General features: G+C 53.5%; 55 protein-coding genes (2 of these 55 only partly in view). 7 read left to right on the forward strand and 48 right to left on the reverse strand.

Annotated elements, in window-relative coordinates; all coding sequences use genetic code 11:
- From QIT27_RS12285 to catA (QIT27_RS12315), 7 genes are all read right to left on the reverse strand, one after another.
- Window positions 1-329: the 5' end (the start) of an ABC transporter ATP-binding protein gene (locus QIT27_RS12285; protein ID WP_285263992.1), read on the reverse strand. Its footprint begins 439 nt before the window's first position; only the first 329 of its 768 coding nucleotides appear in the window; its start codon is at window positions 327-329; its stop codon lies off the left edge, out of view.
- Between the two features lie 2 nt (window positions 330-331).
- On the reverse strand, window positions 332-1,387 hold the full coding sequence (locus QIT27_RS12290) for a branched-chain amino acid ABC transporter permease (RefSeq protein ID WP_285263993.1): 1,056 nt from the start codon (window positions 1,385-1,387) through the stop codon (window positions 332-334).
- Window positions 1,388-1,399: 12 nt separating this feature from the next.
- Window positions 1,400-2,260, reverse strand: coding sequence for a branched-chain amino acid ABC transporter permease (locus tag QIT27_RS12295; RefSeq protein ID WP_285263994.1), 861 nt, complete (start codon window positions 2,258-2,260; stop codon window positions 1,400-1,402).
- 64 nt (window positions 2,261-2,324) lie between these two features.
- Window positions 2,325-3,497, reverse strand: coding sequence for an ABC transporter substrate-binding protein (locus QIT27_RS12300; protein WP_285263995.1), 1,173 nt, complete (start codon window positions 3,495-3,497; stop codon window positions 2,325-2,327).
- A gap of 87 nt (window positions 3,498-3,584) precedes the next feature.
- Entirely contained in the window at window positions 3,585-4,073 is a 489-nt protein-coding gene (gene benB, locus QIT27_RS12305) for a benzoate 1,2-dioxygenase small subunit (protein WP_285263996.1), read from the reverse strand.
- A 33-nt stretch (window positions 4,074-4,106) separates the two neighbouring features.
- A complete protein-coding gene (locus QIT27_RS12310) occupies window positions 4,107-5,474 on the reverse strand; it encodes a Rieske 2Fe-2S domain-containing protein (RefSeq protein ID WP_285263997.1) in 1,368 nt (455 codons plus the stop codon).
- Between the two features lie 75 nt (window positions 5,475-5,549).
- Window positions 5,550-6,521, reverse strand: a complete 972-nt coding sequence (catA, locus tag QIT27_RS12315) for a catechol 1,2-dioxygenase (protein WP_285263998.1) — start codon at window positions 6,519-6,521, stop codon at window positions 5,550-5,552.
- 547 nt (window positions 6,522-7,068) lie between these two features.
- Between catA (QIT27_RS12315) and QIT27_RS12320 the strand changes: the two genes are divergently transcribed.
- The 4 genes from QIT27_RS12320 to QIT27_RS12335 all read left to right on the forward strand — a co-directional run bounded on the left by QIT27_RS12320 (window position 7,069) and on the right by QIT27_RS12335 (window position 12,937).
- The gene (locus tag QIT27_RS12320) at window positions 7,069-8,961 is read left to right on the forward strand and encodes a sigma-54-dependent Fis family transcriptional regulator (RefSeq protein WP_285263999.1); all 1,893 of its coding nucleotides are present in this window, start codon (window positions 7,069-7,071) and stop codon (window positions 8,959-8,961) included.
- Window positions 8,962-9,207: 246 nt separating this feature from the next.
- On the forward strand, window positions 9,208-10,158 hold the full coding sequence (locus QIT27_RS12325) for a transporter (RefSeq protein WP_285264000.1): 951 nt from the start codon (window positions 9,208-9,210) through the stop codon (window positions 10,156-10,158).
- A gap of 135 nt (window positions 10,159-10,293) precedes the next feature.
- Window positions 10,294-11,760 carry a benzaldehyde dehydrogenase gene (locus QIT27_RS12330; RefSeq protein WP_285264001.1) on the forward strand — a complete coding sequence of 489 codons (1,467 nt, stop codon included), beginning with the start codon at window positions 10,294-10,296 and terminating at the stop codon, window positions 11,758-11,760.
- A 52-nt stretch (window positions 11,761-11,812) separates the two neighbouring features.
- The gene (locus QIT27_RS12335) at window positions 11,813-12,937 is read left to right on the forward strand and encodes an NAD(P)-dependent alcohol dehydrogenase (protein ID WP_285264002.1); all 1,125 of its coding nucleotides are present in this window, start codon (window positions 11,813-11,815) and stop codon (window positions 12,935-12,937) included.
- A gap of 201 nt (window positions 12,938-13,138) precedes the next feature.
- Here the strand turns inward: QIT27_RS12335 and QIT27_RS12340 are convergent, their stop codons facing one another.
- The 9 genes from QIT27_RS12340 to salA form a co-directional block, all read right to left on the reverse strand.
- Window positions 13,139-14,383 carry a benzoate/H(+) symporter BenE family transporter gene (locus tag QIT27_RS12340; protein ID WP_285264003.1) on the reverse strand — a complete coding sequence of 415 codons (1,245 nt, stop codon included), beginning with the start codon at window positions 14,381-14,383 and terminating at the stop codon, window positions 13,139-13,141.
- Window positions 14,384-14,454: 71 nt separating this feature from the next.
- Window positions 14,455-15,240 (reverse strand): benzoate diol dehydrogenase BenD, encoded by a 786-nt coding sequence (gene benD / locus QIT27_RS12345; RefSeq protein WP_285264004.1) that lies wholly within the window; start codon window positions 15,238-15,240, stop codon window positions 14,455-14,457.
- The gene (benC, locus tag QIT27_RS12350) at window positions 15,237-16,262 is read right to left on the reverse strand and encodes a benzoate 1,2-dioxygenase electron transfer component BenC (RefSeq protein ID WP_285264005.1); all 1,026 of its coding nucleotides are present in this window, start codon (window positions 16,260-16,262) and stop codon (window positions 15,237-15,239) included. Before benC ends, benD begins: the two co-directional genes overlap by 4 nt.
- 29 nt (window positions 16,263-16,291) lie before the next feature.
- The gene (gene benB / locus QIT27_RS12355) at window positions 16,292-16,780 is read right to left on the reverse strand and encodes a benzoate 1,2-dioxygenase small subunit (RefSeq protein WP_285263996.1); all 489 of its coding nucleotides are present in this window, start codon (window positions 16,778-16,780) and stop codon (window positions 16,292-16,294) included.
- Between the two features lie 33 nt (window positions 16,781-16,813).
- A complete protein-coding gene (locus QIT27_RS12360) occupies window positions 16,814-18,181 on the reverse strand; it encodes a Rieske 2Fe-2S domain-containing protein (protein ID WP_285263997.1) in 1,368 nt (455 codons plus the stop codon).
- Between the two features lie 75 nt (window positions 18,182-18,256).
- Entirely contained in the window at window positions 18,257-19,228 is a 972-nt protein-coding gene (catA, locus tag QIT27_RS12365; protein ID WP_285264006.1) for a catechol 1,2-dioxygenase, read from the reverse strand.
- 60 nt (window positions 19,229-19,288) lie between these two features.
- Window positions 19,289-19,579, reverse strand: coding sequence for a muconolactone Delta-isomerase (gene catC, locus QIT27_RS12370; protein WP_285264007.1), 291 nt, complete (start codon window positions 19,577-19,579; stop codon window positions 19,289-19,291).
- A gap of 73 nt (window positions 19,580-19,652) precedes the next feature.
- Complete coding sequence (locus tag QIT27_RS12375) at window positions 19,653-20,771, reverse strand: muconate/chloromuconate family cycloisomerase (RefSeq protein ID WP_285264008.1); 1,119 nt, start codon at window positions 20,769-20,771, stop codon at window positions 19,653-19,655.
- A 337-nt stretch (window positions 20,772-21,108) separates the two neighbouring features.
- Window positions 21,109-22,413, reverse strand: a complete 1,305-nt coding sequence (salA, locus tag QIT27_RS12380) for a salicylate 1-monooxygenase (protein ID WP_285264009.1) — start codon at window positions 22,411-22,413, stop codon at window positions 21,109-21,111.
- 203 nt (window positions 22,414-22,616) lie between these two features.
- Between salA and QIT27_RS12385 the strand changes: the two genes are divergently transcribed.
- A complete protein-coding gene (locus QIT27_RS12385) occupies window positions 22,617-23,522 on the forward strand; it encodes a LysR family transcriptional regulator (protein ID WP_285264010.1) in 906 nt (301 codons plus the stop codon).
- Window positions 23,523-23,536: 14 nt separating this feature from the next.
- Here QIT27_RS12385 and QIT27_RS12390 read toward each other — a convergent pair whose 3' ends face one another.
- From QIT27_RS12390 to QIT27_RS12405, 4 genes are all read right to left on the reverse strand, one after another.
- A complete protein-coding gene (locus QIT27_RS12390) occupies window positions 23,537-23,944 on the reverse strand; it encodes a nuclear transport factor 2 family protein (RefSeq protein ID WP_285264011.1) in 408 nt (135 codons plus the stop codon).
- A 39-nt stretch (window positions 23,945-23,983) separates the two neighbouring features.
- Entirely contained in the window at window positions 23,984-24,805 is an 822-nt protein-coding gene (locus QIT27_RS12395) for a 3-oxoadipate:acetyl-CoA acetyltransferase (protein ID WP_285264012.1), read from the reverse strand.
- Window positions 24,806-24,918: 113 nt separating this feature from the next.
- A complete protein-coding gene (locus QIT27_RS12400; RefSeq protein WP_285264013.1) occupies window positions 24,919-26,421 on the reverse strand; it encodes an SLC13 family permease in 1,503 nt (500 codons plus the stop codon).
- Between the two features lie 431 nt (window positions 26,422-26,852).
- Window positions 26,853-27,329, reverse strand: a complete 477-nt coding sequence (locus QIT27_RS12405) for a MarR family winged helix-turn-helix transcriptional regulator (RefSeq protein ID WP_285264014.1) — start codon at window positions 27,327-27,329, stop codon at window positions 26,853-26,855.
- A gap of 169 nt (window positions 27,330-27,498) precedes the next feature.
- Here QIT27_RS12405 and QIT27_RS12410 point away from each other — a divergent pair, with 169 nt between their 5' ends.
- Window positions 27,499-28,515: an AraC family transcriptional regulator gene (locus QIT27_RS12410; protein ID WP_285264015.1), complete on the forward strand. Its 1,017-nt coding sequence runs from the start codon at window positions 27,499-27,501 to the stop codon at window positions 28,513-28,515.
- A gap of 22 nt (window positions 28,516-28,537) precedes the next feature.
- Here QIT27_RS12410 and QIT27_RS12415 read toward each other — a convergent pair whose 3' ends face one another.
- From QIT27_RS12415 to pobA, 20 genes are all read right to left on the reverse strand, one after another.
- Window positions 28,538-29,602, reverse strand: a complete 1,065-nt coding sequence (locus QIT27_RS12415; protein WP_285264016.1) for a TRAP transporter substrate-binding protein — start codon at window positions 29,600-29,602, stop codon at window positions 28,538-28,540.
- 74 nt (window positions 29,603-29,676) lie between these two features.
- On the reverse strand, window positions 29,677-30,654 hold the full coding sequence (locus QIT27_RS12420) for a 3-hydroxybutyryl-CoA dehydrogenase (RefSeq protein WP_285264017.1): 978 nt from the start codon (window positions 30,652-30,654) through the stop codon (window positions 29,677-29,679).
- A 24-nt stretch (window positions 30,655-30,678) separates the two neighbouring features.
- The gene (locus tag QIT27_RS12425; RefSeq protein WP_285264018.1) at window positions 30,679-31,785 is read right to left on the reverse strand and encodes an NAD/NADP-dependent octopine/nopaline dehydrogenase family protein; all 1,107 of its coding nucleotides are present in this window, start codon (window positions 31,783-31,785) and stop codon (window positions 30,679-30,681) included.
- 764 nt (window positions 31,786-32,549) lie between these two features.
- Complete coding sequence (locus QIT27_RS12430) at window positions 32,550-33,116, reverse strand: nuclear transport factor 2 family protein (protein ID WP_285264019.1); 567 nt, start codon at window positions 33,114-33,116, stop codon at window positions 32,550-32,552.
- A 50-nt stretch (window positions 33,117-33,166) separates the two neighbouring features.
- Window positions 33,167-34,099, reverse strand: coding sequence for a flavin reductase (locus QIT27_RS12435; RefSeq protein ID WP_285264020.1), 933 nt, complete (start codon window positions 34,097-34,099; stop codon window positions 33,167-33,169).
- A 36-nt stretch (window positions 34,100-34,135) separates the two neighbouring features.
- Complete coding sequence (thmT, locus tag QIT27_RS12440; RefSeq protein ID WP_285264021.1) at window positions 34,136-34,327, reverse strand: 2-hydroxymuconate tautomerase; 192 nt, start codon at window positions 34,325-34,327, stop codon at window positions 34,136-34,138.
- Between the two features lie 43 nt (window positions 34,328-34,370).
- A complete protein-coding gene (locus QIT27_RS12445) occupies window positions 34,371-35,399 on the reverse strand; it encodes a TRAP transporter substrate-binding protein (RefSeq protein ID WP_285264022.1) in 1,029 nt (342 codons plus the stop codon).
- Between the two features lie 103 nt (window positions 35,400-35,502).
- Window positions 35,503-36,828: a TRAP transporter large permease gene (locus tag QIT27_RS12450; protein WP_285264023.1), complete on the reverse strand. Its 1,326-nt coding sequence runs from the start codon at window positions 36,826-36,828 to the stop codon at window positions 35,503-35,505.
- The gene (locus QIT27_RS12455; protein ID WP_285264024.1) at window positions 36,821-37,369 is read right to left on the reverse strand and encodes a TRAP transporter small permease subunit; all 549 of its coding nucleotides are present in this window, start codon (window positions 37,367-37,369) and stop codon (window positions 36,821-36,823) included. Before QIT27_RS12455 ends, QIT27_RS12450 begins: the two co-directional genes overlap by 8 nt.
- A 24-nt stretch (window positions 37,370-37,393) precedes the next feature.
- A complete protein-coding gene (locus QIT27_RS12460) occupies window positions 37,394-38,350 on the reverse strand; it encodes a PDR/VanB family oxidoreductase (RefSeq protein WP_285264025.1) in 957 nt (318 codons plus the stop codon).
- Between the two features lie 16 nt (window positions 38,351-38,366).
- Window positions 38,367-39,125, reverse strand: coding sequence for an SDR family NAD(P)-dependent oxidoreductase (locus QIT27_RS12465; protein WP_285264026.1), 759 nt, complete (start codon window positions 39,123-39,125; stop codon window positions 38,367-38,369).
- A complete protein-coding gene (locus tag QIT27_RS12470) occupies window positions 39,125-39,610 on the reverse strand; it encodes an aromatic-ring-hydroxylating dioxygenase subunit beta (protein WP_285264027.1) in 486 nt (161 codons plus the stop codon). Before QIT27_RS12470 ends, QIT27_RS12465 begins: the two co-directional genes overlap by 1 nt.
- Before the next feature lie 5 nt (window positions 39,611-39,615).
- Window positions 39,616-40,890 (reverse strand): aromatic ring-hydroxylating oxygenase subunit alpha, encoded by a 1,275-nt coding sequence (locus QIT27_RS12475; protein WP_285264028.1) that lies wholly within the window; start codon window positions 40,888-40,890, stop codon window positions 39,616-39,618.
- 36 nt (window positions 40,891-40,926) lie between these two features.
- Complete coding sequence (locus tag QIT27_RS12480) at window positions 40,927-41,271, reverse strand: IacB protein (protein WP_285264029.1); 345 nt, start codon at window positions 41,269-41,271, stop codon at window positions 40,927-40,929.
- A 36-nt stretch (window positions 41,272-41,307) separates the two neighbouring features.
- Window positions 41,308-42,453 carry an acyl-CoA dehydrogenase family protein gene (locus QIT27_RS12485; protein WP_285264030.1) on the reverse strand — a complete coding sequence of 382 codons (1,146 nt, stop codon included), beginning with the start codon at window positions 42,451-42,453 and terminating at the stop codon, window positions 41,308-41,310.
- Window positions 42,437-43,663, reverse strand: a complete 1,227-nt coding sequence (locus QIT27_RS12490; protein ID WP_285264031.1) for an amidase — start codon at window positions 43,661-43,663, stop codon at window positions 42,437-42,439. The genes QIT27_RS12485 and QIT27_RS12490 overlap by 17 nt, the downstream gene beginning before the upstream one ends.
- A gap of 15 nt (window positions 43,664-43,678) precedes the next feature.
- Entirely contained in the window at window positions 43,679-44,968 is a 1,290-nt protein-coding gene (locus tag QIT27_RS12495) for a TRAP transporter large permease (protein WP_285264032.1), read from the reverse strand.
- Window positions 44,965-45,441: a TRAP transporter small permease gene (locus tag QIT27_RS12500; RefSeq protein ID WP_285264033.1), complete on the reverse strand. Its 477-nt coding sequence runs from the start codon at window positions 45,439-45,441 to the stop codon at window positions 44,965-44,967. Before QIT27_RS12500 ends, QIT27_RS12495 begins: the two co-directional genes overlap by 4 nt.
- Window positions 45,442-45,513: 72 nt before the next feature.
- A complete protein-coding gene (locus tag QIT27_RS12505) occupies window positions 45,514-46,554 on the reverse strand; it encodes a TRAP transporter substrate-binding protein (RefSeq protein WP_285264034.1) in 1,041 nt (346 codons plus the stop codon).
- A gap of 418 nt (window positions 46,555-46,972) precedes the next feature.
- Window positions 46,973-48,157: a 4-hydroxybenzoate 3-monooxygenase gene (pobA, locus tag QIT27_RS12510; RefSeq protein WP_285264035.1), complete on the reverse strand. Its 1,185-nt coding sequence runs from the start codon at window positions 48,155-48,157 to the stop codon at window positions 46,973-46,975.
- Window positions 48,158-48,302: 145 nt separating this feature from the next.
- On the opposite strand from pobA, the gene QIT27_RS12515 reads away from it, so the two are divergent.
- Window positions 48,303-49,217 (forward strand): helix-turn-helix domain-containing protein, encoded by a 915-nt coding sequence (locus QIT27_RS12515; protein ID WP_285264036.1) that lies wholly within the window; start codon window positions 48,303-48,305, stop codon window positions 49,215-49,217.
- Here the strand turns inward: QIT27_RS12515 and QIT27_RS12520 are convergent.
- The 8 genes from QIT27_RS12520 to pcaF all read right to left on the reverse strand — a co-directional run.
- Window positions 49,210-50,661, reverse strand: a complete 1,452-nt coding sequence (locus QIT27_RS12520) for an aldehyde dehydrogenase (protein ID WP_285264037.1) — start codon at window positions 50,659-50,661, stop codon at window positions 49,210-49,212. The two genes, QIT27_RS12515 and QIT27_RS12520, sit on opposite strands and share 8 nt — an antisense overlap.
- A gap of 27 nt (window positions 50,662-50,688) precedes the next feature.
- Complete coding sequence (locus QIT27_RS12525) at window positions 50,689-51,978, reverse strand: TRAP transporter large permease (protein WP_285264038.1); 1,290 nt, start codon at window positions 51,976-51,978, stop codon at window positions 50,689-50,691.
- Entirely contained in the window at window positions 51,968-52,495 is a 528-nt protein-coding gene (locus QIT27_RS12530) for a TRAP transporter small permease (protein WP_285264039.1), read from the reverse strand. The genes QIT27_RS12525 and QIT27_RS12530 overlap by 11 nt, the downstream gene beginning before the upstream one ends.
- A gap of 12 nt (window positions 52,496-52,507) precedes the next feature.
- Window positions 52,508-53,533, reverse strand: a complete 1,026-nt coding sequence (locus QIT27_RS12535) for a TRAP transporter substrate-binding protein (RefSeq protein WP_285264040.1) — start codon at window positions 53,531-53,533, stop codon at window positions 52,508-52,510.
- A gap of 320 nt (window positions 53,534-53,853) precedes the next feature.
- Window positions 53,854-54,486: a protocatechuate 3,4-dioxygenase subunit alpha gene (pcaG, locus tag QIT27_RS12540; protein WP_285264041.1), complete on the reverse strand. Its 633-nt coding sequence runs from the start codon at window positions 54,484-54,486 to the stop codon at window positions 53,854-53,856.
- Window positions 54,487-54,501: 15 nt separating this feature from the next.
- On the reverse strand, window positions 54,502-55,224 hold the full coding sequence (pcaH, locus tag QIT27_RS12545; RefSeq protein ID WP_044629330.1) for a protocatechuate 3,4-dioxygenase subunit beta: 723 nt from the start codon (window positions 55,222-55,224) through the stop codon (window positions 54,502-54,504).
- Window positions 55,225-55,256: 32 nt separating this feature from the next.
- Entirely contained in the window at window positions 55,257-56,426 is a 1,170-nt protein-coding gene (pcaDC, locus tag QIT27_RS12550; protein ID WP_285264042.1) for a bifunctional 3-oxoadipate enol-lactonase/4-carboxymuconolactone decarboxylase PcaDC, read from the reverse strand.
- Window positions 56,427-56,437: 11 nt separating this feature from the next.
- Window positions 56,438-57,548, reverse strand: the 3' portion of a protein-coding gene (gene pcaF / locus QIT27_RS12555; protein WP_285264129.1) for a 3-oxoadipyl-CoA thiolase. The gene runs 92 nt beyond the window's last position; the window shows 1,111 of its 1,203 coding nt (coding positions 93-1,203); its start codon lies off the right edge, out of view; the stop codon is at window positions 56,438-56,440.

Raw genomic sequence — 57,548 nt, forward strand, 5'->3', positions numbered from 1 at the left:
AGATGAATACGCGCTGCTAGCTCACAGTTTTGCAGGCACGTAAGGCGGGGGAAGATATTGGTCTTCTGATGGCTGCGACCAATGCCCAGGCGCGCAATTTGGCGAGCACTTTTGCCTTGTATTTGTTTCTGCCGATAGAGCACTTGGCCTTCCGACGGAGGTATCTCGCCGGAGAGCAAATTGATCAAAGTGCTTTTTCCGGCGCCGTTAGGACCCAAAATGGCATGTATTTCGTGGGCTTTCACATCAAAGTCAACGTCGTTGACAGCGACTAGACCGCCAAAACGACGCGTCAGCCCCTGGGTGGCTAATACGATGTCATTACTCATGGCTAGTCCACCTTACTCTGCGTCACGGGCTGAGCGGAGGCTACCGCTTTCTCCGTCGTGTCATGGGGCGTTTTGCTGCTCTTGCTTCCCCAGGGAGGCGCAATAATCAGGCCGGCTACACCACGCGGTAGCACCAGCACTGCCGCGATGATGGTCAACCCCATCAAGATGGGCCAATGTGTCGTGGCGTGCTCATAGACGAACAGCAGTATTTCATACGCGAAAGCGCCTAAAATGGGGCCAAATATGGTGCCCATGCCGCCTAAAATCAGCATCATTAACACTTCACCGGAAGTGTGCCAGCCAAGCTGAGCTGGGTTGGCAAACCCGTACTGCATCGCCGCCAACATTCCGGCAATCGAGGCCATGACCCCAGCAATCACAAAGGCGATCAGCTTATAACCACTGGTTGAATAACCCAGGGCCTGCATGCGGTGCTCGTTATCATGAATACCGTCTAGCACCTGACCGAAGTAGGAGCGGGTCAGCCAGCGTAAAAAGAGATACCCGACCAGAAGCATTCCCAGGCAGAAGTAAAAGAAGCTATAAGGGTTATCCAGGTCCACCAGCGTGGTATCGCCTATTGCGAGGCTGGGTCGGAACATAATAAAGACGCCGTCGGTTCCACCCGCAAACTGGGAAGTACTAATGAAGTAGTAAAGCATCTGGCCGAACGCCAAAGTAGTCATGATGAAGAAGATGCCTTTGGTGCGAATAACCAAAAGGCCGACGATGAGCCCAACGCATGCAGAAACGCCGATGACCAGGGGCAGCATCCACCACATGGAGGCTGGGCTAAAGTCAGGACTGGCGAGGGCAAGTGTGTAAGCGCCTAATCCGAAAAAGAGTGCGTGTCCCAAACTCACTAGGCCCACGATGCCTACGAGCAGATCGAGACTCATGGCAAACAGCGCAAGGATTAGCATCAAGGTCAGCTTCTCTAGCATGAAATTGGCCTGATTGCCGAAGACCGTCTCGCCCCAAAGAGGAAAAGTAGCCACTAACGCCGTCAGTATTAGCATGATGTAGGCAACGCGCTTGGGGTATCTATGTAACATTGCTTTTTCTCCTCACGCGAAAAGACCGCGCGGTTTCACCAATAGAACCGCTGCCATAATTAGATAAATCACCATGCTGGCGAGACTAGGGATAAGCACTGCGCCAAAGGTGGTGGCCATGCCAATAATGATGGCACCCCAGAAGGCGCCTTTGATGGAACCAATCCCACCGATGACCACGACCACGAAGCAGGTGATCAATATGCTGTCACCCATGCCGGGCGCAATTGAGGTGAGAGGGGCGGCAATCATGCCAGCAAAGGCGGTCAGCGCCACACCCACACTAAAGATAAGCGTGAACAGCGTGCGCACATTGATGCCGAGCCCTTCTACCATGTCGCGGTTAACAGCACCGGCCCGAATAATGATGCCTAAGCGGGTATGGCGAATAACACCGTAAATGATCCCTGCCAACGCCAGGCAAACCCCCATGACAAAAAGCCGATAAACCGAATACTGCAGGCTGTCGGTCAATTGAATACTCACGTCGAACGGCGCAGGTACCGGTACACGATGTACATCGCCTCCCCAGATGATTCTCTGGGCCTCGTTGAGCACTAAAATCAAGCCAAAGGTCAGCAGTACCTGGTACAAATGGTCACGTTTATAAAGCGTGTCGAGGAACAGCCTCTCAATGACTAAACCTAATGCAATGGCAATGGGGATAGCCACTAAGATGGCCAACCAGAAATTGCCGAAGCGCATGGTCAGGTCATACACCAAATAGGCACCGATCATATACATGGCACCATGGGCCAAATTGATAATGCCCATGATTCCAAAAATCAGCGTTAACCCACTGGCAATTAAAAACAGCAGCAACCCATACTGGAGTCCATTCAGCAGTTGGACACCAAAGAATGCGAGATCCATGAGACCCCTCCGAGCATAAAAGGGGAAGCGGGATTGCCCCGCTCCCATGCATTACGAAATGCCGTTACATCTGACAGGCGTCGTCAGGCACTTCTAGATTCTCGGCAGCGATGCTGACGACCTCATGTTTGCCGTCACGAATCTCACGGAGATAAACATTCTGGATAGGATGGTGAGAGTCCGAAAAGCTCAACGGACCTCGCGGACTGGCTAACTGTACATCCGCCAAGACCTCGATTAATCGCTCACGGTCTGAAATGTCACCGCCCAGCACATTAAGCGCCTGGGCTAACATCATGCCGGTATCGTAGCCTTGCACTGCATAAGTATCCGGCGCTTCACCGTAAGCTTCTTCGTAGGCGGCCAAAAACGAGCGGTTCGCATCATTTTCTAGAGTTTCTGCGTAGTGAAGCGTGGTCATAACCCCTTCACCCGCATCGCCAAGAGCTTCTAGATTGCCCTCGGTAAGAAAGCCGGACCCTAGTAGAGGAATGCTTTCATTCAGTCCCGCCGCCGCGTAATCCCTTACGAAGCTGACACCACCGCCTCCCGCAAAGAAGGTGTATACTGCATCCGGCTGAAGGCTGGCAATCTGCGTCAAGTAACTCTGGAATTCGGTGCTGGGGAATGGCACTAAAATTTGCTCAACGATTTCACCACCTTCAGCGGTAAATGCCTCTTCAAAGCCTGCCAGATCCTCCTTGCCTCCAGCGTAATCCCAGGTAATAGTTACAATCTTGCGATGCCCTTGATCGTAAGCCACTTTGCCCATAGGGTAGCTGTCTTGCCACATGCTGAACGAGGTACGGAACACGTTTGGCATGCATAGCTCATTAGTAGCAGCTCCCAACCCCGCATTAGGAATGATGGTGATGGCACCGGTCTGTTTGGCCACTCGAAGCATGCCCATGGCAACACCCGAGTGAACGGGCCCAATAACGAAATCCACATCGTCACCATTGACCAAACGACTCATGTTTTGAGGCGCTTTAGAGGGATCAGCTTCAGAATCTAGCTCAATGTATTCCACATCGCGGCCGCCCAACTGACCGCCTTCTTCCTCAATGGCCAATTTCAACCCATTAGTGATGGCCTCTCCGAGGGCGGTGTAGGTACCTGAATAAGGAAGCATCAAGCCAAGTTTCACCGGATCTTCATTGGCGAAGGCACCGCCTGCTGAAAGCATTGCAGTGGCACTAAGGAGCGTAGCTAGGGAGGTCTTTTTAAATGTTTTCATTATATTTTCACCAGGATTCAGTTGTTATGAAGTTGTTTTGGCTGCATTTACAGCAGTAAGCGACATCCCTGTCTCATCAGATCTAAATCACACGTGATACACGTCGATAACCTGATGGATGTAGTCGTTATTCAGCTGCACGACTTTTCTTGTGATCAGCGGGCTCTCGCCCGACACGTCCAGGGTGTAGAAGCATGTGCCGAAGAAGCTGTCGGTCTTCTTATAGCGGTGGTTGAGCGTGTGCCAGTTAAAGCGCAGTTCCACCGTGTCACCGTCTTGCGAGAGGATCTCCAGGTTGCTTATCTGGTGGGTGGTGCGCGGTTCCGGCGTGCTCGCCCCGCTGCGCTCGGTCTTGATCCGGTAGACGCGATCTTCCAGCCCTTCGCGGTTGGGGTAGTAGATCAACGAGATCTCGCTGTGCGGGTCTCGGGTAAGCTGGTCGTCGTCGTCCCAGGCCGGCATCCAGAACTCGGCGTCCTGACGATATAAAGTGAGCCACTCGTCCCACTCCCGGTCATCGAGTAGTCGTGCTTCGCGGTACAAAAAAGCTTGGATGTCGTGATAGCTAATGCTCATGGCACTTCTCTCCTCTCTTCTGGCGCTGGGCGTTTAGGCGGACGCGGTGGCGATAAATTGGCTGCGCTCTTTGTCGATGGCGCGCAGCATTTCGCTGACCCAGTGCTTGTGGTGCAGCACGTAGAGCCCTTCGTCTTCCGGGGAGGCGCCGCTGAGCAGGGGCTTCATGTCGATCGCCTGGGCCGTTTCGTCGGCGCCTTCGATCCATTGTTGGGCGCCACGGGAGAGGTCGTTCCATTCGGCCAACGCGCCGTTGTAACCTTCTTGGCAGGCGCGGAACTCTTCTAAGTCGTCGGGCGTGCCCATGCCGGAGACGTTGAAGAAGTCTTCGTATTGGCGGATACGCACGCGCCGGTCTTCGGCGGCTTCGCCTTTGGGCGCGAAGCAGTAAATCGTGACTTCGGTTTTGTCAACGGCGACCGGACGGATCACGCGGATTTGCGTGGAGAACTGGTCCATCAGGTAGACGTTGGGGTAGAGGCAGAGGTTGCGCGTCTGGTTGACGATGGAGTCGGCGCGGGCGTCGCCTAGCTGCTCCTGGATCCAGTCCTTATGTTGGTAGACCGGACGCACTTCTGGGTTAAGCAGCCGGGTCCACAGCATCATGTGGCCGTTTTCATAGGAGTAGAAGCCGCCTTTGCTTTTCGACCACCCGTCGGCGTCGACTGCTTTGGTGCCGCCCGCATCGTAGTTGCGACGCTCCATGGTGGAGGCGTAGTTCCAGTGCACGGAGCTGACGTGGTAACCGTCGGCGCCGTTTTCGGCCTGGAGCTTCCAGTTGCCGGTGTAGGTGTACGACGAGGTACCGCGCAGGATTTCCAGGCCTTCAGGGGCTTGGTCGACGATGTTGTCGATGACCTTGGTGGTTTCACCTAGGTGCTGTTCGAGGGGCTGCACGTCGTCGCTCAGGCTACCGAACAGGAAGCCTTTGTAGTTTTCAAAGCGCGGCAGGCGTTTGAGGTTGTGAGAGCCGTCCTGTTTGAACTGGTCAGGGTAGGCACCGTTCTTTTCGTTTTTGGCTTTGAGCAGTTGGCCGTCGTTTTTGAACGTCCAGCCGTGGAATGGGCAGGTGAAGGTGCCTTTGTTACCACGCTTGCGGCGGCAAAGGGTGGCGCCGCGGTGGGCGCAGGCGTTAATCAGGCCGTGCAGTTCACCCTGCTTGTCGCGGGTGATGATCACCGGCTGGCGGCCCATGGTGACGGTCATGTAGTCACCCGGCTCACTGATCTGGCTCTCGTGAGCCAGGAACAGCCAGTTGCCTTCGAAGATGTGCTTCATCTCCAGTTCGAAGAAGGCGGGGTCGGTGAACATGCTGCGGTGGCAGCGGAAGATACCCTGGGCGGGGTCGTCTTGGACGGCGTCGCGCACGCGGGCTTCGAGCTGATCAAGCTGTGTGGTCATGAGCTCTCTCCTCGTATTTATTATGTCTTGCTAAAGCGAGCCCAGGGGAAGGCTCGCCTTGATCAAGATCGGGCCTTAAACCTTGGCGGTTCCGGCAAGCTGGCTGGCAAGGTCCTGCTCATCTTCTTTGGCCCGTGGGCGGGCATGGCGGACTTGCAGCTCGGCGGCGTCGGTTTGTGCCAGCTCCACGTCGAACACCACGTGAGAGAACGGGCCGTCCAAGTCGCGTTTGGCGATCTCGGCGGGGTCTTCAATCCGCTCGGCGGGCACGACCAGCTCTTCGCGGGTGGCAAAGGCGAAGTCGTCATAGGTGTAGGGATCGCCTGCCAGATTGATCTGGGTGGTCAGGTGCTGATGGCCCGGGGCCGAGACAAAGTAGTGGATATGCGCCGGGCGTTCGCCATGGCGGCCGAGTGACTTGAGCACCACATCGGTAGGGGCCCCTTCGGGCACGCCGTAGCCGGAGGGGATAATACTGCGCGCGGTGTAGCGGCCATCGCTGTCGGTATAAATCGTGCGGCGCAGATTGTACTCGGATTGAGAGGGGTCGAAGAAGGAGTAGCCGCCCAGGGAGTTGGCGTGCCAGATCTCGACCTTGGCACCGGCAATCGGGGTGCCGTCGACGTCACGTACTTGGCCGGTCAACCACATGGTCTCGCCATCGGTATCGTCGTCGTCCAGGCGGGCAAAGCCGTCGGCTTCCGGAGCGCCGGCTACGTACAGCGGGCCTTCGATGGTCCGCGGCGTACCGCCGGTACGCTGGGCTTCGGCGTCGATGGCATCTTGGCGCATATCGAGGAAGTGGTCAAAACCGAGCCCAGGCGAGAGCAGGCCGAACTGGGTCTGGCTGCCCAGAGCATTGAGCAGGTTAACCGCCGCCCAGTACTCTTCTTCGGTGACGTCGAAATCGTCGATCAATTTGAACAGGTCGCCGACCAAACGATGAACGATTTGCTTGGCGCGGTCGTTGCCGCCGGCCTGGTCGAAGCCAGCGACGGTTTTAACAAAGGCTTGGACTTCGGGCGTGTCGAAAATCTTCACGGTCATGAGGAAACCCTATCGTTGGTTTTTTTGTTGTCTTGGGGCCCGGCGATAGCAGCAACATTCGAGGTGAGATTGGGGTACGTCTATCATAGGCTTAAAGACTACAGTTGTTGTCGGTTCGTCAGTAATATCGACTAGCCCCCACTTAACAGACCAATATCGTTTGAGTTCCTTGCCATACTTCATAGGTATCTCGATGCGGCACCATCACCTACAAGCATCAATGCTATCTAGTGCTTTGTTAAAAAATAACCAGTTGTTTTACATGTAAAAAAATAAATAAAAACATGCAAGAATTCTTAATGCTCTGCGAAAAGGATACTCGGCTTATTTATTTTTTTTGTTATGTAGGGTTTAGTTAACCTTGCACAGAGCATTTCACACCTAAGAGGGTATCCAACAGATTTTGGGGTTACGACAAAAGAATAACAAGCCAGTGCAAGGCAAGCTCTAATGACCAATTTAATATTTTCTTATGTAGTAGATCCTTGGCAACGCATCCGAATTTGAAGCCTACATAGAACAATATTGCAGTGAAAAGGGATAAGAAATGAATACACAACTGACGCCCTTACAAAGGCTGAGTGAGGCTAGAAAGGCTTTCTTCCAAGATGGGAATATTCCTAATGGAATCATAGACGAAGCGATCCTGAACTCATGGAAACGCTGTATCGCCGAGCACAAGAGTGTGACTGAGCGGGTCATATACGAAACGGTACCGTGCAGTAGATTTAACGAAATTAAACAAAAAAATCAAAATCTTACTAATGCAGCCACTATCCCAATTGAACAGCTTCATCGCACCATTAGTGGTGCGGGCTACGCACTGCTACTCACTGACCACCAAGGCCATGCTCTATGCACCTATCAAGCTAACGCTCACTCCGGCAGGGTGCTCAAGCAGGCCTTCCGTCCTGGAGTCAATCTCTCGGAGCAATGCATTGGGACATCGGCGATGAGCTGCGCGCTTACGGCTGGCAGACCTGTTGCAGTTTCAGGACCGGAGCACTACTACACCACTAATCAATCGCTGAATTGTGCGGCCGCTCCCATTATCTCCCCCTATGGTCAAGTGATTGGTTCGATTGATATCACTCGGGAGCATAGTTTGGCCCCAGGAAGTGCACTTTCACTCGTCACCCAGTGCGCGCGGGCGATCGAACATCGCTTGATCATGCAACTACGGCCCTACTTGACCCTGCAACTAAGCTGGCAGAAAGTACCCACGACTAATGATATGTTGATCGCCCTCGGCCCGGAGGGTGAAATCCTGGGTATGACGCCGAAGGTGCGCGAAGTGATCGGCCTCACCGCTGGCCATGCCCCGAAAAACTTCCAGGAACTATTTGATCTTCGCTTTGGCGAACTGGCCGATGCCGCCCGGGGTCAGCGCCCCCCATTGTTAGGCCGGACATCTTCCGGACTTTCCTTCGTACTAAATCCCACGGTGCAGCATCAGACAAGCCTGATTGAGGGAACGGCGACCTGCAAAGATAGCAAGCGTCATTTGTCAACGGTTGCCTCGGTACCCGACTTTGGCGACGCGACTCTTAACAAACAGATTCCACTTGCCCTGAGAGCTGTTAACAAGCGTCTTCCCGTATTGATTCTGGGAGAAACCGGTGTAGGCAAGGAAGTCATGGCCAAGACTCTTCACGAACAGAGTGGCAACAAAACAGGAGAGTTCATCGCTATTAACTGCGCCGCTATTCCTGAGACATTGATTGAAAGCGAGCTTTTTGGATATACCGAGGGGGCCTACACAGGCGCTCGCCGTGGCGGCGCGCCGGGTAAGATCGAGCAGGCCAACGGCGGCACCTTATTTCTCGATGAAATTGGGGATATGCCCCTTACTCTTCAATCCAGGCTGCTGAGAGTGCTGGAAACAAACGAAGTGAGCCGCCTGGGGGCGGGTAAGACGAAAAGCGTAAACTTCCAGTTAATCTGTGCAACTCACCATGATCTGGCATCAGCCGTAGCTCAAGGTGCTTTCCGTGATGATCTGCTTTACCGCATACAAGGGATGCCGCTAAGAATTCCACCTTTAAGAGAGCGCTCGCGGTTACAGGCATTTTTAGTAGAACAGTGTTCACAAGTTACCCAGGGTACGCGTCAGCTCTCATTTGATGCCCTCAAACGAATGGAGAACTACCCCTGGCCAGGAAATGTACGCGAACTGCGCCACGCCCTAAAACACGCTGATGTAATGGCTGATGATAGCGATCATCTGATCGATCTTTGCCACCTACCCACAGAGATCGTTGACAGCCCTCCTCAACATTCAAGGAAGCGCTACTCATCAACACTAAAGGCCCAAGAGCAGCATATGATTGAGGCAGCTTTAGAAAAGACCGATGGCAATGTCAGCAAAGCTGCCAAACATCTAGGGATAGGCCGCGCCACGCTGTATCGCAAAATCAAAGAAATCCAGAGCATAAAATAGCCGTCCAAGCTGGGCCTCATGGCATAGGAGCAAAAGAAGAGCGACGCATACACCCTAAGCTAAAGCTGTATCAAAATGAGAATGTTAAGACATTTCTCTCACTTTGAGACGCCTACGCACTATATCAAGGCCCTGAAGGAGCGCTTAGGGATCATAAAATTCAACAACTTAAAATAAATATTCACGACCGTCTCAGTTGGCATGCTTCTCGCTAAAGATTGCAGGCACCATACAAGATTAATAAGCATGATGGAGATACATAACATGCGGCCGTATAGCCTGCCCATGCACTGCAGCCCACTGAGCAAAAAGATTCGACATGTTCTCGCGATGGCTGGAGCATTAACGCTTAGCACCACCGCCACTTTAACCGCCAATGCCGCCGAAATTGCCACAGACCCGGGGGACTACGTACCACTACCCGAAGGCAGTACGCTAGGGCTGCTTTATTTACAGCATGCTAGCCGGGATTCAGTTTACGCGAACGGTGATTTGCTTCGCGGTGATACGGAGCTCGATACCCGTATAGGTTTAGCCCGATTTATTCACTATATGGATATCGGTGGGTATACCGTCAATCCTCAGATAATACTGCCTTTCGGTAGGGTTGAATTGAAAGCACCTTTCGGCCCTATGGGGCCAACCTCCTCTAGTGGCATGGGCGATCCCATGATCGGCGCCACTACGTGGTTAGTGAACAACCCGGATCAACAAAAGTGGTTTGGTTTCTCCGCCTTTGCCTCAATCCCTGCGGGAAAGTACGACGCCTCTAATGGCCCCATTAATGTCGGTGAAAACCGCTGGAAAGGCATTTTCCAAGCAGGTTACGTCACCGGTCTTGGTGAAGATTTTATGCTGGATGTCATCGCCGAATACGCGACTTACGGCGATAACGATGACTTTATAGGTACGCATCGTGAGCAAAATGATAGCCAAAGCCTACAGACACATTTCAAGTACTTACTCAGCCCTCAAAGCCACCTTGCCCTCTCCTACTATCACTCCTTCGGCGGCGAAACGACCGTTGGCGGTGTTCGGCAAGACGACGTACTTGATAACAGTCGTTGGCAGGCAACGTTCGCGACCTTTGTTCAGCCCACTCTTCAACTCCAGATGCAGTACGGCCAGGACATTAATGTTGAAAATGGCTTCAAGGAAGACCAGCGCATTAATGTTCGTGTAGCCAAAGTATTCTGAACACGCAACTACTGGCAACGACAACACAATGGCATATGCCCCCTGGGCCTTTGGCTAAGGCAATGGGGTAACTTAGAGAAAGGCGTAGCACCGATTATTGGAGCACGCGGGAGACGATTGAAAAGGAGAAACATCATGTCCGATGCACTATTACTGAAACCTACCATATGGCAAGAGCACGTGTTTACAGGTCAGTGGGTAGCCGGTTCAGGCAATGTATTGCCGGTCACGGCACCTGCTAGTAGCGAAACTCTCGGCCATATTGGCAGCACGACAAGCGAGCAGTTAGATGCCGTCGCCGACAAAAGCCATGAAGCCGCCATTGCTTGGGGCGACACTTCATACGATGAGCGTGCGGCTATCATGCGCCAAGCCGCCCGTACCGCTGAGGAACACCAAGATGAATTGATCCATTGGCTTATAGACGAGAGCGGCTCAACGCCTGCCAAGGCCGCGTTTGAAGTGGCTATATCAATAAAAGTACTGCATGAAGCCGCCTCGTTACCTTCACGTGCGGCGGGAGAGCTGATGCCCTCAACACCTGGCCGTCTCAATATTGCACGCCGTCGTCCTGTGGGTGTTGTCGGCGTCATATCACCTTTTAACTTTCCCCTGTACCTCGCTATACGCGCGGTCGCCCCTGCGCTTGCATTGGGTAACGCGGTCATACTCAAACCCGACCCACGCACCAGTGTATGTGGCGGTGTCAGTATTGCGCGTCTATTTGAGATAGCGGGCTTACCTAAAGGTGTGCTTGCCATGCTGCCTGGAGGCGGTGAAGCAGGGGCGGCACTGGTCGAGAACCGTAACGTTGCCATGATTCAGTTTACGGGCTCGACAGCCGCAGGACGAAAAATTGGCGAAACCGCGGGCCGTTTGCTTAAGAAAGTATCGCTGGAGCTAGGCGGCAAAAACTCGCTGATCATACTTGATGATGCCGACCTAGATTTGGCCATTAGTAATGCCACTTGGGGGGCCTATCTGCATCAGGGTCAAATCTGTATGTCGAGCGGCCGCATTCTGGTCCAGCGGGACATCTATGATCGTTTCCTCGAACGCCTGACAGAGAAAGCACGCAGCTTAAGCGTTGGTGACCCGCGCAGTGGAAAATTCGCTCTCGGTCCATTGATTGACAAGGGCCAACTGGATCACGCATGTGACCTGCTGTCTCGCGCAAAAGCGTCCGGGGGCAACATACTCGTGGGTGGTGAAACCGACGGGCTTTTCTTTAAGCCGGCGGTCGTCAGCGATGTCACCACCGATAACCCTATTTTTCACGAGGAGGCGTTTGCCCCTATTGCCGTGGTTATCCCTTTTGACACAGACGCAGAGGCAGTAGCACTTGCCAATAATACAGAGTATGGGCTATCGGCCGGGGTGATTTCGCGCGATGTGGGCCGTGCTTTACGCTTAGGCGAGCAGCTAAGAACAGGGTTGTTGCACATTAATGATCAAACAGTGAATGACGAAGTCATCAACCCCTTCGGCGGGGTTGGCGCCTCAGGCAATGGAAACAGCGTGGGGGGGAGCAGCAATATGGATGAATTCACGCAGTGGCAGTGGCTAACGCTCAAGGGGGAGGCGCCCGCCTACCCTCTTTAAATGCGGCCTTTAACCAGAAATTTCTTATTGCAACGCAATACCGAGGTGAACCATGACAAACAATACACACACAGACATCACAGTTGCAGTCACCCGAGAGAAAGGAGCTGAATTTACAATAGAAAAAGCGAGCATTCGCCCACCCCAGGGAGACGAAGTGCTGGTCAGGGTGGTGGCGACCGGTATGTGCCATACAGACCTGATCGTACGTGATCAGTATTATCCGGTGCCGTTACCTGCCGTATTGGGGCATGAGGGCGCAGGTGTTGTGGAAGCCGTAGGCCCTGGAGTCACCTCACTTGAAATTGGCGACCACGTCGTCCTGAGTTATGCATACTGCGGTGCTTGCAACCCTTGTGATGCCGGACATGCATCGTACTGTAAAGACTTTTTTGGACGCAATTTCAGCGGTGGTGACCCCTACGGCAACCAAGCCATTCGTGATGGTAACAACCAGCCTCTGCACGATCATTTTTTTGGCCAGTCCTCCTTCGCTACCTACTCCCTGAGCCGGGAAAACAATGCAGTCAAAGTGCCAAAAGACGCGCCTCTTGAATTACTTGGCCCACTAGGTTGCGGCATACAGACAGGCGCCGGTGCCGTTATCAATGCTCTCAAAGTCACGCCTGGAAGCCGTTTTGCCGCCTTTGGTGCAGGGGCCGTGGGGCTTGCGTCCATCATGGCAGCAAAAATTGCCGGTGCCACTACCATTATTGCCATTGACATCATCCCTTCACGCCTGGAGCTAGCCAAAGAGCTGGGGGCGACAGATACCATCAACTCTAAAGAGGAATCTGTAGTAGAGCGTATTCAGCAAATAAGCGGAGGCGGTGTTGATTTCGCGTTGGAATCTACAGGGCGTCCCGAGGTACTTCGTCAAGGGGTTGACGCCCTTGGTGGGCTAGGCATGCTAGGGGTGGTGGGGGCTCCTGCTTTGGGCACCGAGGCCGCTTTTGATGTGAACGATCTCCTTTTAGGAGGAAAAAGTATTCGCGGTATCGTCGAAGGAGACAGCGTGGCAAGAAAGTTTATCCCTCAGTTGGTAGAACTATACCAACAGGGTCGCTTCCCCTTTGATAAGCTGGTGAAGTACTACTCCTTTGAGGACATCAACCAAGCAGCCGCCGATAGTTCTGAGGGAATGACGCTTAAGCCTATTATCCGGATGAATGGCTGAGCATGTAGCGTCCATTAATGCTGGCTAGCTTATAGTGGACGCAGCATCAGCGCACCGCCTTAAGTGCATTGAAAACAAGCCTTTGCCGGTGGGAATTCTCCATCGGCCTTTTTATCCAATGCTATGGATAAAAATGCCCGAGCAGCGATAGCAGACACGGGCAAAGGAGGATGATTATCGAGTGACAGAGGTAATAAAAGGTCAGCCGCTTTTGGTGACCACCTCACTGGTGAAAATAAACTCGAAGTCCTTGGTTTCGAAAATTGCTGAAACGACCACGCCCAATACCAACGCCCAAAACGTTGCACCGATGCCTAGAATCTGAATACCGGATGCAGCAATCAGAAAAGCGAACAACGCGCCTATTTCATGCTTTCTACCAGAAAAGGCGATCGCCATTGATGAGGTAATCACGCGCATGAGTGCCAATCCCGCAATAATGGCAATGAAGTAACGCGGCGTTGCCTCCAGCAAGCTAACGACATAGCCGTAAAATGGCGCGGCTACTACGAAGATAGCCCCAGCAATCACCGCTGCGACCCAACGTTTGTCGTGAGTCCCCGCTTCTGGCGAAGCGCACACGCCGGTCATCGGTGCCGCGATGCACGTACTGTGTAGATTAAAGAATGACGACACCATGGTACCCAAACCACCCACAGCAGTAATCGCGTTAGCCGGGGCGTCTTTGTAGCCCATTCCCTTCACTAAGCCAACGCCTGCTGGTGTTTCCATGCCGACCAGAATAATAGCGAGTGGTAAGCCATAGGTGAGAAAAGCACCAAAGGTAAACTCGGGGATGATGAACTCAGGAAAACGTATGGTTGCTTCAATACCTGATAGGTCAACGCCCGTTGCCATCAGATAAAGAATGCCTGCCAGCATCGCGACGACCAACGGTGGAACTTTACGAAACAGCCGTGCGGAAATGAAGAAGGCCAAAATCATGATGGAGGCTGGCACAATGGCACTTTCCAATGGTTTCACCATATTGAGACCAAAGCTAAGCAACATACCGCCCACCATACCCATCACAATCGGCATCGGTATCAAGCGCATCACAATACCCATCACGCCAGTCACACCTGCGATTAAGGTAATGACGCCAGCAGTCAAGCTAGCGCCTAATGCGGCCTCCAGCCCTATCACAGGAATGACTGCTGCAAACATTAAGGCGCCGGGAATAGAGTTGGCCATTGGCAGCGGCAAGCGATAATAGGCGGGCATGAAAAGCCCAAACAAGCCATTGATCATCAAGTAACTGATGACCCATATCATGATGAAGGAGGAATCGAGACCGGCAGAGGTGCCGGCGCTAATGTGAACCACCCCAACACTGAGCCCTAAAATTCCCGCCACTAGTCCAGTACTGGCGTTGTCGGCATTGAGGTCGCGCAGAAAATCGCGGGGCGCATGCCTTAGGCTGACGCCTTTCTCAATATGTTTCACGGTTTGCTCCAGGGGATTATTGTGCTTAAAGTTATCTTTAACACTTTTTTAGAATTGACTTATTTAACCTACTAATAGCCCTGGTCGCCCCCACCCACTGGCAGCACGCTGCCGGTGATGTAACTCGCCTCATCGGAAGCCAGGAACAGAATAGGCGCGGCCATCTCGTCGAGCGTGCCGTAGCGTTTCATCAGACAGCTCTGCTTGGTCTGATCGATATGCGCCTGGAACCATGCCCGTTCGGTCTCGTTGCTAGGCTCGGGCGTGCCGCGGGAAATCCGGCGCGGCGGTGCTTCGGTGCCACCGATAGCAGCGGCAGCCACGCGAATGCCAGCATCAGCGTATTCGAAAGCCAGCGACTCGGTCAGCGCATTGACCCCCCCTTTGGCCGCCGAGTAGGGGATCCGGTGGATGCCCCGCGCCGCCACGGAAGAAACATTGACGATCACGCCGCTACCCTGCGCTACCATGGTGGGCAGTACCGCGCGGCAGCACCAAAGCGTGGGCATTAAAGAGCGGTTAATCTCTGCGACAACTTGTGCTTCAGTGAACTCGGTAAACGGCTTAAAGTTAATTGCACCACCTACGTTGTTCACTAGAATATCGATACGGCCAAAGTGAGAAAGCGTCTCCTGAATCACTTTCTCAGCACCTTCATAGGTCTCTAGATCCGCTTGTACCGCGATCACTTCACATCCCTGCTGGCGGATTCCAGCCACCACTTCATGGATGTAATCATTGCGATCTACCAGTACTAAACGCGCCTCTTCGGCGGCTGCGCGCTCAGCAACTCGACGCCCAATTCCCTGAGCTGCACCGGTAATCACCATCACTTTGCCTTGAAAGCGGTGTGTCATGATGTACTCCCTGCTTCATTGGGGGTGAACTTCTCGTAGTGAAAGCTCTGTGGCTCAATGCCTTCTGCGTCAAAGTATTTCAGCACGGCATCGACCATTGGAGGCGGGCCACACAGGTAAACGTCCACATCACCGTCATGCATGACAGCAGCGTCCATGTGGTGGGTCACATACCCTTTACGCGGATGCTCACTGGCTTCATCAACCACCACCGTGGCGTAGCTGAAGCTTGGCAGTTTCTCAGCGAAGGCGTCTAAGGCGTCGGTTTTGACCAAGTGATCGTCTTTATTGACGCCATAAATCATGTGAATCGGCGCATTGCACCCCTTTTCGACCAACTGCGCTAACATGGAAAGAAAAGGAGCTAACCCCGTCCCCCCCGCCAGCATTAGCACCGGACGTTTCACTTCTCGCAGGTAGAAGCTGCCCAGCGGGCCGGTCAGCGTAAGCTTTTCGCCCACCGCCGCTCGCTCAGTTAGGTAGCCGCTCATTACCCCATTGGGAATATTGCGGATCAAAAAGGTGGCGCGCTTATCACTTGGCAGTGAGCTGAAGGAGTAGGAACGGTGTACCTCTGTACCGGGCACATCAATATGGATGTATTGACCTGGTAAAAAGGCAAGGCCTTCCTCATCATCCAGTTCAACCGCTAGCTCAATGCTATCTTCAGAGAGTTGCTCAACCGCGGTGACAGTGGCTTCAACCTTGCCCACCTGTGTTTTACACAGCGTGGAGGCCACGGGCACTTGGATAACGCAGTCCGAAGAAGGCACCATTTGACACGTGAGCACTTGGCCTTCTGCAGCTTCTTCGTCAGAAAGCGCGTCTTCCAGGTATTCGTCACCCATGTCGAATTCGCCCTGCTCGCAGTGGCCTTTACAGGTACCACATACGCCGTCAGAGCAGTCCATCGGCAGGTTAACTTTTTGCCGGTAAGCGGCGTCGAGAACGGTTTCTCCCTCTTTACAGCCAATGAAGCGGGTGACGCCATCTTCGAAGTTGAGGGCTATGGTATAGCTCATGGTTAACTCTCCTCTCCTCTCCTCTCAGGTCACACGTGATACACGTCGATAACCTGATGGATGTAGTCGTTATTCAGCTGCACGACTTTTCTTGTGATCAGCGGGCTCTCGCCCGACACGTCCAGGGTGTAGAAGCATGTGCCGAAGAAGCTGTCGGTCTTCTTATAGCGGTGGTTGAGCGTGTGCCAGTTAAAGCGCAGTTCCACCGTGTCACCGTCTTGCGAGAGGATCTCCAGGTTGCTTATCTGGTGGGTGGTGCGCGGTTCCGGCGTGCTCGCCCCGCTGCGCTCGGTCTTGATCCGGTAGACGCGATCTTCCAGCCCTTCGCGGTTGGGGTAGTAGATCAACGAGATCTCGCTGTGCGGGTCTCGGGTAAGCTGGTCGTCGTCGTCCCAGGCCGGCATCCAGAACTCGGCGTCCTGACGATATAAAGTGAGCCACTCGTCCCACTCCCGGTCATCGAGTAGTCGTGCTTCGCGGTACAAAAAAGCTTGGATGTCGTGATAGCTAATGCTCATGGCACTTCTCTCCTCTCTTCTGGCGCTGGGCGTTTAGGCGGACGCGGTGGCGATAAATTGGCTGCGCTCTTTGTCGATGGCGCGCAGCATTTCGCTGACCCAGTGCTTGTGGTGCAGCACGTAGAGCCCTTCGTCTTCCGGGGAGGCGCCGCTGAGCAGGGGCTTCATGTCGATCGCCTGGGCCGTTTCGTCGGCGCCTTCGATCCATTGTTGGGCGCCACGGGAGAGGTCGTTCCATTCGGCCAACGCGCCGTTGTAACCTTCTTGGCAGGCGCGGAACTCTTCTAAGTCGTCGGGCGTGCCCATGCCGGAGACGTTGAAGAAGTCTTCGTATTGGCGGATACGCACGCGCCGGTCTTCGGCGGCTTCGCCTTTGGGCGCGAAGCAGTAAATCGTGACTTCGGTTTTGTCAACGGCGACCGGACGGATCACGCGGATTTGCGTGGAGAACTGGTCCATCAGGTAGACGTTGGGGTAGAGGCAGAGGTTGCGCGTCTGGTTGACGATGGAGTCGGCGCGGGCGTCGCCTAGCTGCTCCTGGATCCAGTCCTTATGTTGGTAGACCGGACGCACTTCTGGGTTAAGCAGCCGGGTCCACAGCATCATGTGGCCGTTTTCATAGGAGTAGAAGCCGCCTTTGCTTTTCGACCACCCGTCGGCGTCGACTGCTTTGGTGCCGCCCGCATCGTAGTTGCGACGCTCCATGGTGGAGGCGTAGTTCCAGTGCACGGAGCTGACGTGGTAACCGTCGGCGCCGTTTTCGGCCTGGAGCTTCCAGTTGCCGGTGTAGGTGTACGACGAGGTACCGCGCAGGATTTCCAGGCCTTCAGGGGCTTGGTCGACGATGTTGTCGATGACCTTGGTGGTTTCACCTAGGTGCTGTTCGAGGGGCTGCACGTCGTCGCTCAGGCTACCGAACAGGAAGCCTTTGTAGTTTTCAAAGCGCGGCAGGCGTTTGAGGTTGTGAGAGCCGTCCTGTTTGAACTGGTCAGGGTAGGCACCGTTCTTTTCGTTTTTGGCTTTGAGCAGTTGGCCGTCGTTTTTGAACGTCCAGCCGTGGAATGGGCAGGTGAAGGTGCCTTTGTTACCACGCTTGCGGCGGCAAAGGGTGGCGCCGCGGTGGGCGCAGGCGTTAATCAGGCCGTGCAGTTCACCCTGCTTGTCGCGGGTGATGATCACCGGCTGGCGGCCCATGGTGACGGTCATGTAGTCACCCGGCTCACTGATCTGGCTCTCGTGAGCCAGGAACAGCCAGTTGCCTTCGAAGATGTGCTTCATCTCCAGTTCGAAGAAGGCGGGGTCGGTGAACATGCTGCGGTGGCAGCGGAAGATACCCTGGGCGGGGTCGTCTTGGACGGCGTCGCGCACGCGGGCTTCGAGCTGATCAAGCTGTGTGGTCATGAGCTCTCTCCTCGTATTTATTATGTCTTGCTAAAGCGAGCCCAGGGGAAGGCTCGCCTTGATCAAGATCGGGCCTTAAACCTTGGCGGTTCCGGCAAGCTGGCTGGCAAGGTCCTGCTCATCTTCTTTGGCCCGTGGGCGGGCATGGCGGACTTGCAGCTCGGCGGCGTCGGTTTGTGCCAGCTCCACGTCGAACACCACGTGAGAGAACGGGCCGTCCAAGTCGCGTTTGGCGATCTCGGCGGGGTCTTCAATCCGCTCGGCGGGCACGACCAGCTCTTCGCGGGTGGCAAAGGCGAAGTCGTCATAGGTGTAGGGATCGCCTGCCAGATTGATCTGGGTGGTCAGGTGCTGATGGCCCGGGGCCGAGACAAAGTAGTGGATATGCGCCGGGCGTTCGCCATGGCGGCCGAGTGACTTGAGCACCACATCGGTAGGGGCCCCTTCGGGCACGCCGTAGCCGGAGGGGATAATACTGCGCGCGGTGTAGCGGCCATCGCTGTCGGTATAAATCGTGCGGCGCAGATTGTACTCGGATTGAGAGGGGTCGAAGAAGGAGTAGCCGCCCAGGGAGTTGGCGTGCCAGATCTCGACCTTGGCACCGGCAATCGGGGTGCCGTCGACGTCACGTACTTGGCCGGTCAACCACATGGTCTCGCCATCGGTATCGTCGTCGTCCAGGCGGGCAAAGCCGTCGGCTTCCGGAGCGCCGGCTACGTACAGCGGGCCTTCGATGGTCCGCGGCGTACCGCCGGTACGCTGGGCTTCGGCGTCGATGGCATCTTGGCGCATATCGAGGAAGTGGTCAAAACCGAGCCCAGGCGAGAGCAGGCCGAACTGGGTCTGGCTGCCCAGAGCATTGAGCAGGTTAACCGCCGCCCAGTACTCTTCTTCGGTGACGTCGAAATCGTCGATCAATTTGAACAGGTCGCCGACCAAACGATGAACGATTTGCTTGGCGCGGTCGTTGCCGCCGGCCTGGTCGAAGCCAGCCACAGTCTTAATGAAGTCTTGAACGTCGGGCGTGTCGAAAATCTTTACGGTCATAGTGAAACCTCTTTTTTATAGACTATTGTTTTATAAAAAACTGGCGTGTTCTGCAGATAATTAACTGTCGTCGTCACGGATCGAAGAAGGGTGGCGACACAGCGGCTTGACGCTAATGTCCATATAAGGAAACAGAGGCAGGTTGCTGACTAACTCTTGCAGCTCAGCATTGTCTTTTACGTCAAAAATACTGACGTTTGAGTAACTGCCCGCCACGCGCCATAAGTGCCGCCACTTACCCTGGTGCTGCAGGTCTTGTGAATACGCTTTTTCAGTGGCTTTAATTTTGGCCGCTTGCTCGGCTGGCATATCTGGCGGCAGCTTAACGGTCATCTCTACTTGAAACAGCATACGTCTCTCCTCTTGTATCGCGGGCTAACACGCAAACGGTTACTTTATTTATATGGGTTCTATTTACGTGCGTTTATTTACGCGAATAGTGAGCCAATTTATCTTCGTCAAGTGTGATGCCTAGACCCACGCCTCGCGGCAGCTCTACACCAAACTCGGTGTAGTTAAGGGGTTCAACAACAATGTCATCTTTGAGCAGCAATGGACCAAACATCTCGGTTCCCCAGGCCATTTCCGGCAACGTTGCCCAAGCATGAAGTGAAGCGGCAGTACCGATGGTGCCTTCAAGCAGGGTGCCGCCATAGAGGCCGACCCCAGCCGCCTGGGCGATGTGCGCTAGTTCCAACGCGCCATGAAGACCGCCGGATTTGGCAATTTTCAGGGCGAACGCGCCACTAAAACCGCTGCATATCAGGTCCAGCCCATCGCGGGCATCCTGAACACCTTCGTCCGCAAGCATGGGCACATTGAAGCGGTTTGCTAACCGCACCAGACCGGCATGTTCACGGGCGTGAATCGGCTGCTCGATGAGGTCAATACCGGCGTCCTGCAGCGCCTGAATCCCACGTACCGCCGTGGATTCATCCCAAGCCTGATTAACGTCCACACGCACGCTGGCACGATCTCCCAATGCCTCTTTGATGGCTGCCACATGCCGCACATCCTGATCTACTGGGTTGGCACCGATTTTCAGTTTGAAATCGCAATGCCGACGCTGTTCTAAACGCAGCATCGCTTCATCAATATCTTTAGCGGTATCACCGCTGGCCAATGTCCAAAGTACAGGTAAGTGTTCTTGGCGAGCGCCCCCTAGCAATTCGGCCACACTCAGCCCCAACCGCTTCCCCTGAGCATCTAATAGCGCAGTCTCAAGCGCCGATTTAGCAATCATATTGCCACGGGCATGGCGATGAAGGCGGGAACGCAACTGGTGGACATTGTTGGAGGGCTGACCTATCAGGAGAGGTGCCAAGTAAGTGTCGATATTACGCTTAATACTCTCCGGGCTTTCGGGTCCATAGGCGAGGCCACCGATGGTGGTGCCTTCACCGAGTCCTTCTATACCGTCGGAGTGGCGCATGCGCACTATGACCATGGTTTGGCAGGCCATGGTAGTCATGGAAAGTTTGTGAGGACGAATGGTCGGTAAATCGACCAACAGCGTCTCAATATGTTGGATGACGGTTGACATGGCAGCTCCGGCGTCTGGCAATCATTTAACTGGAAATTAGTTTGATAGGCGCGAGAAGACGGAACCAATATTGTTTAAGTGCCTAGCCATACCAAGGAGGTATCACCAGTGCATGATTCACCCTGTGCACTAGCGCACTCGCAACGCGCTCCTATCGCGCTGTGTCTATCAATAGACTCTGCATTACGCAACGCTGTGCAGAAATCATATAAAAATCTTTAATTACCAAAAGCATATGATAAAACTATCAAATACTGACGAGCATACTTCCCCCTCTGAATAGGGGCAGAGGGGGTTGCGACAAAAGCATAAGGCGAAAGTGGCTACCAATGGGCGTTCATGCCAAACTATGACTTGCTAAACGCCGCCGTGCGGCGACAACATCGTTGTGCGGATCGTGATTCCAGAGCCAATCGAAGCGGGTTTCCAGGTTTTCGATCAGCTTTGCTTCATCATCGCCAATGCCAACACCGGCATATTCATAGACATCCCCTGCCTCATGCGACGTCCTCTGTACCTTGCAGGTCCGCGCGCGGCGCACCTGCTCAAACGCAGCCAACACATTAGGGACGCTATGACGATGACAGCTTTCATCGGTCAGTAGACTCGCTAGCACGTAGGCATCTTCCAGCGCCTGACCGGCTCCAGCCCCCTGATGCGGCACAAGTGCATGAGCGGCGTCACCAACAATCAGCACGCGGTCACGATGGTAGCGGGCAAGCTCAGGTAACTCATGCAGCGCCCAGCGCGTTGGCTCAGAAATGCATTCAAGAATGGCTTGGCAAGCCGGACTCCAACCCTCAAATACGTCCAGCATTTCTGCTTGAGTCACGACTTTTACCCACTCTTCACCTTCAGGCAACTGAGGGTGCGGTGTTGAACGATCCGTCATAAAAGCCACAACATTAACCAGTTGGGACTGCTTAACCGGGAAGGTCAGAATATGGCGATCTTTGCCAAGATACATCTGAGGCACCAATGCCAAGCGCCTCTCGCTGCCTTTAGCTTTTAGAGCAACCTCTAGGTTCCTGGTGAGAATCATGCCGCGATAAGCGTAAGTGCCACTCCAGAAAGGTATAATTTCGCCGTACTGCTCTGGGGGTAACACATGATGGCGCACTGCCGACTTAATGCCGTCAAACCCGATGATCACATCACCCGTGAAGTGAGTGCCATCGTCAAAAAAGGCTGTGGCGCTATCAGTATCTTGATTCACCTTGACACAGCGCTTGCCGAAGTGAGCGATGCCTTCTGGTAGATTGGCGACAATGGCAGCCAGAAAATCGGCTCGATGTACTGAAGATTGGCCCACACCTGGCGCTAAGCTGGCGGTTAAGTACGCGTCATCACTACCACGCCGCCATTCAAACCAAACATCTTCAAAAGGTGCTGGGGAAGAGTCGGCAATACGCTGGTAAGCGTCTTCCAACCCCAACAGCTGAATGGCTTTTACCGCATTTGGGCCAAAGGAAACGCCAGCACCAATTTCAGAAAACTGGGGAGCAGCTTCGAAAAGCTGAACATCAAGCTGGCTATCACGGGATAATGCAACGGCGAAGGCGACCCCTCCGATGCCACCACCGATGATGCCAATCGAAAAACGTTTTGGCTGTGTATTTGCTACTGTGCTGTTAGCTACCATGATTTAACTCTGCTCAGGGGCTTATCGTTATATGTTGAGCACTATGCTCTCCCCCTAACGCTATTTGGAAGCGTCAACTGCCACCACACAGCTTCCTTCATTCAGACTATAAACGGCACTAATAACAAGATGAATCAAACAGTTAAAAACCTCTCTGACAGCTACATTCGACTATTGTGGAATACGCTGCGAGGCGCAAGGTGATGGAGAAACTTGCCAACATTGACCTGAATCTGCTGGTTTTTTTTGACTTGTTGTACCAAGAACAAAATACACAACGGGTGGCGCTGCGCTTGGGTATCACCCAACCGGCGGTGAGCCACGCACTGAAACGCTTACGCCACTTGCTGGAGGACGAACTTTTCGAGCGCACGTCGCAAGGTTTGCAACCTACGCCCCGTGCCAGTCGACTTCACCCGGGCATTGCGGATGCGTTGTCGCGAATGAACGACACGCTGAACCTATGCGACGATTTCAACCCCGCGCAGAGTGATCGCACTTTCCATATCAACATGACCGATATCGGTGAAATAGTGTTTCTCCCACGCCTGCTACAACATCTCTCACACCACGCACCGGGGGTGTCAATCAACACCGTGCGCAGTCACCATAATGACCTGAAAAATGAGATGGAAGAGGGAGAGATAGATTTGGCAGTTGGCCTGATCCCGCAACTAGGAGCAGGCTTCTACCAGCAGCGACTGTTTGTACAACGCTATGTTTGCCTAATGCGCGAGCATCACCCGCTCGCCGCAAAAGAATTTAGCCTTGAGGCGTTTCGCACAGCGCACCACGCTGTGGTGGTTGCACGAGGCACCGGGCATGGCATTATCGAAGAGCATCTTGCGCACGCTGGGGTTATGCGCCCAGTTCGGCTAACACTGCCGCATTTCGCGGCGGTTCCCTATATCGTCAGCAGTAGCGATCTAGTGGTGACGGTCACCGATAAATTAGCCGAGGCGACGCGAATACGTTTCGGGCTAGCCATTCGTGAGCACCCCCTAACGCTCCCAGAAATCCCGATTAATCTTTTCTGGCACCGTCGCTTTCATCAGGACCCTGGCAACCGCTGGCTGCGTGGGCTGATGTTTTCTCTGTTTTCTGAGTAGGTGCAACCAACGCCCTAGGAGCTTGGCTTCGCCCACGCGGCACGCGTGCTATGGGCGACCGTTTTATTGGTGATTTTCCAGATGCCGTCGAACTTCACCAAGGCAATCACATCGACCCATGAATCCTCAAGGTTTTCGCTGTTATCAAAACCTAACAATACGCTGGCCACTTCTCCGGCTTGGGTCACCGCAATAAAGCGGCTCTTCACCGCTCGCTGGCTGTTCGCCCAACGCTCGAAACGGTCGCTGATCAGATCAGTCGCTAACGCACCATCAGCGTCCACAGCAAAAATCCACGCATCCTTATGAAACGCCTCCTCCAGCTTTTCTCGACCGCCTTGAAAGCCATCGACATATAGCTGCACAACACGCTTAATCTCGTCGATCTCAGGCGCATCACCCACGATAGTGACATCGGTCATAACTTAACTCCTGCTTATTAATTGTCGGTTTTATATTGTTTATAACCCAAGCATCTCACGCGCCTGTTGCCAGGTAGCCACCGAGCGCTCATATCTTTCGCATAGGTCGACGGTGCGCTCTACCAACGCCGCGTTGGAGGGCGCCAGCGTCTTACTATACAGGCGCACGTTATCTTCAAGCCCGGTACGGGTATGACCACCCGCCGCAATCGACCACTCGTTAAGCAGGTATTGATTGGCGCCGATGCCAGCACCACACCACTGCGCATCCGGAGCCAGTCGCTTGAGTGTATCGATATAGAAATCAAACGTTGGCTTGTCCGCTGGCATCGAATTCTTGACGCCCATGACAAACTGTACGTAGAGCGGCGTCTTTAGCTTGCCTTGCTTTGAAAGATTCACCGCTTGGTGGATATGTGACAAATCAAACGCTTCGATTTCAGGTTTTACGCCGTACTTGAGCATCTCATCGGCAAGCCACTCCACTAGCTGGGGCGGGTTCTCGTAAACACGGTTGGGGAAGTTATTGGAACCCACCGAGAGGCTGGCCATATCAGGCTTGAGCGGCAGCATTCCTCCTCGTGCTTCTCCTGCCCCCGAGCGCCCGCCAGTAGAGAGCTGAATAATCATTCCTGGGCAGTGTTTATTGAGCCCTTCCATCAGATGACCGAATTTCTCAGGATCGGATGAGGGGGTTTGATCATCGTTACGCACATGGCAGTGGGCGATGGTAGCCCCCGCCTCAAACGCTGCCTGAGTGCTTTCAATCTGCTCTTCAACCGTGATGGGCACGGCAGGGTTGTTCTCTTTGCGTGGCAGGCTACCGGTAATGGCGACGCAAATTATGCAGGGCTGAGACATGTAAAACTCCTTTTGTTCTTATTGCGAACATTAATTTTTTTTACGAACAAAATAGAGCGGATACTTATCAGCGTCAAATCGAAATCGCTGTCAGTGACCTTTGTAGACCCAATTTAGAAAGAGACAGCAAATACCAGAGGAACAATGGTGTAGAGCGCGACCATTATCACCAACAAACCAATAACGTTGAGCCAGATACCTGCCCGAATCATGTTCTTGATGGGAAGATCTCCGGTTGCGAAAGCCACGGCATTAGAGGGTGTCGCTACGGGCAGCATAAAGGCGCAGCTCACAGCAAAGGTAACCACGATGGTCATCAGAAAAGGTTCTATACCCAGTCCCACGGCAATAGATCCCATAATCGGGAAGAAGGCAGCCGCCGTCGCCGTGTTACTGGTTAGCTCGGTCAATAGGATAATGACGATAGCAGTGATGGCTAGGATCAGGGTTGGAGGTAACCCCGATAATCCCGATACGCTCTCGCCAACCCAGGCGCTTAAACCGGTGGCGGTGAATTGGGCTGAAAGTGTTAGGCCACCACCAAATAGAATCAGTACTCCCCAAGGCACGTCCCGCGTAGCCGACCACGCCAGCAATGCCCCTTTTCCTTTAGAAGCAGGAATTACAAACATTAGAATTGCCGCGAGAATCGCCACGCTGGTGTCGTTGATGTTGGAGAGCCAAGGCAGCGCATTCTGCACAAATGGAAATTGCGCGATTAATGGCAAAAATACCCAGCAGAACACTGCCCCAGCAAAGACCATCAATACACGTGATTCTTCAGGCGATAGTCGGCCCATACCCTTGAGCTCTGTCTCTATCATCGCTCGCCCTCCCTGAATATTCTCAACTTCCGAGCGGAATACCAGCTTGTTCAGGACTAACCAAGCCAGCATCAGCATAGTGAATGAGAAAGGCACACCTACCAGCATCCAGTGACCAAAGCCGATGCTAAGCCCGTGAGTGTCTTCCATGTAGGCGCGCATTAGCGCCATCGGTGGCTGACCGATCAGCGTCGCCATGGAGCCGATGGTGATGGCATAGGCAATGCCCAGTAGCACAGCAGCAGAAAACTTGGGCGTGTCATCACCGTTACCCAGCGACTTCACTAAGGCAATGATCGAGCCACCGATTGGCACCATAATCACTGCGGTTGCTGTGTTGCTCACCCACATGGTGATGAACCAGCTTGCGAACATCAGACCGAAGACAATTTGAGCGGGTTTAGTACCCACGGTGAGCACCGTCAGTAACGCGAAGCGACGATGTAAATCCCAGCGCTGCGTTGCCAAGCCCAGCAGTACACCACCCAATACTAGAAAGACAATGCTGTGAGCATAGGGCGAGGCGGTCGCTCCGACCGAGGCAATATCGAAAAAAGGGAACATTACAAGCGGCAACAGCGACGTGGCCGGAATAGGTATCGCCTCTGTCATCCACCAAGTGGCCATCAACATAGCAATACCCGCCACTAGACGAGCATTGAAGGCCAGCGTTTCAGGTAAAAGGAAGAGAACACCCAAGCCAATAACGATACCCATTACAAGAGAGATTGGCTTGAAAGCAGAGGCTTCAGGGTAGGGCGCTTGTTCAACGGCCCCTGAGGTATGCGACATGATCGTTTTACCTGCATAGCAATAACAGTGCAGATGAGTGTTACGTTTGTAGTGTTGTGCTACCAATACCTCTCAGGTTGATGCACATACCTAACTGAGTAAATTGGCATGAACATAGAGAACTCCATATAGTCAATAAAATCAGTCATTTAAATATAAACAGCTGTTATTTTTGTACTTGACCTATTCGTGACTTTCACAAGGGATAGGTAATAACCTGCTTAATTACGACGTATAGTTTACGACTAATGGATGGGCTACTGCGAAAAGCGTGGCAATTTCACTACCCGCGTGACGTTTAAGCAAAAGCGCTAAGCTGAAGTTTGAATAAAAAGGAGTAGTCCAGGAAAGGGCAGGGCTATTAGATAACCCATAGGGCAAATGTAAGCACTTTGGCCACGACGGCAGTAATTCCAGCGTCCCTCTAGACCTTAAAGCGCGTTTAAGTTATGAAACATCCTACTTAAGCACTGATTGATATACACAATGTCCTGTTTACTGAAATCGGCAAAGGCTTTTTCCACCAGACGGCTAGTAACTTGCCGAGCAATATCCAGCTTTGCCTCACCCGCCTCGGTAAGCTCTACTTCCGTGACGCGACCGTCCTGCGGGCTGGCTTCTGTTTTGAGTAAACCCGCCTCTTGCATTCGATACACAATTTTTGTGATGGTTGACAATTTTGCAACAGCGTGTACTGATATATCAGACATGCTAAGGCGCCCATGTTCATGTAGGATCATGAGAATGCGCCACTTAGACGAACTGAGCCCGTGTGGTTTCAGTAGTGTATCGACATCAGCGCTGTATTTAGCATTCAGCCTCGCGACCCAATAAAAAGGAAAATCACGCGAGCGAAACTCATCGGCAAGAGGAAAAAAGGAAGACGATAATTCATCCTTGTCGACCATAAGAAGTACGCCATCCAAAAAAATAGTGGATTATTCTAGCATATATCCATTCGAGTGTAAGCGCCTGGAGCTTTTAGAGATAGAGCGTGTCATTTAATGGCTCAGCCGATATTGCCTCGGCTTCACAACCCAAAACCATCACCTATTCGGTGCATTGTTGAGGCGAACCATGGGTACAACACCGTTTTTGCTGCAAAAGCACGCTATTTTGCGCACCGACTCACAAGAGGTCATTCGTGAGCATGTCACACACTACCTCTGCCCACATCGCATGCGTTTATTTGACGGCCCGCGACTTGCCTCACGCTTAAGTGCGGTTAGCTTCGACCAATTGGCTATTATCGAACTGCAATATGGTGCTAATGTCGAAATTGATCCTGTCGAAGAGTCAAACGTTTATCTATTTCGGGTCACTCTGGAAGGACAGGGAACTATCGTATACGCTGACCGTCAGGTCAGGATGATTCAGGGAGGAGTTACCGTCACATCACCCTGTCAACGCGCGCTCATTCAAACCTCTCCGAACTGCCATAACATTATCGTTCGAGTACCACGTCACCGGTTGGAACAACGCCTTTCGTGTCGACTTGAACAGCGCATCGATCTTCCAATTATCTTTGACCACTACTTTCCCGAGCATTATCCCGGCACGGCCTTTCTTCTGGATACCATCAAGTATTTTTCCCGTATCACTGACTCGCTTCATCAGCAAAATATTCCGAGCCAGCAGACCAAACTGATGGAAAACTACTTATATGACAGTCTTCTTGGGCTGTTCATGAATAACTACAGTCAGCGCTTGAGTGGCAACCACACTCCTCTTCCACACTATGTAAAAAACGCCAAAACGCTTATTGAACAAAATCTTAAGCAGAGTATCGAGCTCGAAACACTGGCCTCGATGGTGGGGGTATCAAAGCGCACGCTGCAGTACGGCTTCCAGCAATTTGTCGGCCTCTCACCCAAAAGCTATTTTACTCAGCAACGCATGAAGAGTGTGCACCAAGCACTGATTAATGCCCCTCGTGACCACCGTGTCACCGATATCATCATGCAGCATGGCATCAACAGTCCTGGCCACTTTTCTGCACAATACAAGGAGGTCTATGGGGTGACCCCCGTGCAAACACTACATTCAAAACGCGAACATACTATTGGTAACGAATTGACCAACGCCTCGTTCTGAGGCTATGATCGTCTCTGCTCTTTTACTCAGCCTCGGTACGAAACTCCTTAATCAGCTCACTCATTCGTTCTGCAAAGGCGTACGCGGGTAGGCCCTGCTGCTCTGCACCCGACAGGATAGCCTCATTGACCGGCGCGAGCTGATCGTCCCAACGGCTAGCCTCATCATCGTCAAGCGCTATCACTTCAACCGCCTCTTCCTGTTGCGCCCACTCAAGTGAACGCTGTATATGCTCATCGAGATATTGACCGGTGAAGGTTGCCATCTCCGGCGCTAACTCTTCGATAACCGCCTGTATATCATCAGGGAGCGCCTCCCACTTCTCTCTCGACATCAGCGCTGCAAAAATGGTGTTAGTTAAGGGATAATCGGTCACGTACTTAGCCAAACGCGCAAACTGCATATCCATTAGCACTTCCCGGGAAGCCGCATACCCATCGATAATGCCCGACTGAAGTGCCTCGCCAGCATCGGCCTGAGACATGCCTACTGCTGTTACTCCCAGTGCATCCAGCGCCCTGGAGTTATCGCCGGAAATCCTGATTTCCAGTCCATTCAAGTCTTCCAGTTGATGAATCGGTTCAATGGTTTGGAAATAAGCAGGCTCCGATGTAAAGGCCGTGATGACCTTGAACTCTTCGAGTTCGGGCATTTGGTCACCAAACTCTTGAATCAGTTGGTAAGTCACGCGGCTGGCGACTTCTGAATTGACGTCCTGGCCAGTCAAACTCCCGGCCAAGTTGATCAGGGGAAAACGGCCCGGCTCGTAAGAGGTGGCGGAAAGTCCTATATCCGCAACACCGTTCAACACCCCATCGTACATATTGCTGGCCGTCAACAAGGAGCCCCCGGGGTAGAGGTCAACCTCGACACGACCATCGGTACGTTCATTGAGCTCTTTCGCCCAATGCTTCATCTGAATGGCCGGAAAGCTCTGCGCAGGGGCAAAGAAAGCGTAGCTGAGGGTAATCACTTGTGCATCTTCGCTAGTCTCATCGACTACTTCCTCCTGCGCATCGCTACACCCCACCAACGTCATTAAAGCTATTAGTGCTGTTAACGCTCCCACTTGTGTACTCTTTTTCATTATGACTATCCTCGGCGAAGGCCTACAGAAACAACAGCATGGTTTCCAATAGGCGCTTTATAGACTGTGAAGGATTAATAATGGGTAGTGACTGTCGGCATAAGGTCAAGTAGCTCAAGACGCTTTAGAAAAGCGTCGGAGCGCTGTCTTCGGTAGTTCGATAGATCGACCCCTGAGTAGTCGAAGAAGCCCACGCCATCTTGGAAGCCTCGACGCTGCTCTTGCATATTTCGGGTAATAACCTCTGGTGACTTGAAGCGGTTATCCAGCTTGTCGCACAGGTAGTTGGATGCGTAGAAAAGCGTATCGCCACCGCCCCAATCGATGAACTCCAGCACTCCCAGCACCGAGTAGCGCAACCCCAGCCCAACCCGGATGGCCACATCGATATCCTCGGCGCTGGCAACGCCCTCCTCGACCATACGCGCGGCTTCATTCATGAGCAGCACCTGCAGGCGAGGAATGATGTAGCCTGGCGCCGCCTCGCACAGCACCGGTACTTTCCCTATCCCTTTAAGCACCGTGAACAGCTCATCGACATAGCGCTGCTCGGTATCCTTGCCCCGACTTACCTCCACTAAGGGCATCAAATGAGCAGGATTAAGCCAGTGGGCGTTCATAAAACGGGCTGGATGGCTAACCATGCAAGCGAGTTCGGTGACTAGAAAAGTGGACGTCGTAGAAGCGATAACGGCCTCTTTATCTAAATGGCGGCTTGCCCAGGACAGCCCTTGCTGCTTAATTTCGCTAACTTCAGGCAGCGCCTCGAAAACCAGACGGCTTCCTGCCACCATCTGCACCTGCTGGTCATCCACGATACGAAGTTGCTTCACCATTGAAGCGATCTGCTCTTCCTGAATGAGCCGCTTCTCTTGAAGATACTTGAGCTCAGTTACTAGCCGACTGCGAGCCTGCTCATAATAGTGCTGACGCTCTTCAGGGCTGCGAGGCTTGAAGTCGATCAGCACGACCTCCTTCCCAGCCAGAATGAATGAGAGGGCAATACCTTCTCCCATTCTTCCTGCTCCCAAAACGATGATGTTGTCCTGCATGATGCGGTCTCCTCTATCGGTAGGTCAGGCCTGAATGCCATACGTCAATAAGGAGCGCATCTGCGCTTGAGAGAGCGAATCCAGCCCCAGCATTTCCAGCGTTCGGCCTTGAGCATAGAGATCTTGGCCTGTGATCGCCGAAGCAATGCTCAACAGCCCCTCCGCCACTGGCGTTGGCTGCCCCGCCCAGCGGCCAACCGACACGATGAAGGAGAGCCCTATCCGGGTGTCCTCCAGCATGTAACGATGGCTATGAAGGTCAATGTTCTCTCGCCAGTCGCCACTATCGGTCAGTTTGCCGTGGGCTCCACGACCATACATCCACTCCTCGCCTTCAGCGGCATAGTGGTTAGCAAGAGGAAAATGGGAGGGCTGGTAACCCAGCTTTTCGCGCACCGCGATACGTTCATTATCTAGCGCGGTGGTCACTCTGCGGATAGAGGGCTGGGTTCCTTCGTTGTGAATATCCCAGGCATCAAAATGCTCTAGTGGCCCCGCATTCATCATAATTAAAGGCGGATGGATAATAGGGCCAGCGTTCATTAAGGCGCCACTGAGGCCATCTTCGATGGGTTCAACGCTGGGATAGGCCTTTCGCAATACAGAAAAGGCGTGTGCTGACAGTTCGTTGGGGAAGACACCGGTAGGGAGCCGGGTTGCATAAACACTGATGACTACCTTATTCGTACCGTGCTTACGCGCCAAATAGGGGAGCGTTCCCGTTTCACAGAAAGCCACTTGGCTTCTGTTGCCCGCTTTTCGCATCGCTCGGTGGAACAGATAGCTGCCAAAAGTACCCGGCGGTAGAAAGACCACCTGATCACCCCGTAGTAGCGGACCCAACTGGTCGGCTAGAGTGTCATGAGACGTGGCGGGTAACGGCACAATCAGCAGCTCCGCCTGTTGCGTCGCCTCCGCCAGGCTATCTGTTAGCGATAGTTGATCCTTGTGAGTGCCAATCTGAATACGCCGCTCGCCCTGCGCATCCTTGACGTCCAAATAGCCCAATTGACGCAACTCTTTCAGAGCATTGCCATCTCGCCGCCATAATGTCACATCGAAACCTTTCTCCACCATCTCGATGGCTGCAGCGTAGCAACCATGTCCACCGCCAATAACGCTGACTTTCATGCTTATCTCCGTTTCTTGTTAACCGTGTATGGTCATCCAACGGTATAGCCATAAGGTTACTGACGGATATCCACAATGCGCAGTCGATATTCAAAAAACGCAACTAATGCGTTCTTACCATTCAAACCCAACGACTTTGCGCTAAAAATTTACCTTTAAATTAAAACCAAACAGCTCAACCCAAACAATTCAACACTTATTACAACATGCCGGCCGCCATGTATTCATTGATGAGACTTCCCCTAGCTTTTGGAATTAGCATCAAGAGATTGACCACCAGCATTAGACTTAAACTAGAAAAATCACCAGAAGATTTAGCTAATTTTAATATGAATCGAATTTTAGGACTGAACCAAAACGAACCTTACTACAGCAACACTATTAAAAATTAATTTTATCAATAGCTTAAAATTACCTTTTGGCTGCAGAACGACAACTCGAAAACAGTCAATGCATGATCAGCCCTACCGCGCTCATCATTAATGGAGAAATTATTAACGCTGACATCTAACAACCACACCACAAACTGCGGCATTTTATATTACCGATAAAAATTTCATTTTATCCTAAATAAAATTTTAAAAGCGTGCCTTTTAGCAAATAAAGAACAGCCTCAGCGACCAAGATGATCGATCATCTTTTTTTATGGGAAGCCTTAAACCAGCCACCTCAGTTAGAAAAAATAAACTCGATAAAAAATAAAAACATAACAGCACTCTACTGTAGTAAATAGGTGCTGCTAATCAATACTGACTCACGAAATACTAGGATTTCATTAACACCGACTTAGCAGGAAAGTCCGTTGCCCAACCCTCTTTCAAGGGGGTTACAAACACATTTTCCGTCCGTGTACGGGTAATTAACCAGCGTCCGTCATCCTGCTTTCTAAAGGCATTATTAAGCCGTGATGAACGCAGGAGCGAGCTACCATCAGAAAAAATCCACGGCTGGCAGTGCACCCACTGCCCAGTCGCTGTATTGCCCTTGACATGAATTTGTTCAGAGGTCAGGTAGTGCACATTCAGGAGTAATTGAGGATCTTTTTTCTGCCCCCAGAAATTCTCGAAGTGGCGTCGAATAGCTGTAGCTCCCTCTAGACGTCCAAACTGACCGTCGTAATACTCACCGACCCCCTCCCAAACCGCATCCTCAGTATAGAGCGCCATGATTTGATTAATACGCTGCTCGTCATTCTCGATACCGTACTCCGGCATGGGGGTGTCACAAAGAAACATATACCGGGTTTGAATCCGACGAATTTCGGACTCGGCCTCTAGGGTATCGACGCGATTCATGAGTTGTTGAAACGCTGCTGCAGACACTTCCGTCATATTATTTTCCTCCGATGGTAGCGCTATTTTCTACTCTTCGCCGTGACTCGTCAGGGGGTTCCTAGCTGCTCAATAACACGCTCAAGTCCCCCTTTCAGAACGCTCACCTCCTCCTCACCCACACCTTCAAATACCTTCTGCTCATACTCCCGCGCCATTTTCAGCAGCTTACAGGCCAGCTCGCCTCCAGCATCAGTCAGAGCAAAGGTAGCGGCTTTATCATAATGGTCGCTTACCAGTCCCCGGCGTGTCAGACCGCTTAAGGTGTCCTCCAGGTCTTCGATGGGCTGCGCTACTCGTTGGGCAATGGTTTCAAGGGGCAGCGCTCCTCGATCAAGCAGCAGGGTCAGAACTCGCCACTCCTTCTCGTCCACCCCCATGTGCTTGAGGCGAGGATAGAAATCCTTACGATAGGCAGATAGGGACTGGCGCAACAGATAAAGAAAGTGATGCCCCAGAAGCCCCTCTCCCGTCTCGACCTCCTCTTGAGAAATCGTCATCGGATGGGGCTCAGGCAGGGCATAGCGCCCGTTGTGGAAGACTAAAGCCCCTCGACCATCCTGGTAGTCATACTTCAGCACCTCCCCGACGATGATGAAGTGGTCGCCGCCTTCGTATACCTGCCAAGTGCGGCACTCGAAATGGGCCACAGCGCCCACTATTCGTGCGCCGCCCCCAACTCCCTCTTCAAAATCGATCCCCTTGAACTTGTTCTCACCCCGCTGGGCGAATCGGTTAGAGATGGGTACCTGATCACTGCCCAGCACATTGACTACAAAGTGCTCTGCATGACAGTAGGCATCTAGGCTATAGGCGCTTTTATCGATGCTCCATAGAATCAGCGGCGGTGTAATGGAGACGGCATTGAAGCTGCTTGCCGTTACGCCATAGTGCTCACCTTCCGTATCACGGGTGGTTATCACTGTTACGCCAGTAGCGAACTTTCCCAGGGCGTTTCTGAAATCTCGGGTATCAATACTCATAAACTATCTCTCTTGTACTATTTATGCAGAGGAGTATCAGCGGCCTAGTTTTTCACCGGTGACGCCACCTATCCCATACTCACTTTTGGGTACCTCGCTGATAATCACCCGTACATTCTCTTTAGGTGCACTTAACGAAGAGACAACAGCATCGGTCACCTCACTGATCAGTGACTCTTTTTGCTGCGGTGTTCTTCCTGACATCATGTAAACGTGAACGGTAGGCATCGCAATCCTCATTACCCGTCTTAGAGCGGTTGACTCGGAGTGGTTAAAAATCGGTTAGCTCGCGGTATTCGTCATAGCGCTCGCTAAAGTTTTGGTACGAATCAATGACCTCGGTAAAGTCGCTATCACGTTGAGCTGCTTCTTCAAGCACCTCCTCCGTGGCCAATTGCAAGGCCGCCAACACCTCTTCAGGAAAGCGTTCAACGGTTACTCCAGCGCTGCGAAACTCTTCCAAGGCGGCGGATTGAGCCTGCATATCGTGGGCAAACATGCGAATGCTCAAATCACTGCAGGCATTGCGTACGGCCAAGCGCTGGCTTTCCGCCAATCCAGCCCATACGTCAGCATTAATTAGCAGCTCATTGAGGCTACCGGGCTGATGCCAGCCTGGAAAATAGTAGTGCTTGGCAACTTCAAAGAACCCTGCACTGGTATCGATGGTGGGAAAGCTGAGTTCAGCGGCACCAATGCGCCCTGTATCAAGCCCGAGAAACGTCTCGCCAGCAGGAATGGAAACCGGCGACACTCCCAAGCGGCTAATTATCTCTCCCCCCAGACCACTAATGCGCATGCTCATGCCATTGAGGTCTTCAACACTGTTGACTTCCTCAGTGATCCATCCGCCCGCTTCAGAGATCATGCTCCCACAAGGAATCGGCACGACATTATGGGGTGCGTACAGCGCCTCCCACAGCCCGAGACCGCCGCCACCATATAGCCAGGACAGATACTTCGGCACATCGGGGCCGAAGGGGATGCTTTGAAACAGCGCGGCAGCCGGAATCTGACCTGCCCAGTAGCTGGCGGCCGACCAACCTGCATCCAAGCTGCCGTTACCGACGTTCTCCATAATTTCGAAAGGGGGTGAAAAGGACCCAGCATCATAAGGAGTGAAGGTCAGCTCTCCGTTGGTCGCCGTGGCGACATCCTCGACAAAGCGATGTATTGAGGTATCAATAACCTCAAGACTGAAGGGGAAAGCGGATTGTAGCGTCAAATTCTGGGCCATCGCGGTGGAGGCGAGTAGTGACGCTCCTGTACCGATAATGGTGCTCTTCAAAGAAAACTTCATAGTGTTAACTCCTGTTCTATTTGTTTCGTAAGTTTTATTTCTTAAGTTCTATTTATTAAGTTCTATGTCTCAAGCTCTGTGCGGTGATTGTTAATGCAACGACTTACAGCATGAGCAGCCCCGGGAACAGCAGTATCAGTAGTAAGACGAACAGTTGGATGGCGATGAAGGGCAGCACGCCTCGATAAATATCCAAGGTGGCAACGCGATCTCCCACGGCCCCTTTCAAATAGAAGAGCGATACGCCGAACGGGGGAGTGAGAAAGGAAGTCTGCAAATTGATTGCAAACAGAATGGCAAACCACACCAGCAGCGCTCCACCGGTAAGACCATTCGACAATTCCAGCTGGGTAATGATAGGCACAAAGATGGGCATCAGAATCAAGGATATTTCCAGCCAGTCCAGAAAGAATCCCAGCACGAAGACCAGCAATAGGATGAGGACTAACACGCTCCAACTGCCTCCTCCCATCAGCCCCAAACTACTGCGAATTAAGCCATCACCGCCGACCCCTTTAAAAATTAGCGAGAAGCAGGTCGCCGTAATGACCAACATCATGATCATGGCGGTCGAAACAACGGTCTCTCTCGCCGCTGTCATTACCGATTCCATATCGATTTTCTGCATAACACCGGCAAACCCCAACACCGCCAGTACGCCAACACCGCTGGCCTCCGTAGGCGTCGCCACCCCAGAGACGATGGTGCCAAGCACGATGGGGATCAGTACGAGAAAAGGGAACAAAGCCAGCAGGTTGCGCCAAACGCCGCCCCCTTGCTGCTCAACTGAGCGTTTGATCTCCGTTAAAGACGAACGCCGCTGCCCCCATGCAAGGGCAAGCGAATAGAGGGTATAGAGCAGGAGCAACAAAGCACTCGGGATCAAGGCAGCCTTGAATAGATGGCCGACAGGTACCGATACCAGGCTGGATAGAATGATTAGCATAACGGAAGGCGGCATCAGAATGGCTAGCGTGCCCGAGGCTGAAATTAGCCCCGCCGACGCCGATGCTGAGTAGCCAGCATCAAGCATTCGGGGCAGCGCCAGTACCGCAAGCAAGACAACGGAAGCGCCAACAACGCCAGTAGTTGCTGCCATCAACCCTCCGATGAACAGCACCGTCAGCGCGAGATGGCCCGGCAGCCTGCGCAGCAAGCCTTCGCTAACGCGGAAAGCATCACGGGCCAAGCCGGTTCGCTCCAACAGCAACCCCATCATGATGAACATCGGTATGGCGACGTATAGCCAGTTGCTCAGCGCGTTCGCGTACACGCGCGTCAACATGAGATTGGAGAAGGCCAAGGGAAGATCTGAAAACAGCAGAAAAATGGCCGACACTCCACCCAGTACCAGCGCCACCGGATAGCCAGACAAAATACCTGTAAAGAGCAGCAGCACCATAGCGAGAGGCAGCCAATGTTCAAGCATGATTCGAGCTCCCTGACATCAATAACCAAGTTCTTTTCACTAACAGATACACCAGCACCGCCAAAAACAGGGTGATACCGATCGGCAGGGTGGCCTTGATAACGTATATGTCCGTCAACCCCCCATCTGTCGAGCGCTCACTGGTCAGGTAGGCGCGCTCGACAAATCGATAAGCGGGTAGCAGTAGCAGCGCAAAGAAAGGGATACCGAACAGGGCATGCCCAACAATATCGATCCCATGCCGATAGCGTGCCGATAGATGCGAGTGAAATACATCAACCCTAACGTGCCGATCCAACAGCATGACCGGGGCAATAGCCATCATGATGGCCACTGCAAAAAGCAGTACCTGTAACCCCATCAAAGAGTTAAACGTAATTACTCCTCCCACCAGCCAATGGGGCGTTTCAAACGCAATGAGTTGCGACACTCCAAACAGGTGCATCAACACCCCCGCACCGATAACAAAGGCGATCAGTAACAGGCACAGGCCACACAGGTTTAAAATCGGCTCACATAGTCTTGTTTTGATGGCGTGCATACGGTTTCCCTTTACGCTGGCAGATCAAAGGTCGAGGACTAGGCGTGCGCTTTTGGCCCTGGAGCAGCACACGGCCATCTGGTCGTTATCTTCCTTTTCTTCTTCGCTTAGAAAGTGGTCACGGTGATCGGGAGTGCCCTCCAGCACCTCGCAGATACAGGTGCCGCAAACCCCCTCTTCACAGGAAACATTGACCTTGACTCCCGCCGCCTTGAGCGCCTGGGCGATGGACATGCCCTCTTCCACCTGAACGGTGACACCACTGGCAACCGCCTCCACTTCAAAAGCGGCGCCACTGGTATCCACTTCTGCAGAGAAGTACTCTGAGTGCACACGGCTATGCGGCCACTCCGCCTGACCTGCGGCACCTATCACCCAGTCCATGAAACCAGTGGGGCCACAAACATAGAGGTGGGTATCGGCGGGCTGTACCCCCAGCAAAGCCTCTATGTCCAACCGCTGGGAGGCCTCCTCATCATCAAAGTGCATCACTAATGCATCGCCAAAGGCGGCTTCAAGCTCGTCAATAAAAGCTGCCTTGTCACGCCCACGGCAGCAGTAATGCAACTCGAAGGAGCGCCCGGCATCGCGCAGCTCGTACGCCATGGCAATCATGGGCGTAATACCGATACCCCCGCCCACCAACAGGCTATGCAATGCCGATCCATCCAGGGGGAAGAGATTGCGGGGAGTGCTCACCTTCACCTGAACACCTTCGTGCAGGCGCTCGTGTACCGCCTTGGATCCTCCCCTCGAAGCCGGGTCGAGGAGTACTCCGAGCCGATAACGGTGGCGCTCCCCTGGGGGGTTACTCAGCGAGTATTGGCGCACCAGCCCGTCATCGAGGTGGATATCAATGTGAGCGCCTGCTTCAAAGGCAGGCAGATCAGCGCCACTCTCAGCCGCCAGATCGATCACCGCGATCTCATTGGTATGGATATCGCGGCGCACAACGTTCAGGATCATGATGTCATCTTGCATGGTCATCTCCAGATGCTCAGCGCATGTAAATGCCGCCATTGACGTCCCAGCAGGCACCGTTTACAAAAACCGCCTGAGGGCTGGCAAGAAAGCTCACCATTTGCGCGACCAGCTCAGGGGAACCCAGCTGGCCTACGGGTATATTGGCAAGCGCTTTATCCAGATTGTCACCGAGCACCTCACGCACCATCGGGGTATCCAGTGGCCCCGGCGCAATCGCGTTGCAGGTCACCCCGTCCGCCGCCAAGTCGCGGGCAAAAATCTTGGTCAAGGTCAGAATGGCGCCCTTGGAGGCAGCATAATGAGCGCCAGTGGCTGTACCTCCGTTCTGCCCTGCTAGCGACGCCAGATTGACGATGCGCCCATAGCCACGTTCTCGGAAGTGGCGACCAAAGACCTGGCAACCGGCAAAGACACTGCCGGCATTGGTGGTCATCACTTCGTTAAATTGGGCGGGGTCAATATCGAACACCCCTTGCACTGCGGTGCGGGCTGCATTGTTGACCAGTACTTCGCAACTGCCCCAGCGGGCGACAATTTTGTCCAGCACGCACTGGAAATCCTCTGGCTTGGCGACATCGAGGGTCGCGGTCACAGCGGTTTCCCCGGCCAGGTCGAGTTCGGATGCCAGCGCTTCGGCGGGTCCGGTGTCGATATCGGTGATAACGACACGAAACCCCGCCTTATGAAGTGCGCGTACGATGTGAACCCCGAGTCCACGTGCGCCGCCGGTTACCACTGCGGTCTGAATTTTGTCGGGTAGTGGTACGCTCATCAGAACAAATAGCTGAACGAATTCAGCACTCCATCAGAGTTGAGTAGACGAACCACCTTTTCCTGAAGACGAAAGCCGGTATCAGTGGACGTGAGGGTGTAGCGCACATTGGCTGCCCAAATGCGCTGACGCCCAAACTTGTCTTCCACCAGGTGCTCAGCGCATGAAACGACAACCGTATTGCCATCGACAGCATCGATCACAAAACGAGATACGGTGCGTACGGTGACGGCCGGGGGTGCCGAAGAGATCGAGAAACCATCCTGGAAGCGTTTAATACGATCCCGGCGCATCTTGTCATCGTCGTAACAGAGGTTGAGCACTGCCGCGTAATCGTCGGCGTCCTCGATAGGAATGATGTACAAGCCCTCTGTCTGCCACAGGTCTAGCCAAGCGTCGTACTCTTTTGCGTCCAGAATCGCCGCTTCGTGCCAAATAAACTGCGTGACCTGCCAGAGCAGGATTTCATTGTCGATTGTGTTCATTTCGCTCACTCCTGCATCATCCGTTTCCACATCGCATAGGCGGCACGCATACCCGTTTCATCCGATACATGACCACGCGGCCCCGCCTCGCCCGGCACTTCCTTCTCGATGCCTCGATTGACCAGAATCGGCAGTTCAGCACCGCCATCAACCCCCCGCTGGATTCGCTCCCAGACCTCGGCATCGTCGGGAGAACCAAAGCCCATGGGGCCCTGAAAGTGTTCATGCAAGCGCAGGCGTACGCGATTGGCGATGTCGGGACCTCCCTCCATACCAAGGGCAATATGGCGAATATCAGTTTTATCGACAGCAACGGGCGTCAACACCCGGAAGAAGGCCATTGAGCACGCCACGTTGGGGAACAAATTAAGATTGAACCCGGAGCCACCTACCGCTCGCACAATGCGGCGGACTTGATCTTCCGGGTAGCCTTCGTCGCGCAGCGCCTGTGCCAGCTCTTCAAACCGCTCTGGAATTTTGCGATCAAGATCCTCCTCTAGATCAACGAGTTCGGGAATCATGACCATGACGGAGTGACCGTTACCCAGGTCTTCAACGAAGCCTTCGCCATCAAGGAAGGTGAATGTCTTTTCAGCTTCCTCATCAAGGGATTGCAGAAAGGACTTATGCACGATCGGAAAGTGATAGGCGTCAGTGGTGTTCTCTAGCTGAACTTTCCAGTTCATTGGCACCGAAAACTGATGTTCGCCAAGGGTTTTTACGGGGTATCCACCACCCTGTTTCATAAACAGATCGATCCACTTCTTGGCAGCACCAAGGAAGTCTTCCAGTGGCTCAATGTCATCGTTGAAAGTGGCGAAAACCATGCCCTGATAGCTTTCAACGCGTAGCTTGAGCATCCCATGCTGTGACTTATCGAAATCATCGCCATACTGTTCGGGATTCGGCAAAGCACGCAGACTGCCATCGAGCCCATAGCCCCAACCGTGATAAGGGCATTGGAAAGATGAGGTCTTGCCCTTGTGAACCTCGCACACCGTCGCTGCCCTGTGGCGGCAGCGATTAACCATTACATGGATATTGTCTTTACGGTCACGTACCACGATGACCGGTTCACGACCTACTTTGGACAGCTTAAAAGACCCCTTATCGGGGATCTCGCTTGCATGCGCTACCCACACCCAGGTCTTGTGGAAAATCTTCTCCTGCTCTTGCTCAAACAGCTCTGAGCTGGTGTACATCGGGGTCGCAATCTTATCGTTATGGACCAGTTGATCTGGTTCGAGCGCGATGTTTTTGACGTCGATTAATTGGTTCATTCTGTTCTCCTCATGCCTAGCCAGCTAATGCTGTCTTTATTCAGGTACCACCAACTCACGGCCGATACGTGCTTCGACACGAGCGTATTTCCAGAGCTTATAGGTGCCATCACCTACCGGGATGGTGCGGAAGAAGTTGCAGGCAGCGACAACAGATTCGTAATCAGGAACATCGGCCATGATGTAGGCGGTCCAGGGGGCAGTGGCAGAAGGGCCTACCATAATGCGGTCGTCATCCATGATCCCCAGGATAGTGACGCCGGGGAGTTCATCGATGCCTTGCATCATCTGGCTGAAGGCTTGCCAAACTTGCTTGCCTTCCTCGGCCGTAGCATCCATGAAGTTTTGGTTGATACCGATGCAGAAAAGTACGCGATGCATAGTGTTAATCTCCGTTGGTTAAACTACGTAGGGCGGTTATAGGTAACCCGGTAAAGGATCGTGGCCGAAGAATATGGCGCCAGCGTTCTTCCAGGTGATCTCGCCCATAAAGGCATGTTGGGTGCACAACTGCGAATCACGCAGGATTCGCGACAGAGGGTGGCCGTTGTCGGCCCCAGTCATGCCGCTTATTTGATATACGCTGCGAATAGACTCGGCGCACTCGTGGGTCAAATGGGTGGTGGAGAGGCGCAGCAGGTTGACCTGCTCACGGCTTGGCTCGCCCCCGGCCTGAATGCTTGCCCAGGCGGCGTCGGTACTCTCATAGAAGAAGGCGCGGGCAGCGCGAACTTTGGCCTCGGCCTTACCGAGGGCAATCTGGGCATACTCACGCTCGCCCAGGTTGGGGGCGCCGGTGACTGATTTACGCCCATCGGCCATGGCGCGGACGATATCCAGTGCCTCCCGGGCCAAGCCCAGGGTAGTCACTGCCAGCACCTGAGCGGCGAAGGAGAGCGATGGGTAGCGGAAGAAGGGGGTATCGACGTTGGGCTTGCCGCCGCGCACGAAGGTCCAAGCCTCTGGAACATAGGCTTCCTCGACCACGAGGTCGTGGCTGCCAGTAGCCACCATGCCCAACATATCCCAGGTCGGGTCGACCTTCACCTGGTCGCAGGGCAGCACTGCCATGCGCGGCAAAGCACCCTCTTCGGCGGGAAGGATGCCCACCCCACATAGCGATGCCCCCATACAACCGCTGGCAAATTTCCATCGCCCTTTGATACGGAAACCGTTATCAACCCGCTCAGCGGGTTGGGGCGGAAAAATCCCTCCAGCGAAGACGATGTCGGGGGAATCCCCCCACACTTCCTTTAGGGTCTCCTCGGGTAACGCTGCCAAGTAGGCGGGGTTCATGCCAAAACTCGCTACCCAGCCAGAGGAGCCATCCGCCGCCGAGATCGCTTCGACCATTTTCAGGAAGTCGGCGGGCGACTTCTCATCACCGCCGTAGATGGCGGGCACCATGGCCCGATAAATACCGATCGCCTTGAACTCATCAATGATATCCATGGGGATATGGCGCAGTTCCTCAAACTCTTTGCGTCGGGATCGAATTGACTCGAGCAATGCGTCAAAACGCTCCTCGCCTCCCCACTGTGATTTATCAATGTGCTGTTGCATGCTTCGCTCCTGTTTGTTGTTCCTCTCCCGCCGACTTAACCTGACCTATGAGTTGCGAAGCCATCCGGCAGACGCCTGCGTCATCGCCATGACGTCCGATCAATTGCACGGAGACAGGCAATGTTTGCTGAGACTCAAGAGGAATCGATAAGGCGGGATGACCTGAAAGATTGAAGGGCCGCGCAAGGGACGATATTTTCAAATCCTGGTGGCCCGAGAGCGCATCCTGAACAGTCATGGGAAAATGCGGCAACGTCGGCAGCACCAGGACATCATGGTTCTCTAGCAGTGCATCTACTTCGCTGGTAAAGGCACGACGGACCCGCTCCGACTCCTTTATCTCAGCATCGGTTGTCACGGCAGCGGCCTTCAAACGTTGTTCGACATCTGCGCCTACCTTGCCTGTGGCAAGCAATGCCTCGCAGGCACGGAAAGTTTCGCGATTGATAATTACCATGGCAGCCTCAAACGCCTCTGCCATAAGCGGCAAGGCAACATCCCCACGCGCCATTCCAGACCGACTGAGCTGGCCTTCAATACTTGCCCAAATGGCTGAATCGGCATTTACGCCGATGCACCCCATAACAGGCCTAGGAGTGTCCTTTGGCAACTGAAAACCGGGGTCAATCGCCGCCATGAACGCCATCAGCTTCTGAAAATCGCAAGCTAAGGGGCCTACACAGTCAAGACTACTTTCTGCAGGCATAACGCCGCGGCGACTCAAGCGCCCGAAGGTGGGCTTAAGGCCGTAGACACCACAGCAGGCAGCAGGGACGCGAATAGAGCCACCTGTGTCTGTACCAATACCAATATCGGCAAGACCAGCGGCCACCGCGGCGGCCGACCCACTGGAAGAACCGCCAGGGATAAGGTTGGGGTAGCGCGGATTCTCTGGCGTGCCAGCCCAGGCATTAATACCCGTCATACCGAATGCCAGCTCATGCAGATTAGCCTTTCCCACGATGTGGTAGCCCGCTTTGAGCGTCCGCTCGACGACCTCTGCATGAGCCGCGGCAGGCGGTGCATCAGCAAGGGCAGCTGACCCTGCGCAGGTGGGGAAGCCGGCGATATCGATCGTATCTTTGACGACCACTTTGCACGGCCCCTGCCCCAGGCTTAACCTCGATGTCAATATAGTCACCTCAGCCACCCCGCTAGATTTATCACATGAAGTTTCAAGTAAATAGGCATGAATTTTATAACCATTCATCTAATCCGGTGAACGCTAAAGGACGAACAGTACGATTTGAGGAAGCACTAACAGCAAGGCAATGCACAGCAGATAAGGGGGTATGAAGTAACCCACTCCACGGAATGTCTCACCCATTCGTAACTCTGCATCCAGGCTCTTTACAATGAAAGCGTTCACTCCGACCGGCGGTGTAATCGCTCCCATACTAGTAACGATACAGACCACCACGCCAAACCAAATTGGGTCGTAACCCAAGGCAAGCGCTACGGGAAAGAAAATCGGAATTGAGATAATTAAAAATCCCATCGCATCCATTAGCGCTCCGCCGATCACATAGATCAGCAGAATACAGGCCATTACCATTATGGCTGGCAAGGGCAGTGCCGCCGCCCACTCGCCCACCATGTAAGGCAGTCTTGTGATGGTAAGAAAGCGCCCGAAAATGACCGCTCCAGCAACCAACATCAATATCATGGCCGACGACTTGAGTGCATTAGCGATGGCCTCATTTAAGACGGCCCAGGAGAGCTTGCCTTGTATCAAGGTAATGACCATTGCACCAATGCAGCCCACCGCAGCAGCCTCTGTCGAGGTGAACCAGCCCGCAAACAACCCACCTAGCACCAGTGTAAAGAGGGCACCAATTTCGATAACGCCTTTCAGCGAACGCCACCTTGTAGACCAGCTCGAACGCACACCTGCGGGCCCCATATCTGGGCGACGCCGACAGAGTAGCCCAATCGTAGCGATGAACAGCACAACCAGAATAAGCCCAGGGACAATACTGGCTAAAAACAGGTCGCGAATGGCCAGCTCGGCTTGCAGCGCAATAACAATCAGCACAGAGCTTGGTGGGATGATGACCCCCAGAGTCCCCCCCGCTGCAACGCTGCCGGCACTGAGCGCACGGTTATAGCCAAATTTCTTCATTTCGGGGAGCGCAATAGTGCCGACAGTGGCTGCTGTGGCGGTGTTCGAGCCGCTCACCGCTGCAAAACCTGCGCTGCTAAGGATCGTCGTTGTGGCCATGGAGCCACGAAAATGGCCTATCCAGGCATAGGCAGCTGCAAATATCTTTTCCGTTATCCCCGAGCGAAACAGCAATTCCCCCATAAAAATAAATAGGGGTATAACACTAAGGGAGTAACCCGATAACTGTTCCCAGATGCCTGAGCTAATCACGTTATACGCGGCAATAGGGCTCGTCATGTAAAGCATGCCAAAAAAGCCCACCATAAACATAGCGAAGCTAATCGGCATTTTTAATAAAATAAGAAGAAACAAACAGAGCACGCCTAACAAAGCTACCAGCGTCATACTCATTGTGTGACCACCTTTTTTAAACTACTCAAAAAGTCTGCTAAAAGAACCAAGCAAAAAGCTGAAAACCCTAATGCCACTAAGTAAACAACGGGATAAAACGCAATACGCAGTGTTTGCGATAAGGAGCCCCTTTGCATAGCGCTAAAGCCATACTCCCAGAGCTTCCAAGCCACCATTGAGAAGAATAAAAAACTTGCGCCTGAGACCAGGACGTAGAGAACACTTTGCAAACGGACAGGGAAATGTTCGACCAGCAAGTCCAGCTCAATATGGGCTTTGGTGACTTGGGAGTAAGCGAGCGACAGCGCCACGACTACCGCTGTTAGCCAGCCGACCATTTCGGTGGCACCACCAAATGAAGAGCTAACTTGGCGCATTATGATGTTACCGACCACCAGAAACACCATCATCAGTAATGCCGAGCCGGCTACATAGAGTAAGAGACGGCTAATTACCCAATTAAATTTATTCATGGTAACTACCTAGGTCTATCAACATGGCGCTTACTGGGCGCAAAGATATGCGCCCAGACAAAAGCATAGGCACTATTGGTTTTGTTCGATCAGCTCAATAAACCGGTCACGCAACTCAAAAGCAGGAAGCCCTTGAGCAGCCACCTCTTCTAACCGTTGCTCATTGATCGGCTCCAGCAAGGACGACCAGCGCTCAGCCTCCTCCTCGGACAAGGCGAGCTGCTCAAGATCATGATTCTCAGCAGCCCAAGCCAAGGATTCCTGGATGTGTTCATCTAGGTACTTACCTGCATAAGAGGCCATTTCGGCACCCAATGCATCAATCTCCTGCTGAACATTTTCGGGCAAGGAGTCCCATCGCTGCTGATTCATCACCGCAACGAAGACAACGTTGGTCAAAGGATAGTCAGTGATATAGCTCACATTGCGGGCATACTGCAGATCCATCAGCGTCTCACGGGAACCTACATAGCCACTAACGATACCAGCCTGCAGGGCTTCTCCCGTTTCCGACTGGGTGAGACCCACCGGCACGCCACCAAGGGCTTGAACAACGGCTGTACTGTCGCCTGGTACCCTGATCTCTTGGCCCTCAAGATCCTCCAGTGAAGCCACTGCTGCTTGAGTATGTAAGTAGCCTGGCTCTGAGGTGAACGCGGTAATGACTTTAAACTCTTCCAAGCCCAGCGTCTCTGCGGGGAACTCTTTGATCAGTTCGTACACTGCCTGACTGGCTGTCTGCGAATTCACTTCGATGCCTGTTAGATTTCCGACCAAATTGAGTAACGGAAAACGTCCCGGCTCGTATGAGGTGGCAGAGAGACCTATATCGGCAACACCGTTTAAGACGCCATCGAACATGTTGGCCGCCGTCAGCAACGTTCCACCTGGGAAAGTGTTGACGTTTACCTGGCCATCGGTTCTTGCGTTAAGCTCTTTCACCCATTGCTCCATCTGCACGGCGGGGAAGGTTTGGGAAGGCGCAAAGAAGGCATAGCTGAGGTTGATGTTATCCGCTAACGCACTGGTGCTGAGCAACACCCCAGCGCATACGCCGCTTAGGCGTGTCAAACGGCGAGAGGTTTCGTGCCACAGCTGTTTTTGGCTGGTCATTGGTCATTAGCCCTATTTATTTTTGTGTTGAATGTCATATAAGCCTAGTAGAAACATTCAACATCACATGAAAAGTAAAGTAAATACCCACGCACGGATCTATTTTTTTCCTGCAAAAAACTTGCCGTTTGATATTAAAATATATTTTTATCAAATAGATAAACATATATTTTAAAAATAATTAGTATTTTTCTGAACTATCAAATGCCTCTATCGGTATTACTAAGCACCGATACTGTGCACACTAAAGAGCATCTGCTCGTTTTTAATTCGACATGCTCAAGCGAAAGCCTCAACCACCACTTCTCATTGAGCCCCTCGATAGTTCCTCGAAAACGCTGTTTAAACTGAATCAGAAGACACGCAAAAAGCCCAAGCAAAAGCTTGGGCAATGGAAAAACGGGAAATGGCGAAGCGCTTATTCAAGCGACTCATAGGGCAGGCCAACATAGTTTTCCGCAATGGTAGTTAGCCCTGCCTCGGAGCTAGTGACGTAATCCAATTCTGCCAGTTGCATGCGGCTATTAAAGTCTTCCCCATCGGAAAAATTATGCAGCATGGAGGTCATCCACCAGGAAAACCGCTCCGCCTTCCAGATGCGTTTCAGGCACGTTTGCGAGTAACGTTCGATCAGGTCGGTGCGGCCTTCTTGGTAAACCTTCACCATTAATCGATAGAGGGTATTCACATCGCTAGCGGCTAGGTTAAGTCCCTTGGCACCGGTGGGTGGCACGATATGGGCGGCATCACCCACCAAGAACAGTCGCCCGTGTTGCATCGGCTCAACGACATAGCTGCGCAGAGGCGCGATACTTTTCTCAATTGATGGCCCCGTTACCAGCTTTTGGGCCACCTCTTCGGGCAAGCGACGTTTAAGCTCTTCCCAAAATCGCTCATCAGACCAGTTTTCTACCTTTTCATCTGACGGTACCTGGAGATAGTAGCGGCTGCGAGTGGCGGAACGCATGCTGCAGAGGCTAAAGCCACGCTCGTGCCGGGCGTAGATCAGCTCATCGGAGACCGGCGGAGTATCCGAAAGCACACCAAGCCAGCCAAACGGATACACCTTTTCAAACTCTTTGATGCGGTCTTGAGGAATCGCTTGGCGGGATACACCGTGGTAGCCGTCACAACCGGCAATATAATCACAATCAAGCCTGACCGTTTCGCCATTGTGTTCAAAGGTCAGGTAGGGATGATCACTTTCAAGATCATGAGGTTGAACGTTTTCTGCTTCGTAGAGCGTCGTGGCTCCAGCTGCTTCACGGGCCTGCATCAAATCCCGTGTCACCTCTGTTTGGCCGTACACCATTACCTTGCTTCCACCGGTCAACTCATCCAGCGCAATACGCACACGACGATTATCAAAGGCAAGTTCGAAGCCATCGTGGGGCAAGCCCTCTTGCTTCATGCGCTGATCAACACCCGCTTCGCTCAGTAGATCGACCATGCCTTGTTCTAGCACGCCCGCACGAATACGGCTCAAGACGTACTCACCACTACGCCGCTCCACAATCACGTTATCAATACCTTTGCGATGCAGTAGTTGGCCCAACAATAAGCCAGAAGGCCCTGCACCAATAATGGCGACCTGCGTTTTCATAGGAATGCCTCATCCTTGTCATTATCTAAAACAGATAACTTGTATTTTTCAATGAAACACACCGCATAATAAGGCATGATTTAGGTCAATTATTGGACATTTAGCGCTTAATTACCCAACCTTAGTCGTAGAGGAGAAAAAACAAATGACCCCCTCATCGGCAACGTCTGTTCCGGTATTCAAACTCTATGGTGAAACGCAGCACTGGCCTACGCCGGATTTGCTTCACTGCGAATCTATTCCCGAACGCAGCCGCCTACATGACTGGCGTATTCGCCCCCATCGCCATGCCGACTTAGTGCACATTTTATTGATTAGTCAGGGCAGCGTGACATTGGAGTTGGAAGGCACTCGTCATGACCTACAGAGTGCTACCACGATTATTGTGCCCGCTATGGCAATTCATGGTTTCCATTTTTCACCCGATGTACAAGGGCACATCATTACGTTGGCCAAGCCGCTGGCAGACCATCTGCATACCCTGCTGGGTGAGAGCAGCGCCCTTAGAAAGGCGGACTTCTTTCGCCTATCGCACGCTCATGAGCAAACGCGCATTACAACGCTTGTGGCGCAGATTGACCGGGAATATCGTCAACCCGCCCCTGGACGCAGCATGCTTCTTGAAGCGCTTATCCAAGCACTCGTCGTTGAGCTTTCGCGACTTGGTCACTATGCCGGTAGCCTTAAAAAGCGCTATACCCCTCGCCAAAATGACAAGGGGCAGCAACACATAGAACACTTTCAAGCGCTGATTGAGGCACGCTATCGTGAGCAACCCAGTATTGAGTGGCTCGCCGGGCAGGTAGGAATTAGTAGCGCACACTTGAACATGCTTTGCCGCGAACTTGCCGGACGCAGTGCCCTGCAAATGCTTCACGAACGCTTGCTGCTTGAAGCCAAGCGTCAGCTCACCTACACCAACATGACCATTGGACAAGTCTCTGACAACTTAGGCTTCTCCGAGCCCGCCTACTTCACGCGCTTTTTTAAGCGCAATACAGCGCTTTCTCCTCGCGAGTTTCGACTGCGCCAAACGGCGGTTAACACCATTGCTAAATAGGATAATGCCGCGGCCCGAGCTGCATCGTCATCCAGCGCAGCTCGGTGAATTCTTCGATGCCTGCTTTACCACCAAAGCGTCCGTAACCACTGGATTTGACGCCACCGAACGGCATCTGTGGCTCATCATGCACCGTGGGTGCATTGATATGGCAGATTCCCGTTTGTAAGCGCCCTGCCACTTTCATAGCTCGTGCACTATCGCGGCTAAACACCGCTGATGAGAGGCCATACTCGCTATCGTTAGCGATGCGAATTGCTTCTTCCTCACCCTCCACGCGAATCACCGCCACGATCGGGCCAAACGACTCTTCGCTATAGAGCCGCATGTCGCTGGTCACGCCATCGATGACCGTGGCCTGCATCACGACCCCTTCTGCTTTACCGCCAGCAGCGAGATGGGCGCCCTTATCCACGGCATCCTCAATGAGGCTATTTAGTTTTTCTCCTGACGCCGCGTTGATTAACGTGCCCAGCGCATGACTCTTATCACGCGGGTCACCCGCCTTTAGCGCCTTGGCTCGAGCGGCAAACTTATCAACGAACGCATCCGCAATGCGCTGATCGACAATCACACGCTCGGTGGACATGCAGATCTGGCCTTGGTTGAAGAATGCGCCAAAGATGGCTGCATCCACCGCTGCGTCAATATCCGCGTCATCCAACACCAGAAACGGTGCTTTACCGCCCAGTTCAAGCAACACAGGCTTCAACTGCTTAGCGGCTTGCTCGGCAATGATTTTTCCCACGCCTGTAGAGCCGGTAAAGTTAATCCGCCGTACCGCCGGGTGGGCAATCAAGGCACTCACCACATCCGCAGCGTTATCCGGTGCATTGGTAATCACGTTGACAATACCGCCGCCAAACCCTGCTTCTTGAAGCACTTCACCAATAAGATGGTGAGTCGCGGGGCACTGCTCAGAAGCTTTCAGAATAACGGTGTTGCCACAGGCCAAAGGGGTGGCGATGGCTCGCGTACCTAGAATAATGGGCGCATTCCAGGGGGCGATGCCCACGACCACACCACAAGGTACACGCACTCCCATGGCCATACTGTCGGGTACGTTCGAGGGAATAATATCGCCATGAATTTGCGTAGTGAGCGCCGCTGCCTCACGCAGCACATCTGCCGCCACTTTGACGTTAAACCCCGCCCATCCAGGCGTAGCACCAGTCTCATCGATCATTCGGTCAATAAAGTCGCCCTGATGCGCTTCCATCAGCTCAGCTGCTTTTAGCAATTTGGCGCGCCGTTCACCTGGGCCTGTTTGCGACCATGCATCAAACGCCCGGCCAGCCGCGTCGGCAGCCGCATTTGCATCACCCACACTTGCCGCCGCCGCCGTAGTGACAACATCGCCACTCAGCGGATTCGCTCGAGTAAAAGTGGCTCCGTGCTCAGCTGCTTTTGATTCACCTGCGGACAATAGCTGAAGAGTGACCATGGCATTAACTCCTTGTAATAAAACAGCCTAAAGCAGAAACAGCGTGCTCAAAATTGGGAAGGCGATAAGCAGTGCCAAGCGTATTAAGTCAGAAACGACAAAGGGCGCGACCCCTTTAAAAATCTCACCTAGCCCGACGTGGGGCGCCATGGCTTTAATCACGAACACGTTCATCCCCACTGGCGGCGTCATTAGTCCCAGCTCAACGGTCAGCACGGTAAGAATACCGAACCATACCGGGTCGATCCCCATCGCTTGAATGATCGGGTACACCACCGGAACGGTGATCACCAGCATCGCGATAGAGTCCATAAACATGCCTAGCACAAAGTAGAGCGCCAGTATGCATAGCACGACGACGATGGGCGTGAGATCCATACCGTATAGCACGTCCGTAATGGAGAACGAGATACGCGATACCGAAATGAAGTAACCCAGTGTCTCTGCCCCTACCAGCATGAAGAACACCACGGCAGACAGCGCCAATGTCTCTTGGACGCTGGCCCATAACTGCGCACTGCGCATACCTTTGACAAGGGCATAAATCAGCGTGGCAAATGCACCCACGCTGGCCCCTTCTGTAGGCGTAAAGGCCCCAAAGTAGATGCCTAAAATCATCACCAGAAACACGCCAAAGAAAGGCACCAAGCCGGTCAGTGACCGCAGCTTTTCTTTCCAAGGCGTAGGCTCACCAGCCACCGCCAACGAGGGGCGCAAATACATCACCACCGTGACGGTGAGTGAGTACATCACCAAGCCCAGCAGGCCGGGGATTAAACCAGCCATAAACATATCGCCTACGGACTGCTCGGTGAGAATCGCATAGATCAGCAGGGCGATACTGGGTGGAATCATGATGCCTAGGGTGCCACCCGCAGCCAAAGCTCCGGTGGCCAAGCCACGGTTATAGCCGTAGCGCTCCATTTCAGGAAGTGCCACCCGCGTCATGGTGCTGGCTGTGGCTAGCGAAGAGCCAGAAATAGCAGAAAAAATGCCGCATGAACCCACTGCAGCAATGGCAAGGCCGCCTTTCCAGCCTCCACAAATGATACGGGTCGAATCAAATAACTTGCCTGCCATTCCCGAGTGAGCCGCTAGTACGCCCATTAAAATAAACATGGGCACGGCGCTGAAGCTGTAGTTGGAGAGTACTTCGACGGGCACTGTTTTTAACTGAGCCACTGCCGCATCCCAACTAATAATCTGAGCAAACCCCACGACTCCCACAATCAGCATGGTAAGAGCCACCGGCACGCGCAGGATCATTAATACCAATAAGAGCCCTAAGCCAATGGCACCAATCGCTTCACTCCCCATGGGTGGCCTCCTCGCCTTGAGCATAAATAATGCCTAATAAGGCATGGATAAAGCTGCGTAATCCAAGGAGTAAGCTGAGCACAGCAGCCAGTTGGAAAATAGGTCCCATGGGAAGGCGCAAGTCTTGGGTGACCTCCCCATGCCGAGTTGCCGCCGCCGCCGAATCCAGCAGCCCCACGAACAACACCAGCCCCAGCGCCATGAAACCAAGCAAGAACACGCCCTGCAGGCGATTTTTTATGGATTGCGGCAAACGGTGAGAAAACGCTTCCACGACGACTTGGCTCTTTTCGACATTTGCGGCCATCGCCGCCAATAGCGCAAACAACATCAAGTAGCTGACCAGTTCGACGCTACCGGAAACACTCAGCGCAATCGCACCGTCCGTTATCCTGGAAAGGTAGCGAGTGCTGACATCGGCAATCGTCACCGCCAGGAGACCCGTGAGGGCAACCCCAGCAACTAAGCGACAAATAAGGGCCAGCCAATGGCTGGCCCGGTAGAGAGTAGACTGCATAAAACATTACCCCTATTGGGCGCTGCAAGACTCGCTGGCCGCCAACGCAGCCTGATAGACATCACGTGCCTGATCCAGGCCTCGTTCTTCCAACTGAGTCAGGTAGTTTTCAATGCCTGCTTGAAGCGGTTCCTGCCAGTCGGGATGCTCTAGCGGATTTTCGATTTCGCGAATGGTATGGCCAGCATCGGTAGCTTCTTGTTTACCTTCCACATCCAGTCGATCAAACACCGCCCCGGCGTTGTTAGCCCACTTCATACCCGAGTTATTATCAATGACCGCCTGCTGCTCTGGCGTGAGGTTGTCGTAGCTGCGCTGATTCATGGTGGCAACGAAAATCAACGTGTAAAAAGGTACTTCAGTGTGGTAGTTCACCAACTCATTAACACGGAAGCCTTTCAGGCCCTCCCACGGGAAGCTCAAACCATCGATCACGCCACGCTGCATGGAGGTATAGATATCCGGTGCAGGCATACCCACTGGGGTAGCTCCCATATTTTCAAGCATTTCGCCTGCAACCGCGGTTGGGCGACGAATACGCAGCCCTTCAAGGTCGGCAGGTGTTTGTATGTCAGTGTCGATGGTATGAATACCGCCCGGCCCAGTGGTAAACATGAACAGCGGTCGAGTATCTTCGTACTCGCTATCTAAATGGCCATCGTCGTAAAGCGTCTGCAGTACGCAGGCACCCTGGGTTGCTGTCGAGGCAATCCCTGGCAGCTCAACAATCTGTGATAACGGGAAACGGCCAGCGGTATAACCCTGCGCTGTGGCACCGATGTCAGCGATGCCATTAGCGGCGGCCTCATAAATGGAGTCTGGCTTGGCCAGGGTGCCGGATGGGAACATCTGCACCGTCAGTTCACCATTCGACTCTTCCGCAATTGTATCCGCCCATGCCTGCAGCACATCTTCGTTAACACCAGAAGCGCCTGGCCAAAAATGGGCCATTCGTAGTGTGGTTTCTGCTTGAGCAACACTAATGGAAAGTCCAGCAACGGCTGCAGCCAGTACACACCGAGCAAATGTCTTCTTCATGGGGACTCCAGGCTTATTTGGATTATTATAAGTTCGCAAAGCGAATAGTAGTTCGCCATAGAGCCTACATTAGTTCACTATTCTGCCTAGAGCTAATCGACCTTCGTCTATGGTTAAACGCCAGCAAAGGGGTATTTTTGCTTTTTAATGAGCACAATGCGTGCTGCTGAAAAAATATGACTCTTAAAAGATACAATGCCAGGTAAAAGTTGGACTTTTAGAAGATTACCTATCGACTAAGGTCGGGACAAAATAAAAAGCGTTGCTCATGAATAAGCAACGCTTTTTTGTAGGTAGAGGGTATTTAATTGCCGACAGGGTTAAAAATCAAAAAACACCGTCTCGCCTTCACCCTGCAGTCGAATATTCAAACGATAGCGCACCTGGCCATCCTGCTCTTCACGTTTGGCAATCAAGGTTTGCCGACGCGCCGGAGATTCGATGCGGGATAGCACCGGGCACTGGGCGTTCGCCTCAGCTTCATCATCAAAGTAGAGCCGTGTTTGTAGGTGGATGTTCACGCCCCGGGCAAACAGTGTGAGGTTGATGTGCGGCGCCATTAACTGACCGCTGGGATGTTTCACCGAACCGGGCTTGATGGTGGTCAGCGACCACTCGCTGCCATGATCGAAAGTGGTCGCGGTGCGGCCAAAGCTATTGAACGGCTTGGTCAGGTCGTAATCGGCTTGGTAGTGACCGTTCGCATCCGCTTGCCATGCCTCCAAGAAGGCATCGCGCACCAGGTCGCCGTTGCCGTCGATAACGGTACCTACCACCTGGATGTGTTCACCCTCTGCATCGGGCTTGGCCATCTCGCTCCAGATCTCTTCATCCCGCACGGGATTACCGGCAGCGGCGAGGGCAAGACCGATGTGCACGTAGGGGCCAGCGGTTTGCGAGGCGGTTTCACGCAGCATCAGGTCGCTGGTCGGCTGGCTGTTAGGCTGATTCATGAGATATCCCCGCCCTTATTGGTTTTCAAAGTAGGTCTGCAGCTCACCGCGTACCACCACATCAAATCGGTAGGCTAGGCAGTCCATCGGCTTGCTATGCGCCATATCCAGTCGCCCAATCATGGTCTCGACCGCGAGCGGGTCTTTCAGCGTGTGCACGATGGGACAGAGAGGAATCAGCGGGTCACCCTCAAAATACATTTGAGTGATCAGTCGGGTAGAGATCGAAGGCCCAGTGACTGAGACGTGAATATGCGCGGGCCGCCAACTGTTCATATCGTTGGGCCACGGGTAGGGGCCAGGCTTGACGGTGCGAAAACGGTAGAAGCCCTGCTCATCGGTCAGACAGCGCCCTACACCACCGAAATTAGGGTCGAGTGGAGCCAAGTACTTATCATTCTTATGCCGGTAGCGCCCTCCCGCGTTGGCTTGCCACATTTCTACCAGCGTATGCGGAATGGGCTTGCCGAACTGATCCACCACCCGGCCAAACATGATAATGCGCTCGCCCTGGGGAAGGCCCTGGCCTTGGCTAAAGTTCATTAACAAGTCGTTATCATGCGGCCCCATACGCAGATGGCTAAAATCAGGGCCTGTCAGCTCAGATGCAGTGGGCTGTTGCATACTGACCAATGCCTGCTGGGGCGAGCGCGCTACTGAGGTTTTATAACCAGGCGCATAAGCAGGCGGATGCCAGTTACGGTCACGGGCCACAAAGCGTTTGTTATCGTGGGTCATCGCCCTTACCTCTTATCCATTATTTTGATTCGCTACTCGCCCCAGCCCAGCTCTTTCGCAAGGGCAAAGGCGTGATTGGCTGCCGGAACGCCGCCATAAATCGCTACATGCATGAGCACTTGGCGCAACTCGGCTTCAGTCAGGCCAACCCGCTTGGCGGTTTTCAAGTGCAGGGTTAGCTCTTCACGCCCTAGCGCGGCGAGAATTCCCGTGGTGATCATGCTGCGCTCACGGCGGGTCAAGTCATTGTTGCTCCACAGCTCGCCCCAGGCCAGGCGAGTAATCATCTGCTGGAAGGGGGCATCGAGGGTATTGGCGTTGGCGGTAGAACGTGCCACGTGCTCATCTCCCAATACCTGCTTGCGGGTTTCCAGGCCGGTCGAGTAGGCCACGCCTTGGTTGGCCACATCGCCTAGATCCGTTGCCAGCACGGCGAGCAGCTTTTGTGAGAACAGTGCCGGGGCTTCTACTGAGGGCACATGGCCGACGCCGTCAAAAACCTCCAGCGGGACGCCACCGAGCTCCGCAGAGAGCGCGTCCAGTACCGCAGGCGGTGTGGCCACATCTTCACTACCGCCAAACAGCTGCACTTTGGCGCGCTTGCCGGAAAGCTTGCCGGTAAAGGTGTCGCGGCCGAGCATTTCGCATAGCTGAGCGTAGGACTCATCATCGCCACGACCCATTTGCACGCACCAGCCCGCTTTCAGTGCGGGGCTTGCCTCGAACGTCGCAGGGGCAAACCAGCGCGGTACGATTTCCTCAGCCATCGCCGCCAAGCCTTCCTGACGCACGCGCCCAGCGCGAGTGTTCCACAAATCGGGGTTGCCGATTACCGCCCCTGTATTGGTCAGCGTCGCGGAAAGCAGCCGGTCAGGATGTGCGGCAATCAGCTGCTGGCCGACCACACCACCAATGGAGGTACCGGCAAAGTGAAACCGTTGCACGCCCGCCAGTTCTACCAACGCTAGCACCTCTTCGGCTAGATCGGCAGGCGTTATCTGTGTGCCGCTGACCGCCTGGCTGGCACCGTGGCCGGGCAGGTCCCAGGTAAGCACTCGATAGCGGGGCAGCAGCGCGGGGATCACGTCATCCCATACTGCCTGGCTCATGCCCAGCGGGTGCGCCAGCACGATCAGTGGGTTCACTTCTGAGCCGAGCAGTCGGTAGGCGACGCTGCGGCCGTTGGTGGTATGAAAAGCCATGCCTACCTCCGTTAAACGCGTTCGATTAGCGTGGCGATACCCTGGCCGACACCTACGCACATGGTGCACAGGGCATAGCGCTTGCCGCTGTTTTGCAGCTCATGGGCAGCGGTCAGCAATAGGCGGGCACCGGACATGCCCAGCGGATGTCCAAGGGCAATCGCACCGCCGTTTGGGTTAACACGCGGGTCATCGTCAGCCAAGCCTAGGTCGCGCATACAAGCTAACGCCTGGGCGGCAAATGCCTCGTTAAACTCAAACACATCGATATCGTCCATGGCGATACCGGTACGTTTGAGTAGTTTTTGTACCGCGGGTACCGGACCATAGCCCATGATGCGCGGCTCAACGCCAGCCGTGGCCATGCCGATAATTTTCGCCATCGGCTTAAGGCCGTGCTGTTTAACCGCCGCTTCGCTGGCCACCAGCATGGCGGCTGCGCCGTCGTTGACACCAGAAGCGTTGCCCGCCGTCACGCTACCGCCTTCACGAAAAGGCGTAGGCAGTGCCGCCAGCTTCTCAAGCGTGGTTTCCCGCAGATGCTCGTCCTGATCAAAGATCAGTGGGTCCTGCTTGCGGCGGGGGATCTCAATAGGAGTGATTTCTTGAACAAAACGCCCGGCTTTTTGGGCAGCCGCCGCTTTCTGCTGTGAGCGCAGGGCAAAGGCATCTTGGTCTGCTCGGGAGATGTTGAACTGTTCGGCCACGTTCTCCGCCGTTTCCGGCATTGAATCCACTCCGTACGCTTTCTTCATGACGGGGTTTATAAAACGCCAGCCGATAGTGGTGTCTTCGATTTTCTGCCCCCGGGCGAAGGCGCTGTCGGCCTTGCCCATCACATAGGGCGCACGGGACATAGATTCCACACCACCCGCCAGGGCCAGTTCCATCTCACCGGCCTTGATAGCGCGAAAGGCGGTGCCCACGGCATCCATTCCCGACCCACACAGGCGGTTCATGGTCGTGCCGGGCACCGAGGTGGGAATGCCCGCCAGCAGCGACGACATGCGCGCCACATTGCGGTTATCTTCCCCCGCTTGGTTGGCACAACCCATAAAGACTTCTTCAATAGCGGCCGGGTCAAGGTTTGGCGCTTCGGCCAAGACGGCTTTAAAGATGGTC

It is taken from the genome of Halomonas sp. LC1, assembly GCF_030247125.1.
In the GTDB taxonomy this organism is placed as follows: domain Bacteria; phylum Pseudomonadota; class Gammaproteobacteria; order Pseudomonadales; family Halomonadaceae; genus Vreelandella.

Excerpts from the sequence above, each read along its gene's own strand:
- QIT27_RS12385 (WP_285264010.1), top strand. The coding sequence starts at position 22,617 with ATGGAGAAACTTGCCAACATTGACCTGAATCTGCTGGTTTTTTTTGAC.
- benD (WP_285264004.1), bottom strand. The coding sequence starts at position 15,240 with ATGACACACCGCTTTCAAGGCAAAGTGATGGTGATTACCGGTGCAGCT.
- QIT27_RS12325 (WP_285264000.1), top strand. The coding sequence starts at position 9,208 with ATGATGGAGATACATAACATGCGGCCGTATAGCCTGCCCATGCACTGC.
- pobA (WP_285264035.1), bottom strand. The coding sequence starts at position 48,157 with ATGAAAACGCAGGTCGCCATTATTGGTGCAGGGCCTTCTGGCTTATTG.
- benB (WP_285263996.1), bottom strand. The coding sequence starts at position 16,780 with ATGAGCATTAGCTATCACGACATCCAAGCTTTTTTGTACCGCGAAGCA.
- QIT27_RS12490 (WP_285264031.1), bottom strand. The coding sequence starts at position 43,663 with ATGAATGGTTATAAAATTCATGCCTATTTACTTGAAACTTCATGTGAT.
- QIT27_RS12455 (WP_285264024.1), bottom strand. The coding sequence starts at position 37,369 with ATGCACGCCATCAAAACAAGACTATGTGAGCCGATTTTAAACCTGTGT.
- pcaH (WP_044629330.1), bottom strand. The coding sequence starts at position 55,224 with ATGACCCACGATAACAAACGCTTTGTGGCCCGTGACCGTAACTGGCAT.
- QIT27_RS12410 (WP_285264015.1), top strand. The coding sequence starts at position 27,499 with ATGGGTACAACACCGTTTTTGCTGCAAAAGCACGCTATTTTGCGCACC.
- catC (WP_285264007.1), bottom strand. The coding sequence starts at position 19,579 with ATGCTGTTTCAAGTAGAGATGACCGTTAAGCTGCCGCCAGATATGCCA.
- QIT27_RS12535 (WP_285264040.1), bottom strand. The coding sequence starts at position 53,533 with ATGAAGAAGACATTTGCTCGGTGTGTACTGGCTGCAGCCGTTGCTGGA.
- QIT27_RS12405 (WP_285264014.1), bottom strand. The coding sequence starts at position 27,329 with ATGGTCGACAAGGATGAATTATCGTCTTCCTTTTTTCCTCTTGCCGAT.
- QIT27_RS12480 (WP_285264029.1), bottom strand. The coding sequence starts at position 41,271 with ATGCATCGCGTACTTTTCTGCATCGGTATCAACCAAAACTTCATGGAT.
- QIT27_RS12360 (WP_285263997.1), bottom strand. The coding sequence starts at position 18,181 with ATGACCACACAGCTTGATCAGCTCGAAGCCCGCGTGCGCGACGCCGTC.
- QIT27_RS12460 (WP_285264025.1), bottom strand. The coding sequence starts at position 38,350 with ATGCAAGATGACATCATGATCCTGAACGTTGTGCGCCGCGATATCCAT.
- QIT27_RS12390 (WP_285264011.1), bottom strand. The coding sequence starts at position 23,944 with ATGACCGATGTCACTATCGTGGGTGATGCGCCTGAGATCGACGAGATT.
- QIT27_RS12505 (WP_285264034.1), bottom strand. The coding sequence starts at position 46,554 with ATGACCAGCCAAAAACAGCTGTGGCACGAAACCTCTCGCCGTTTGACA.
- QIT27_RS12435 (WP_285264020.1), bottom strand. The coding sequence starts at position 34,099 with ATGAGTATTGATACCCGAGATTTCAGAAACGCCCTGGGAAAGTTCGCT.
- QIT27_RS12295 (WP_285263994.1), bottom strand. The coding sequence starts at position 2,260 with ATGGATCTCGCATTCTTTGGTGTCCAACTGCTGAATGGACTCCAGTAT.
- QIT27_RS12425 (WP_285264018.1), bottom strand. The coding sequence starts at position 31,785 with ATGAAAGTCAGCGTTATTGGCGGTGGACATGGTTGCTACGCTGCAGCC.
- QIT27_RS12420 (WP_285264017.1), bottom strand. The coding sequence starts at position 30,654 with ATGCAGGACAACATCATCGTTTTGGGAGCAGGAAGAATGGGAGAAGGT.
- QIT27_RS12415 (WP_285264016.1), bottom strand. The coding sequence starts at position 29,602 with ATGAAAAAGAGTACACAAGTGGGAGCGTTAACAGCACTAATAGCTTTA.
- QIT27_RS12375 (WP_285264008.1), bottom strand. The coding sequence starts at position 20,771 with ATGTCAACCGTCATCCAACATATTGAGACGCTGTTGGTCGATTTACCG.
- QIT27_RS12320 (WP_285263999.1), top strand. The coding sequence starts at position 7,069 with ATGAATACACAACTGACGCCCTTACAAAGGCTGAGTGAGGCTAGAAAG.
- QIT27_RS12450 (WP_285264023.1), bottom strand. The coding sequence starts at position 36,828 with ATGCTTGAACATTGGCTGCCTCTCGCTATGGTGCTGCTGCTCTTTACA.
- catA (WP_285264006.1), bottom strand. The coding sequence starts at position 19,228 with ATGACCGTAAAGATTTTCGACACGCCCGACGTTCAAGACTTCATTAAG.
- QIT27_RS12530 (WP_285264039.1), bottom strand. The coding sequence starts at position 52,495 with ATGCAGTCTACTCTCTACCGGGCCAGCCATTGGCTGGCCCTTATTTGT.
- QIT27_RS12400 (WP_285264013.1), bottom strand. The coding sequence starts at position 26,421 with ATGTCGCATACCTCAGGGGCCGTTGAACAAGCGCCCTACCCTGAAGCC.
- QIT27_RS12475 (WP_285264028.1), bottom strand. The coding sequence starts at position 40,890 with ATGAACCAATTAATCGACGTCAAAAACATCGCGCTCGAACCAGATCAA.
- QIT27_RS12470 (WP_285264027.1), bottom strand. The coding sequence starts at position 39,610 with ATGAACACAATCGACAATGAAATCCTGCTCTGGCAGGTCACGCAGTTT.
- QIT27_RS12500 (WP_285264033.1), bottom strand. The coding sequence starts at position 45,441 with ATGAATAAATTTAATTGGGTAATTAGCCGTCTCTTACTCTATGTAGCC.
- QIT27_RS12330 (WP_285264001.1), top strand. The coding sequence starts at position 10,294 with ATGTCCGATGCACTATTACTGAAACCTACCATATGGCAAGAGCACGTG.
- QIT27_RS12335 (WP_285264002.1), top strand. The coding sequence starts at position 11,813 with ATGACAAACAATACACACACAGACATCACAGTTGCAGTCACCCGAGAG.
- pcaDC (WP_285264042.1), bottom strand. The coding sequence starts at position 56,426 with ATGGCTTTTCATACCACCAACGGCCGCAGCGTCGCCTACCGACTGCTC.
- QIT27_RS12515 (WP_285264036.1), top strand. The coding sequence starts at position 48,303 with ATGACCCCCTCATCGGCAACGTCTGTTCCGGTATTCAAACTCTATGGT.
- QIT27_RS12520 (WP_285264037.1), bottom strand. The coding sequence starts at position 50,661 with ATGGTCACTCTTCAGCTATTGTCCGCAGGTGAATCAAAAGCAGCTGAG.
- QIT27_RS12430 (WP_285264019.1), bottom strand. The coding sequence starts at position 33,116 with ATGACGGAAGTGTCTGCAGCAGCGTTTCAACAACTCATGAATCGCGTC.
- QIT27_RS12465 (WP_285264026.1), bottom strand. The coding sequence starts at position 39,125 with ATGAGCGTACCACTACCCGACAAAATTCAGACCGCAGTGGTAACCGGC.
- QIT27_RS12445 (WP_285264022.1), bottom strand. The coding sequence starts at position 35,399 with ATGAAGTTTTCTTTGAAGAGCACCATTATCGGTACAGGAGCGTCACTA.
- benB (WP_285263996.1), bottom strand. The coding sequence starts at position 4,073 with ATGAGCATTAGCTATCACGACATCCAAGCTTTTTTGTACCGCGAAGCA.
- QIT27_RS12300 (WP_285263995.1), bottom strand. The coding sequence starts at position 3,497 with ATGAAAACATTTAAAAAGACCTCCCTAGCTACGCTCCTTAGTGCCACT.
- catA (WP_285263998.1), bottom strand. The coding sequence starts at position 6,521 with ATGACCGTGAAGATTTTCGACACGCCCGAAGTCCAAGCCTTTGTTAAA.
- QIT27_RS12525 (WP_285264038.1), bottom strand. The coding sequence starts at position 51,978 with ATGGGGAGTGAAGCGATTGGTGCCATTGGCTTAGGGCTCTTATTGGTA.
- QIT27_RS12495 (WP_285264032.1), bottom strand. The coding sequence starts at position 44,968 with ATGAGTATGACGCTGGTAGCTTTGTTAGGCGTGCTCTGTTTGTTTCTT.
- thmT (WP_285264021.1), bottom strand. The coding sequence starts at position 34,327 with ATGCCTACCGTTCACGTTTACATGATGTCAGGAAGAACACCGCAGCAA.
- QIT27_RS12395 (WP_285264012.1), bottom strand. The coding sequence starts at position 24,805 with ATGTCTCAGCCCTGCATAATTTGCGTCGCCATTACCGGTAGCCTGCCA.
- pcaG (WP_285264041.1), bottom strand. The coding sequence starts at position 54,486 with ATGAATCAGCCTAACAGCCAGCCGACCAGCGACCTGATGCTGCGTGAA.
- salA (WP_285264009.1), bottom strand. The coding sequence starts at position 22,413 with ATGGTAGCTAACAGCACAGTAGCAAATACACAGCCAAAACGTTTTTCG.
- QIT27_RS12485 (WP_285264030.1), bottom strand. The coding sequence starts at position 42,453 with ATGCAACAGCACATTGATAAATCACAGTGGGGAGGCGAGGAGCGTTTT.
- QIT27_RS12290 (WP_285263993.1), bottom strand. The coding sequence starts at position 1,387 with ATGTTACATAGATACCCCAAGCGCGTTGCCTACATCATGCTAATACTG.
- QIT27_RS12310 (WP_285263997.1), bottom strand. The coding sequence starts at position 5,474 with ATGACCACACAGCTTGATCAGCTCGAAGCCCGCGTGCGCGACGCCGTC.
- benC (WP_285264005.1), bottom strand. The coding sequence starts at position 16,262 with ATGAGCTATACCATAGCCCTCAACTTCGAAGATGGCGTCACCCGCTTC.